The sequence below is a fragment of the Agarivorans sp. QJM3NY_29 genome, assembly GCF_050870835.2.
Lineage (GTDB): Bacteria > Pseudomonadota > Gammaproteobacteria > Enterobacterales > Celerinatantimonadaceae > Agarivorans.
Genome location: NZ_CP194036.2, coordinates 4,564,089 through 4,621,318 on the forward strand (window position 1 = coordinate 4,564,089; position 57,230 = coordinate 4,621,318).

Annotated in this window: 57 protein-coding genes; 14 read left to right on the forward strand and 43 right to left on the reverse strand. The window is 45.3% G+C overall.

Annotated elements, in window-relative coordinates:
* Nucleotides 1-666 precede the first annotated feature (666 nt).
* Together ACRRS0_RS20780 and ACRRS0_RS20785 are read right to left on the reverse strand one after the other, a co-directional pair.
* Nucleotides 667-1,803, reverse strand: coding sequence for a M14 family metallopeptidase (locus ACRRS0_RS20780; RefSeq protein WP_432455700.1), 1,137 nt, complete (start codon nucleotides 1,801-1,803; stop codon nucleotides 667-669).
* A gap of 280 nt (nucleotides 1,804-2,083) precedes the next feature.
* Nucleotides 2,084-2,809 (reverse strand): hypothetical protein, encoded by a 726-nt coding sequence (locus ACRRS0_RS20785; protein WP_432455699.1) that lies wholly within the window; start codon nucleotides 2,807-2,809, stop codon nucleotides 2,084-2,086.
* A 385-nt stretch (nucleotides 2,810-3,194) separates the two neighbouring features.
* Between ACRRS0_RS20785 and ylqF the strand changes: the two genes are divergently transcribed.
* Entirely contained in the window at nucleotides 3,195-4,127 is a 933-nt protein-coding gene (ylqF, locus tag ACRRS0_RS20790) for a ribosome biogenesis GTPase YlqF (protein ID WP_432455698.1), read from the forward strand.
* A gap of 64 nt (nucleotides 4,128-4,191) precedes the next feature.
* Here the strand turns inward: ylqF and ACRRS0_RS20795 are convergent, their stop codons facing one another.
* From ACRRS0_RS20795 to nudE, 3 genes are all read right to left on the reverse strand, one after another.
* Nucleotides 4,192-4,602 carry a c-type cytochrome gene (locus ACRRS0_RS20795; RefSeq protein WP_432455697.1) on the reverse strand — a complete coding sequence of 137 codons (411 nt, stop codon included), beginning with the start codon at nucleotides 4,600-4,602 and terminating at the stop codon, nucleotides 4,192-4,194.
* 136 nt (nucleotides 4,603-4,738) lie between these two features.
* On the reverse strand, nucleotides 4,739-5,554 hold the full coding sequence (cysQ, locus tag ACRRS0_RS20800) for a 3'(2'),5'-bisphosphate nucleotidase CysQ (RefSeq protein WP_432455696.1): 816 nt from the start codon (nucleotides 5,552-5,554) through the stop codon (nucleotides 4,739-4,741).
* Nucleotides 5,555-5,557: 3 nt separating this feature from the next.
* Nucleotides 5,558-6,121, reverse strand: a complete 564-nt coding sequence (gene nudE, locus ACRRS0_RS20805) for an ADP compounds hydrolase NudE (RefSeq protein WP_432455695.1) — start codon at nucleotides 6,119-6,121, stop codon at nucleotides 5,558-5,560.
* Nucleotides 6,122-6,196: 75 nt separating this feature from the next.
* On the opposite strand from nudE, the gene yrfG reads away from it, so the two are divergent.
* The gene (gene yrfG / locus ACRRS0_RS20810; RefSeq protein ID WP_432455694.1) at nucleotides 6,197-6,880 is read left to right on the forward strand and encodes a GMP/IMP nucleotidase; all 684 of its coding nucleotides are present in this window, start codon (nucleotides 6,197-6,199) and stop codon (nucleotides 6,878-6,880) included.
* Here yrfG and ACRRS0_RS20815 read toward each other — a convergent pair.
* The 12 genes from ACRRS0_RS20815 to gspC are packed head-to-tail and all read right to left on the reverse strand — an operon-like array spanning nucleotide 6,869 to nucleotide 18,164.
* Nucleotides 6,869-7,624 (reverse strand): type II secretion system protein N, encoded by a 756-nt coding sequence (locus ACRRS0_RS20815; protein WP_432455693.1) that lies wholly within the window; start codon nucleotides 7,622-7,624, stop codon nucleotides 6,869-6,871. The genes yrfG and ACRRS0_RS20815 overlap by 12 nt on opposite strands.
* The gene (gspM, locus tag ACRRS0_RS20820) at nucleotides 7,621-8,094 is read right to left on the reverse strand and encodes a type II secretion system protein GspM (RefSeq protein WP_432455692.1); all 474 of its coding nucleotides are present in this window, start codon (nucleotides 8,092-8,094) and stop codon (nucleotides 7,621-7,623) included. Before gspM ends, ACRRS0_RS20815 begins: the two co-directional genes overlap by 4 nt.
* A complete protein-coding gene (gspL, locus tag ACRRS0_RS20825; RefSeq protein WP_432455691.1) occupies nucleotides 8,091-9,293 on the reverse strand; it encodes a type II secretion system protein GspL in 1,203 nt (400 codons plus the stop codon). The genes gspM and gspL overlap by 4 nt, the downstream gene beginning before the upstream one ends.
* Nucleotides 9,290-10,273 (reverse strand): type II secretion system minor pseudopilin GspK, encoded by a 984-nt coding sequence (gene gspK / locus ACRRS0_RS20830; RefSeq protein WP_432455690.1) that lies wholly within the window; start codon nucleotides 10,271-10,273, stop codon nucleotides 9,290-9,292. Before gspK ends, gspL begins: the two co-directional genes overlap by 4 nt.
* Nucleotides 10,273-10,971, reverse strand: coding sequence for a type II secretion system minor pseudopilin GspJ (gene gspJ, locus ACRRS0_RS20835; RefSeq protein WP_432455689.1), 699 nt, complete (start codon nucleotides 10,969-10,971; stop codon nucleotides 10,273-10,275). The genes gspK and gspJ overlap by 1 nt, the downstream gene beginning before the upstream one ends.
* The gene (gspI, locus tag ACRRS0_RS20840; protein WP_432455688.1) at nucleotides 10,971-11,333 is read right to left on the reverse strand and encodes a type II secretion system minor pseudopilin GspI; all 363 of its coding nucleotides are present in this window, start codon (nucleotides 11,331-11,333) and stop codon (nucleotides 10,971-10,973) included. The genes gspJ and gspI overlap by 1 nt, the downstream gene beginning before the upstream one ends.
* Nucleotides 11,330-11,920: a type II secretion system minor pseudopilin GspH gene (gspH, locus tag ACRRS0_RS20845; protein ID WP_432455687.1), complete on the reverse strand. Its 591-nt coding sequence runs from the start codon at nucleotides 11,918-11,920 to the stop codon at nucleotides 11,330-11,332. The genes gspI and gspH overlap by 4 nt, the downstream gene beginning before the upstream one ends.
* 2 nt (nucleotides 11,921-11,922) lie before the next feature.
* Nucleotides 11,923-12,363 (reverse strand): type II secretion system major pseudopilin GspG, encoded by a 441-nt coding sequence (gene gspG, locus ACRRS0_RS20850; RefSeq protein ID WP_432455686.1) that lies wholly within the window; start codon nucleotides 12,361-12,363, stop codon nucleotides 11,923-11,925.
* Between the two features lie 28 nt (nucleotides 12,364-12,391).
* Nucleotides 12,392-13,609 carry a type II secretion system inner membrane protein GspF gene (gene gspF, locus ACRRS0_RS20855; RefSeq protein WP_432455685.1) on the reverse strand — a complete coding sequence of 406 codons (1,218 nt, stop codon included), beginning with the start codon at nucleotides 13,607-13,609 and terminating at the stop codon, nucleotides 12,392-12,394.
* Nucleotides 13,610-13,617: 8 nt separating this feature from the next.
* Nucleotides 13,618-15,156 carry a type II secretion system ATPase GspE gene (gene gspE, locus ACRRS0_RS20860; RefSeq protein WP_432455684.1) on the reverse strand — a complete coding sequence of 513 codons (1,539 nt, stop codon included), beginning with the start codon at nucleotides 15,154-15,156 and terminating at the stop codon, nucleotides 13,618-13,620.
* On the reverse strand, nucleotides 15,156-17,261 hold the full coding sequence (gspD, locus tag ACRRS0_RS20865) for a type II secretion system secretin GspD (protein WP_432455683.1): 2,106 nt from the start codon (nucleotides 17,259-17,261) through the stop codon (nucleotides 15,156-15,158). The genes gspE and gspD overlap by 1 nt, the downstream gene beginning before the upstream one ends.
* Before the next feature lie 18 nt (nucleotides 17,262-17,279).
* On the reverse strand, nucleotides 17,280-18,164 hold the full coding sequence (gene gspC / locus ACRRS0_RS20870; RefSeq protein ID WP_432455682.1) for a type II secretion system protein GspC: 885 nt from the start codon (nucleotides 18,162-18,164) through the stop codon (nucleotides 17,280-17,282).
* Between the two features lie 255 nt (nucleotides 18,165-18,419).
* On the opposite strand from gspC, the gene hslR reads away from it, so the two are divergent.
* The 3 genes from hslR (at nucleotide 18,420) to pckA (ending at nucleotide 21,514) form a co-directional block, all read left to right on the forward strand.
* Nucleotides 18,420-18,815, forward strand: a complete 396-nt coding sequence (gene hslR, locus ACRRS0_RS20875) for a ribosome-associated heat shock protein Hsp15 (RefSeq protein WP_432455681.1) — start codon at nucleotides 18,420-18,422, stop codon at nucleotides 18,813-18,815.
* Between the two features lie 12 nt (nucleotides 18,816-18,827).
* On the forward strand, nucleotides 18,828-19,709 hold the full coding sequence (gene hslO / locus ACRRS0_RS20880; protein WP_432455680.1) for an Hsp33 family molecular chaperone HslO: 882 nt from the start codon (nucleotides 18,828-18,830) through the stop codon (nucleotides 19,707-19,709).
* 179 nt (nucleotides 19,710-19,888) lie between these two features.
* On the forward strand, nucleotides 19,889-21,514 hold the full coding sequence (gene pckA, locus ACRRS0_RS20885; RefSeq protein ID WP_432455679.1) for a phosphoenolpyruvate carboxykinase (ATP): 1,626 nt from the start codon (nucleotides 19,889-19,891) through the stop codon (nucleotides 21,512-21,514).
* 157 nt (nucleotides 21,515-21,671) lie between these two features.
* On the opposite strand, the gene ACRRS0_RS20890 is transcribed toward pckA, so the two are convergent.
* From ACRRS0_RS20890 to ACRRS0_RS20960, 15 genes are all read right to left on the reverse strand, one after another.
* Complete coding sequence (locus tag ACRRS0_RS20890) at nucleotides 21,672-21,923, reverse strand: hypothetical protein (RefSeq protein ID WP_432455678.1); 252 nt, start codon at nucleotides 21,921-21,923, stop codon at nucleotides 21,672-21,674.
* A gap of 393 nt (nucleotides 21,924-22,316) precedes the next feature.
* A complete protein-coding gene (locus tag ACRRS0_RS20895; RefSeq protein ID WP_432455677.1) occupies nucleotides 22,317-23,726 on the reverse strand; it encodes an O-antigen ligase family protein in 1,410 nt (469 codons plus the stop codon).
* Nucleotides 23,727-23,734: 8 nt separating this feature from the next.
* On the reverse strand, nucleotides 23,735-24,523 hold the full coding sequence (locus tag ACRRS0_RS20900) for a tyrosine-protein phosphatase (protein WP_432455676.1): 789 nt from the start codon (nucleotides 24,521-24,523) through the stop codon (nucleotides 23,735-23,737).
* Nucleotides 24,510-24,926 carry a VanZ family protein gene (locus ACRRS0_RS20905; RefSeq protein WP_432455675.1) on the reverse strand — a complete coding sequence of 139 codons (417 nt, stop codon included), beginning with the start codon at nucleotides 24,924-24,926 and terminating at the stop codon, nucleotides 24,510-24,512. The genes ACRRS0_RS20900 and ACRRS0_RS20905 overlap by 14 nt, the downstream gene beginning before the upstream one ends.
* On the reverse strand, nucleotides 24,917-25,684 hold the full coding sequence (locus ACRRS0_RS20910; protein WP_432455674.1) for a hypothetical protein: 768 nt from the start codon (nucleotides 25,682-25,684) through the stop codon (nucleotides 24,917-24,919). The genes ACRRS0_RS20905 and ACRRS0_RS20910 overlap by 10 nt, the downstream gene beginning before the upstream one ends.
* Before the next feature lie 59 nt (nucleotides 25,685-25,743).
* Entirely contained in the window at nucleotides 25,744-26,817 is a 1,074-nt protein-coding gene (locus ACRRS0_RS20915) for a glycosyltransferase (RefSeq protein ID WP_432455673.1), read from the reverse strand.
* A complete protein-coding gene (locus ACRRS0_RS20920) occupies nucleotides 26,814-27,890 on the reverse strand; it encodes a hypothetical protein (protein ID WP_432455672.1) in 1,077 nt (358 codons plus the stop codon). Before ACRRS0_RS20920 ends, ACRRS0_RS20915 begins: the two co-directional genes overlap by 4 nt.
* A complete protein-coding gene (locus ACRRS0_RS20925) occupies nucleotides 27,874-28,884 on the reverse strand; it encodes a hypothetical protein (RefSeq protein WP_432455671.1) in 1,011 nt (336 codons plus the stop codon). The genes ACRRS0_RS20920 and ACRRS0_RS20925 overlap by 17 nt, the downstream gene beginning before the upstream one ends.
* Complete coding sequence (locus ACRRS0_RS20930) at nucleotides 28,885-29,949, reverse strand: polysaccharide pyruvyl transferase family protein (RefSeq protein ID WP_432455670.1); 1,065 nt, start codon at nucleotides 29,947-29,949, stop codon at nucleotides 28,885-28,887.
* Between the two features lie 92 nt (nucleotides 29,950-30,041).
* A complete protein-coding gene (locus tag ACRRS0_RS20935; RefSeq protein ID WP_432455669.1) occupies nucleotides 30,042-32,339 on the reverse strand; it encodes a GumC family protein in 2,298 nt (765 codons plus the stop codon).
* Between the two features lie 31 nt (nucleotides 32,340-32,370).
* The gene (locus ACRRS0_RS20940) at nucleotides 32,371-32,904 is read right to left on the reverse strand and encodes a polysaccharide biosynthesis/export family protein (RefSeq protein WP_432455668.1); all 534 of its coding nucleotides are present in this window, start codon (nucleotides 32,902-32,904) and stop codon (nucleotides 32,371-32,373) included.
* The gene (locus ACRRS0_RS20945) at nucleotides 32,905-34,101 is read right to left on the reverse strand and encodes an outer membrane beta-barrel protein (RefSeq protein ID WP_432455667.1); all 1,197 of its coding nucleotides are present in this window, start codon (nucleotides 34,099-34,101) and stop codon (nucleotides 32,905-32,907) included.
* A 41-nt stretch (nucleotides 34,102-34,142) separates the two neighbouring features.
* Nucleotides 34,143-35,555: an undecaprenyl-phosphate glucose phosphotransferase gene (locus ACRRS0_RS20950; RefSeq protein ID WP_432455666.1), complete on the reverse strand. Its 1,413-nt coding sequence runs from the start codon at nucleotides 35,553-35,555 to the stop codon at nucleotides 34,143-34,145.
* Nucleotides 35,556-35,645: 90 nt separating this feature from the next.
* Nucleotides 35,646-36,233: a PEP-CTERM sorting domain-containing protein gene (locus ACRRS0_RS20955; RefSeq protein ID WP_432455665.1), complete on the reverse strand. Its 588-nt coding sequence runs from the start codon at nucleotides 36,231-36,233 to the stop codon at nucleotides 35,646-35,648.
* 730 nt (nucleotides 36,234-36,963) lie between these two features.
* Nucleotides 36,964-38,061: an extracellular solute-binding protein gene (locus tag ACRRS0_RS20960; protein WP_432455664.1), complete on the reverse strand. Its 1,098-nt coding sequence runs from the start codon at nucleotides 38,059-38,061 to the stop codon at nucleotides 36,964-36,966.
* Between the two features lie 308 nt (nucleotides 38,062-38,369).
* Here ACRRS0_RS20960 and ACRRS0_RS20965 point away from each other — a divergent pair, with 308 nt between their 5' ends.
* The 4 genes from ACRRS0_RS20965 (at nucleotide 38,370) to ACRRS0_RS20980 (ending at nucleotide 41,474) form a co-directional block, all read left to right on the forward strand.
* Nucleotides 38,370-38,729 carry a TraR/DksA family transcriptional regulator gene (locus ACRRS0_RS20965; protein WP_432455663.1) on the forward strand — a complete coding sequence of 120 codons (360 nt, stop codon included), beginning with the start codon at nucleotides 38,370-38,372 and terminating at the stop codon, nucleotides 38,727-38,729.
* A 105-nt stretch (nucleotides 38,730-38,834) separates the two neighbouring features.
* Complete coding sequence (gene pyrB / locus ACRRS0_RS20970) at nucleotides 38,835-39,767, forward strand: aspartate carbamoyltransferase (RefSeq protein WP_432455662.1); 933 nt, start codon at nucleotides 38,835-38,837, stop codon at nucleotides 39,765-39,767.
* Nucleotides 39,767-40,225 (forward strand): aspartate carbamoyltransferase regulatory subunit, encoded by a 459-nt coding sequence (pyrI, locus tag ACRRS0_RS20975; protein ID WP_432455661.1) that lies wholly within the window; start codon nucleotides 39,767-39,769, stop codon nucleotides 40,223-40,225. Before pyrB ends, pyrI begins: the two co-directional genes overlap by 1 nt.
* 247 nt (nucleotides 40,226-40,472) lie before the next feature.
* The gene (locus ACRRS0_RS20980) at nucleotides 40,473-41,474 is read left to right on the forward strand and encodes a DUF2860 family protein (protein WP_432455660.1); all 1,002 of its coding nucleotides are present in this window, start codon (nucleotides 40,473-40,475) and stop codon (nucleotides 41,472-41,474) included.
* A gap of 169 nt (nucleotides 41,475-41,643) precedes the next feature.
* Here ACRRS0_RS20980 and ACRRS0_RS20985 read toward each other — a convergent pair whose 3' ends face one another.
* Nucleotides 41,644-42,570: an exo-alpha-sialidase gene (locus tag ACRRS0_RS20985; RefSeq protein ID WP_432455659.1), complete on the reverse strand. Its 927-nt coding sequence runs from the start codon at nucleotides 42,568-42,570 to the stop codon at nucleotides 41,644-41,646.
* A 179-nt stretch (nucleotides 42,571-42,749) separates the two neighbouring features.
* Here ACRRS0_RS20985 and ACRRS0_RS20990 point away from each other — a divergent pair, with 179 nt between their 5' ends.
* Entirely contained in the window at nucleotides 42,750-43,136 is a 387-nt protein-coding gene (locus ACRRS0_RS20990; protein ID WP_432455658.1) for a DUF3302 domain-containing protein, read from the forward strand.
* A complete protein-coding gene (locus ACRRS0_RS20995) occupies nucleotides 43,136-44,278 on the forward strand; it encodes an HlyD family secretion protein (protein ID WP_432455657.1) in 1,143 nt (380 codons plus the stop codon). Before ACRRS0_RS20990 ends, ACRRS0_RS20995 begins: the two co-directional genes overlap by 1 nt.
* A gap of 346 nt (nucleotides 44,279-44,624) precedes the next feature.
* Here ACRRS0_RS20995 and ACRRS0_RS21000 read toward each other — a convergent pair whose 3' ends face one another.
* Nucleotides 44,625-45,257, reverse strand: coding sequence for a YceH family protein (locus ACRRS0_RS21000; RefSeq protein ID WP_432455656.1), 633 nt, complete (start codon nucleotides 45,255-45,257; stop codon nucleotides 44,625-44,627).
* Between the two features lie 297 nt (nucleotides 45,258-45,554).
* Here ACRRS0_RS21000 and ACRRS0_RS21005 point away from each other — a divergent pair, with 297 nt between their 5' ends.
* Both ACRRS0_RS21005 and ACRRS0_RS21010 read left to right on the forward strand, forming a co-directional pair.
* A complete protein-coding gene (locus tag ACRRS0_RS21005) occupies nucleotides 45,555-46,700 on the forward strand; it encodes a GGDEF domain-containing protein (protein ID WP_432455655.1) in 1,146 nt (381 codons plus the stop codon).
* Nucleotides 46,701-46,830: 130 nt separating this feature from the next.
* Nucleotides 46,831-47,616, forward strand: coding sequence for an ABC transporter permease (locus tag ACRRS0_RS21010; RefSeq protein WP_432455654.1), 786 nt, complete (start codon nucleotides 46,831-46,833; stop codon nucleotides 47,614-47,616).
* A gap of 15 nt (nucleotides 47,617-47,631) precedes the next feature.
* Here ACRRS0_RS21010 and ACRRS0_RS21015 read toward each other — a convergent pair whose 3' ends face one another.
* The 7 genes from ACRRS0_RS21015 to ACRRS0_RS21045 form a co-directional block, all read right to left on the reverse strand.
* Nucleotides 47,632-48,066: a GNAT family N-acetyltransferase gene (locus ACRRS0_RS21015; protein WP_432455653.1), complete on the reverse strand. Its 435-nt coding sequence runs from the start codon at nucleotides 48,064-48,066 to the stop codon at nucleotides 47,632-47,634.
* An 85-nt stretch (nucleotides 48,067-48,151) separates the two neighbouring features.
* The gene (locus tag ACRRS0_RS21020; protein WP_432455652.1) at nucleotides 48,152-48,358 is read right to left on the reverse strand and encodes a hypothetical protein; all 207 of its coding nucleotides are present in this window, start codon (nucleotides 48,356-48,358) and stop codon (nucleotides 48,152-48,154) included.
* A gap of 210 nt (nucleotides 48,359-48,568) precedes the next feature.
* A complete protein-coding gene (locus ACRRS0_RS21025; RefSeq protein ID WP_432455651.1) occupies nucleotides 48,569-49,768 on the reverse strand; it encodes an ABC transporter permease in 1,200 nt (399 codons plus the stop codon).
* Nucleotides 49,765-50,976, reverse strand: a complete 1,212-nt coding sequence (locus tag ACRRS0_RS21030) for an ABC transporter permease (RefSeq protein WP_432455650.1) — start codon at nucleotides 50,974-50,976, stop codon at nucleotides 49,765-49,767. The genes ACRRS0_RS21025 and ACRRS0_RS21030 overlap by 4 nt, the downstream gene beginning before the upstream one ends.
* Nucleotides 50,963-51,658 (reverse strand): ABC transporter ATP-binding protein, encoded by a 696-nt coding sequence (locus ACRRS0_RS21035; protein WP_432455649.1) that lies wholly within the window; start codon nucleotides 51,656-51,658, stop codon nucleotides 50,963-50,965. The genes ACRRS0_RS21030 and ACRRS0_RS21035 overlap by 14 nt, the downstream gene beginning before the upstream one ends.
* Nucleotides 51,651-52,775, reverse strand: coding sequence for an efflux RND transporter periplasmic adaptor subunit (locus ACRRS0_RS21040; protein WP_432455648.1), 1,125 nt, complete (start codon nucleotides 52,773-52,775; stop codon nucleotides 51,651-51,653). The genes ACRRS0_RS21035 and ACRRS0_RS21040 overlap by 8 nt, the downstream gene beginning before the upstream one ends.
* 398 nt (nucleotides 52,776-53,173) lie before the next feature.
* Nucleotides 53,174-54,127 (reverse strand): hypothetical protein, encoded by a 954-nt coding sequence (locus ACRRS0_RS21045; protein WP_432455647.1) that lies wholly within the window; start codon nucleotides 54,125-54,127, stop codon nucleotides 53,174-53,176.
* Between the two features lie 573 nt (nucleotides 54,128-54,700).
* Between ACRRS0_RS21045 and ACRRS0_RS21050 the strand changes: the two genes are divergently transcribed.
* Nucleotides 54,701-55,126, forward strand: coding sequence for a DoxX family protein (locus tag ACRRS0_RS21050; RefSeq protein WP_432455646.1), 426 nt, complete (start codon nucleotides 54,701-54,703; stop codon nucleotides 55,124-55,126).
* Between the two features lie 401 nt (nucleotides 55,127-55,527).
* On the opposite strand, the gene ACRRS0_RS21055 is transcribed toward ACRRS0_RS21050, so the two are convergent.
* Nucleotides 55,528-56,319, reverse strand: coding sequence for a helix-turn-helix transcriptional regulator (locus tag ACRRS0_RS21055; RefSeq protein ID WP_432455645.1), 792 nt, complete (start codon nucleotides 56,317-56,319; stop codon nucleotides 55,528-55,530).
* A gap of 3 nt (nucleotides 56,320-56,322) precedes the next feature.
* A complete protein-coding gene (locus ACRRS0_RS21060; RefSeq protein ID WP_432455644.1) occupies nucleotides 56,323-56,859 on the reverse strand; it encodes a YbhB/YbcL family Raf kinase inhibitor-like protein in 537 nt (178 codons plus the stop codon).
* Nucleotides 56,860-57,230 lie beyond the last annotated feature (371 nt).

Genomic DNA, 57,230 nt, shown 5'->3' on the forward strand with positions numbered 1-57,230 from the left:
TTGTCCTCTGGAAAATTCTTTCCTGAATCTTGCATCTCAACAAAATTTTTGTGATTTTTGCTATATTTCTGGAAAAGCCTTAGAAGCCTCGTCTACTCTAGCTTTACAGAACTTTTCCAGAATTTAAACTACAGAGTAAACATGTACTATGTAAATTCAAGGGACTAAAACACCGATTAGCCTTTGATTCGAAGACCCTTCAACGAATCAAGGCTAATCTGGCTTGTATCGTCAAGTCGCGCACCTTTATAGAACCTTAGTGAGTGACTCTGATATCTTAGCTCAAAGATAAAACATCAAGTTTCGCTAAATCACTGAGACAGCTCCTCTGCACGACTTCCATGTCGTCGGCTCTTGATTGATTCATGATTGCGCTCACTTTACCGACGAGACTTCGCTCGGAAGCGGATGAAAAGCGGCCAACGGCTACCTGTAACGTGTGAATCACAACATACTAAAAGTGGCGAAATGCCCCCTTAAACAATGGCGATCATCGACTAGGAGGATGATTCCAATAACCGAACACATCAAATAAAAAAATCTAACCGATAGACTAAAAAAGAAAAAGCAAGTCTAGCGACTTCTCTTGTAGCTACAACGAATCAGGAGGAGGAGGTCATCCATCATAACCTCCTTTTTGTATGCTCAAAATTAAGCGCTAAATAGCTAAATAAGACACGACAAACGCGCTAAGCTCTGCTTAATTGGAAACAACACATCTGCGCCCAATTGCATTGCCCGCTCCGGTGACCAGCCGTAATCCTCATCAGGCAAATCAGCGTTATCTTTAAATGGCATTTCGATGGTATAAGACAATGTCTTAAACTGTTCGCCCAACCATGCGGCGCCAATCTTTAAGTTAGCCTCTCCCGGCTTGTTCTTGGCATAACCATGTTGATCTTGGAAGTCTGGTGAAATCGCCATATACGCTTGCTTAAAGGTTTCTTCTAGCAACTGATGCCGCGCATCATATGAAGGGACCCCTTCACACCCTGCCACAAAATTGTAAGGCACAGATTCATCTCCATGAATATCAAGAAACAGATCGCCCCCCAATTCCAACATCTTTTGTCTTGCTAAAAACACCTCTGGGCTATGTTCCATGCTTGGATTTTGCCATTCACGGTTCAAATTTATACCAGCGGCATTAGTACGCAAATGACCTCGCACTGAACCATCTGGATTCATATTCGGCAAGACATAGAATACGGTTTCTTCCAATAGCTTTTTAGCCAAGGGATTATCTTCGTCCAATAACGTGGCGAGCATCCCCTCAACAAACCATTCTGCCATGGTCTCACCTGGGTGCTGCCTCGCCATCACCCAAACTTTGTGCTTGGCCTGCTCGGCATCACCAATTTGCAATAAACTCATATCCCGACCATCCAAGGTTTGCCCTAGGGTACTAAGTCTCACCCGAGGATCTTGTTGTATGGTTTGCAATAGATCCAGATGGCGCTCGTAGCTATAAGGTGCAAAATAAGCGAAATAGACACTCGATTGCTCAAGCGCCAAAGAAAATTTTAATTGCTCACCATCATAATCGGTATCGATGCGAAACCATTGTTGGCGATCATAAGATGCGACGACCTGATAACCTTGCCAACCCTGTGGATAAGCCGACTGACTGGCGTTGATAATATGGAATTGATAAGACTGCGCTTGCTCAGCTTCAAAACGAAAATGAAACCACTGAAAAAACTCAGATTGGTTGTCATGTTTGATTTCAAGTTGGATATCTTGCGGATCTTGTAAAGCGATAACTCGAATGTTACCACTATCAAAATTATCAGTAATGTACATCTCTACACCTTCATGCTGAATAGGGTCCTAGGAGTTGCCCAGTATAACTGGCAATGCCTAGAGGCTGTTTATCTTTTGAGATTATTTTTACAAGGAACCGTCATTTTTTATATCAGGAACAGCACTATGGCATCACCTGACGAGAATAACTAAAAGGCTCGTCTAGGGTCTTTTGATTTTCATCACCAAGAATAGATCAGCAATGATGCCAAATATATTTAATACCAGTCCTTTTGACGAAACCATATGAGTTAGTAGCCTTCTGAACAAAGGCCACAGATTAGCGGCTGAGGTCTTTATTTTTGGTAGCGTCCATCTCCTGAACTTCGATCCTAAAGTAGCGAATATCCAATTGTTTCGCATAAGACATGCTGCCATCAAGCGTGACCAACTGTCCCTGAGATACCACTCGCTGATTAAAGTCGATCCCCTGTCGAAACACTTCTTCACCGCCTTGGTCAATAAATATCATCACCAAGGCTTGCTCAATCGGCCCTTCAACCAACAACTGGTAACTCACGCCAATCTGTTTCCCTTGGTTTTCCGACTCAACAAAAAAAGCCGAACGAACATGTTGTTGATCGATGGCGATCAAACTATCAAAGGCAAATACACGTAATTCGGGGTGATTCTCTTTATTTAGTTCGAAGTTATACTTTCGTTCTAATTGTAAAGCTTGGTTCAATTTCAAGTTTTTCTGTTCAACCACATTAAAATCACTTAACAAGCCTTCATAATCGTGTCTCAAATCATGGTAAGTCGGTAATAGAGCGACTAAATAAAATACCGACGCAAAACTAATGACCACCAGCGCGGCACTAATCCAACGATACTTTCTAACATGTCGATAGGCTTTCTTATAATGTTGATGGCGCGCCTTATGGTGCTCATATCGAACTTGCAGACTCACCTCTGAACGGTGACTGTGTTGCTTTGGAGAATGAAAATCGACACTATCAGCAGCGTGAATAATCTCAGCCTGCTGTTTTAGCTCATTGGTAGACATGATCTCTTCCCTAAGATTGCCTAAAAGTGGCTTATGAATACTAACAAATATTGTTAGCCTTAATTTATATCTCAAAAATAACGGCGAGATACGGATCCTGATTAATTTTAACACTTAAAATTAACAAGCTAAACACTCCCGCTAGGGCAACCACCAGAGCATTCAGCCTCAAAGTAATTGATACCAGAAAGCGCCCCTTTAACATAGCAGTTAAAATAAGAATTATCAGTAATAAACCTACATCCGTGACAACTGCTTACATTTGCTCTTGATTTTCTTTTATCCTTTCGCCACATGTTGGTACAGCTATCGGCACAAAGCACTACACTTTATAGCTTGAGTGAGTACAATGAGCGCCAAATTGATGAAATGGTAAGGGGATAGGATGGCAATTCAATGGTATCCAGGGCATATGCACAAAGCCCAGAAACAAATCAAAGAAGTGATGCCAAATATCGATTTGATCATCGAAGTATTGGATGCTCGGATCCCCTATAGCAGTGAGAACCCGTTGGTTGCCACCCTACGTGGTGATAAACCCTGTATCAAAGTGTTAAACAAGAGTGATTTAGCCGATCCCGAGATCACCCGCCAATGGCAGCAATACTTTGAACAAGAGCAAGGGGTGAAAGCGATTCCCTTGTGTACTATTCAGGGGAATCAGACGCAAGAATTACTAAGCTTATGTCGTAGTATGTTACCCAATAAAGGGGGCGTTGATAAGCCAATCCATACTATGATTTGTGGGATCCCTAATGTCGGTAAATCGACTTTAATTAACGCCTTAGCGGGACGAACCATCGCTAAAACCGGCAACGAACCTGCGGTAACCAAGGCTCAACAAAGGATCCGTCTAGAGGGCAACATCATCCTCTCAGATACGCCAGGGATCCTTTGGCCAAAGTTCGACAATGTCGCCAGCGGCTACCGCTTGGCAACAACCGGAGCGGTCAAAGATACAGCCATGGATTATGATGATGTCGCAGCCTTTGCTTGCGAATATCTATTAGAAGCCTATCCCGAACAGTTAAAAGCCCGTTATAAACTTGAAGATTTACCTGAGTCAGAAATTGTCTTGATGGAAGAGATTGGTCGCCGCCGAGGCTGTTTGGTTCGTGGTGGTCAGGTCGACTACGTGAAGGTTGCCACCATCATTCTTAACGAACTACGCGATGCAACTATCGGTCGAATTAGCTTGGAAACGCCAGCGATGGTGGCAGTTGAAAAAGTTGAAACGGCCAAGCTAGTCGCCGAAAAAGAAGAAAAAAAGAAAATGATTGCCGAACTACAAAAGAAAAAACGCCGTAAACGACGCTAATTATTCTGGCAATAAAAAACCACCCACCGTTCACGGTGGTTTTTTATTGCTTAACAGGCTGGCCTTATTGGGTTAAATAGGCAATCGCGTCTTTAATTTCATCTTCACTACAATCACCACAAGTGCCCTTGGCTGGCATCACACCATTAAACCCGTTCCAAGCGTGGTTAAATAAGGTCTCGTTACCTTGAGCAATACGAGGCTCCCAAGCGGCTGCATCACCTTTTTTAGGTGCTCCGGCAACACCAGTGCTATGACAAGCCGTACAATAAGTATTAAAAACAGTTGCCCCATCTCGAGGACCGCTTGCGGCAGCAGGGGCTTTAGTCACGGCAAGTTCGCCATCTAAATAAACGGAGCCGACAGGTTTAATCCGCTCGATTATCGCTTCATCAGACATATCAGCCGCAAACGCACTGGGTAATATGCTTAAGCACAGTGATACCAGCAATGTTTTCCAATTCAAAAGCTTCACCTTTATCTCTCCTCATTGTGCCTACTGTCTGCAGTATTAGGCATCCTTGTCATTATTGGCAAAATTATACCCGCTATTCCCCTGAGGTTAAACCATTGTAAAAACGAATATAAGAACTATGTATCTTAGATGTTACTTAGCTGGGGTTTTTCAGAATATCTCGCCACGGCAGTTGTCGGTCACCCAAAGAAATAAAATTAGGATTCTCTAAGGATTCGCGCTGGTTATAGCTTAGGTCGCGTAAATGTAAATCCAACAATCCGCCACCCGCTTCTTCTAAGATGATCTGCGGCGCGCCAGTATCCCATTCGCCAGTTGGGCCGACTCGAATATAACAATCAGCAACGCCCTCGGCGACCAAGCAACTTTTTAAGCTAGCGCTACCTAAAGGATAAAGTTTGTAATGATAGTTACAATTTAAAATCGCTTGCAATAAAGCAGGGCGCTGCACTCGACTGGTGGCAACCCGGATTTGCTCGGGCGGACTATCGTAATGACGACTACGAATTTTGGTTCGTTTACCCGCCTGCTCTTTAAACGCACCATGCCCCTTGACTGCTGCATACAATATTTGCACGATAGGTCCATAAACCACCCCCAATACCGGTTGGTTATCGTGGATCAAGGCAATTTCGGTAGCAAAGTCACCACTCCCAGAAACAAACTCCTGAGTACCATCTAAAGGGTCGACTAGCCAATAAGTTTGCCAAGTTTGACGCTCTTCTAGAGGAATATTCGCCTGTTCTTCAGACAAAATGGGGATTTCTGGAGTTAAGCTGGAAAGCTTATTCATAATAAAATGATGGGCTGCGTAATCAGCTGAGGTCACGGGTGTTTTATCTTGTTTCACCTCGCTGACATAATCACCTTTCTCATAAATGCTACGGATTAACTCACCAGCACCACGTGCAATTTCAATCACTTCTGATAACACACTGACAGGCTCAAACATCCTCTAGCAATCCACCTTATTTTTCTTCAACCATTTTTCTAATAACAACAATGATGCAACACTACGCGCTTCAGAAAAGTCTTCACGGCTATATACACTGTCTAAGTCTTGCAAAGAAACTTTAATCATGTGCAACGGTTCTGGTTCATCGCCAGGTAAAATACTCGGACGAAGCCCCTGTGCCACATAAACCGACATATGACTGGAGAAATAACTCGGCGCCACCGAGAGTTCGGTAAGCAGCTGAAATTCACTCGCTATCAGGCCAATTTCTTCTTGTAACTCTCGATTGGCGGCAACCAGTGCGGTCTCTCCTGGATCGATCAAGCCTTTTACAAAGCCTAGCTCATAACGCTCTGTTCCGGCGGCGTATTCACTCACCAATAACAGCTCACCTTGCTCAGTGATAGGCAGTACCATGACCGCGCCGCGCCCCGAGCCAACCAAGCGCTCATAGGTCCGGTGTTCGCCATTACTAAACTCAAGGTGTAATTCTTCAATTTTGAAATAACGACTTTCAGCAGTGATGGCACTGTCTACTAATCGGGGCGGATGATGCTTACTCATCGCGGTTCCTGCTATCATTGACGTAGTATCATTGTTACATTGCTGTTAGAAGCACTCAAGGATTTGCGAACAAGAATGTTTAACTGGAGCCAAATAGATACCGTTTTGCTGGATATGGACGGCACTTTGCTAGACCTCCATTACGATAATTATTTTTGGATGCATTATCTACCGAACGCAATTGCTCAGCAAAATAAGCTCAGTACAGAACAGGCCCGTGAACAACTAATGGCTGATTACGAAACCGTTGCAGGCACCTTAGATTGGTATTGTTTCGATTACTGGAGCAACAAAACCAACATCGATATACGCCAGCTTAAAACCGAAGTAGAGCATAAAATAGCATGGCGCAATAACGTAAAACCCTTTTTAAACGCTTTAGCACAAGCAGGCAAACAACGTATTTTACTCACCAATTGCCATCCCGATGGTCTCGCCACCAAGGTTAGGGTGACCGGTTTAGATCAATACTTGGACCAACAGTTTAGCGTGCATCAATTTGGTTATCCCAAAGAAAAACCTGAACTATGGCAAGCACTGCTTGAGCATCACCCCTTCGAGCCGGAACGCACCCTGTTTATTGATGATAATGAGAAACTGCTTGAGCAAGCCAGCCGCTTTGGCATTAAATTTCTATTAGGGATCCGCAACCCCGATTCACAGCAAGCGAGCAAGTCTTTTAAACACTTCCCATCCGTTGACGATTACCAGCCGCTCACCCAACAATTGGTAAACTCAGGCCCGATGTTAACGAGGTAAACGCCCCTGCTCTTTGAACCGATAATATCCCTGTGGATCGACTCTTCCAATATATTTAAGATTGTTACTTAAACCACTGGGCATTTCCGCTCCGGCTTTAATTTTGCCTTCGGCAGCCCAACTCGAGGAAGTCAGTGAAGCGAACCACTCAAGTTCGACTTGCGAGTCACGATGATTCAACTGAATTGTCGGCTGTCCTTGCTTACAAGCAAGCTCAGCCTTCGCATTTGCTAGCTGTAATTCACCTAAGGGCGAATTGATCAATGGTGCCAACCAACGCAGCTGTCCCTGTAATTGTTCACACCATGGACTACCTTGGCTTGCTTCTGTCAATTGCAGTTGAAGTTCGCCGTCAACCGAAACTGGAAGCCCCAACGGTAACTGTTGCATCAGCCAGCTTGCTGGCGCGTTAAGCTGCCAATCTTTGACAAACCATCCCGACAGACCAAGCCCAACTAAACCCTGTCCTGCGAGCTCATGATCGTTCCCCAAACTCAACTCAGCCATGAGTCGGCCGCTCAATAAGGCACTCGGTTTCACCTGCCAATGCACTTGTTTTAAACTCAGCTGAGGTAAGTTAATACTCGCCAACTGACCATCCCACACCGAACCGCGAGGCTGATTCAAGATCACTTGTTTGGGAATTGGAAGGTAATTGAGGACCACCGACAAGGGCATGGTGACCACCAAACTAACCAAATAAACAGAAATCAATAACAGCGCTAATCCAAGATACTTCTTCATTCTGCCTTACCTAAGCGTAAGCGGCGCACACCAACCGTACCGGCTTGCTTCCCTTCATCTAAATCGATACTTTCAACAACGACACCGTAACGTTGACTAAGCATATTCAACCACCCCAACAATTGATTAAAAGGGACATTTTCAATCCATACTTCAACTTCACTATCGCCCTTAGGTTGAATTCGACTAATGCTAATACGCTGTTGACGGGCGCTACTACTGACCGCTTGATTCACTTTAATTGTGCCAGCATTGGCTTGCGTATGGCCATTCGCTAAAATCACCGCACCTTGCTGTTGCGCCCACAATAGGGTTTGCTGTTGTGTCGCTAAACGCTGTTTCGCAGCTTGGTTTGCTTGCGCCACCGGCGACCAAACACCCCAATATAAAACGGCGACAAAACACAAGATGCTAGCCAGCATCACTAAGTTTTGCTCACGCTTATTTAAACTTTGCCACCATTGTTTCATAAAGCCTTCCTTATGATCAGCGTTCCAACAACCCCACCCGCCTTGTTACTTAACGTACCTTGCTCGCTCGCATAGGGCTTTAAAGCTTGGCGAAACTGTTCAAAACTTTGGAACGATGGTGCCTGGGCTTGTAAACGGATTTCGCCCTTCTTTTGCTCATAACGCAAACTCAATGGCTTAAAATTATCAGTATTACCGAAGGCTGATGACAGCTGAGTCATCATCATTAAAAAGTCTTGCTGAGGCGCTTGATCAAGTGCAGCTATAGCTTTGCGAAAGTCACTGCGGATCCGACTATCTCGGATCCGTGAGACCTGAGGAAATACCTTCTTATAAACCTGACGAAGATTGGCATCGACAGTGGTTAATTGTTGTTCGGTATTGTAGGTATCAAGCAGCTGATAAGTGAGCGCTAGCGCAAAACAAAGCCCAGCGGCTATCGCAGCTTTCTTCCACTGTGCCCATAACTTAGTCACTGGATTTTCGGTAGCGTAGCGGCCTTGTAATAAATTGAAACTTGCCTTTTTTGCACCGTCGGCCAACAACTTCATCGGTAATTCTGGTGAAGCGGCCTGCCACTCAATGCCCGCAACTTCGATATCGGGTGCCGGACTATAGTGCTTAATCAGCAATTGCTGGTCATCTTTGACTAACAATGGTAAAGCAACACTTAACCAGGCTTGGTCAATACACATGCCACGCCCATCGGTAAAGCGAAATAACCACTGCTGATTGATCTGCAACGCACTGGCTTGCTCCGTCTCTGGCTGAGGTAAACAAAAGCTATCCACATGCCACGCCTGACTAGAGATATTCGCATCTTCCAGCATCTCCAGCCAATCCGACATTTGCTGCTGACTCACACAAGCAACGTCAACCCCATCTTTAGCTTTAGCCAAAATACAAATATGTAAATCGTCGGGATCTTGAGCGAGTTGCTCTTCCAACATAAATGGGACAACTTGTTGCCAAGAACGCTGCGCCGACTTCGGCAAAATCAAATGATGTTGTGTCACATCACAGGCTGGCACCAACACCGTGACTCGCCGATGTTCGGCTTTTTCTTGTAATGAACTCAACGCCGCACTTCCGCTAAGCTCTCCAGCGGCAATCACTTCTTGTTCGTTATCAGACCAAACCATCCAGTTGATGACATCTTGGTCGCTACTGGGTAAGCGGATTAACAGTTGCTCGTTCACTGTGCGCCTCCGTAAGTTCTGCGGATCGACTTAAGATCGGCCTTGCCACTGCGCTGAATAACGCTGGTCATCTGTGCTTGTCCTTGTTCATTTTCTATTTGCAGTTGTGCCATAAAATAATTTGAATTTAATGTTAGCGACGACTTAACCCCTGACGCACTCAGAGAAATGCCTGATAAAGCATTATGTGCCATCATTTCATCTAAACTACGATAGCCTTCATCTGGTCGGTCATTCAAGACCTGTTGCGCGCTACTGTTATCTAAATCCGGGTAAAACAGCGCTTCGAGCAATTGCGGTTGATCGAGTGCAATTGTGTTCACATTAATCGCCAAAGTCGACTGCGGCAAAGCGCAAATATAAGGTGAGACTTTGCGATAAATCGCAGCATTTACGCCATATACCGCTCGAAATTCGCTGCGCTCAACCATCGGCATATTCGCCGGTAAATAAGGCGGAATTAAACCTTCATATACACCGTCTTCGGCGCCCTGCGCCAAAGGAATTGTATCCGCATCAATCCAATCCCGAGTGGCATCCGTGATCTGCTCAGCGAGATAAGCGTCCACGCCCAAGGCCACTAATAAACCGGTAAATTGCGCAGCCACCTTGGGCGGCTGTCCATCCGTTTTATTCGGTTGCCCTAGAGCATTTAAATTAAAGCAGGCCTGTAAATCATGAATACTGCCCTTAATCACCGAATCTTCGACAGGGAACACCATTCCCTCAGTGGCCCAGTATTGCCCCAGATGCACCCTATCATCATCTTTTAGATCTTGTTTTAAGACTTTAATGGCAAACGCTTCCGCCCCCGATAATAGCCAATGAGCACGTATAGATTGTTGTAAGTTGCTGGCTCGCGCTAGGTCGAGCTGCAAGCGCTGACTAAACTGTGCAGCCACCACCACCATAACCGCCAAAATAAGCATGACGGTTAATAATGCGACCCCGCGCTGGCGCTGAGCAGAGAACCCTTGCATTATTCGGCACCCTTACTGGATTGATCGTTAGATGAACCGTTATCGCCAGTCTTGCCATCGTTGGTATTGGTATTTTCTTGTGCTTTGCTCGCCATAGCGGCTCGACTACCTGCTGCGGTGATATAAACCCTGCGTAATTCACCATAGTCTTTCAATCGCAGTGTCACTTCCACACCACTGGGCAACTGACTCCCTTCTGGCGGCTGCTCGCTCCACCCCTTAGAACCATAGAAACGAAAACTCAAACCCTCGACATCGTCCAGCAATACCATTTCTCGCGGCTCGTAGCCCACAACAACATCGGGATATTGATAAAAACGCTTAATTAACTTTTGATCTTTTATCAAATATGCAACTCGCTGCAAATGAGAGCGATTGAGCACCGAAGAGGGGTTCCGCCAGCCTAAGCTGACCATTTCAATCCCCATATCATCGCTATCCAGCAGATACTTACCAACCACAAGCAGCGCTCGCTGTTCTTCCGTTTCATCCCGAACAGAGCGCGGCGCGATTTGGCTAAAATCACGCTGCATCAAGAACATAGCTCGCTGTAATAGCCTTAATCGTTCACCATGGCGTTGCGAAATCTGATCACTATGCAAAACCCCTTGCAAGACTTGATAGGCCGCTATCGATAACATGGCAAAAATAGCGATAGCCACCAACATCTCTAATAGCGTAAATCCGCGTTGCTTCATTAGCGGCTCAAATAACTAGTGACTTCAGCCAGCGCTGATTTTTCTTCGGCGCTGCGATAAACCGACAGAGTTACCGCGATAAAATCACTATCACTGGTTGCAACCCCTTGCGAGCGCCAATACCATTGCTGACCAGCAAACTCGGTGTTGCCCTTTCGGCTCGAGGTGCCCGGCCAAGTCCCGCTGAGTTTCAGTTCGGCCATTTGATTGTCGGCCACCCATAGGGCGAAGGTCTTATCTTGAATATAATTCAGACTAAGCAGATTCTCTGAAGCACTTTTCATGACCGCTGTGCCAGCGATGGCCAATACGGCCAACGCAACCATCACTTCGAGCAGCGTCATCCCTCGTTGCGCTTTCATTGGCTTGACTGCCGATCAATACTTAATTGGCCCAAATCATCACTCTTTACCTGCCAAGTAGATGGACTTTCGCCAAATATAAATTGCAAACTAAAAGGCGTGACTTCACCACTACTCAATAATAATATTTGTGGCACGATTTTTTGCTCAACGTCTTCGGTGATGAAGTTTTCTTCAAACAAAGGATTATCGGTAAAACCCAATTTTCCGCTACCATAACCCTGATTTAACTGCTGCTCGTCTTCTAAACTCAGTGCTAAGGCGTAGGGTTCTTCAAATTTCTCTTTTTTAAAGATCTTATCGTCCAGTGCCACCCAGCGTTGCTTTTCCATTCTCACGAACTGGTAATGCTCAACATCAGCGTAGATCCCATAATCGTAACCCGTTAACAGGGCCTGTTCTTGAGCATATTGCACTAAAGCAGCCAAATGCTTGGCTTTTTGTTCGAGTATTTTCTGCTCACTGGAACCCGACACCGACATCACCACCGTATAAATACCAATCGACATCAGCAGCAATACCAAGATCACTTCCAGCAAGGTAAAACCTTGCTGGCGGGTTTGAGGATTGCAAGCAGAAGCAGCCAAAATTACTTATCGAGATCCCAGTTACCGATATCGTCTTCGGTCCCTTCTTCACCATCTAAGCCAGCACTAAAGATATCAATACGACCATGCTCACCGGGACTCACAATAATGTATTCATTGCCCCAAGGGTCTTTCTGTAAACGGCGTAAGTAACCATCTTCTGGGTAATTACGAGGTTCCGGAGATGATGTCGGTTTGCTTACCAAAGCTTCTAAGCCCTGTTCCGTTGTCGGGTAGCGGGAGTTATCGAGACGATACATATCGAGAGCATTTTCCAGAGCCACGATATCCGTTTTCGCCTTTTGGATATCGGCCTTTTCTTTATTCCCTAATAAATTAGGGACAATCAAGCCGGCTAAGATCCCTAAAATAACAATCACTACCATGACTTCTAGCAAAGTAAAGCCTCGGCTAGTTCGCGGTAAGCACATCGATTTTTGCATTCTATTTACTCCGAAAAACGGGTAGGTTCTAAAGCCCTACCATATTATTAAGTTCCAAAATTGGCATTAAGATAGCCATCACAATAAATAGCACGATACCCGCCATGCTAACGATCAAGGCGGGCTCAAATATCCCTAAAGCTATGTTTACTTGAGTTTCAAACTGACGGTCTTGGTTGTCAGCGGCACGCTCCAGCATTCCTTCTAACTCACCGGAGCGTTCACCGCTGGCGATCATGTGTAACATCATCGGCGGGAACAGCTTCGTTGCCTCTAACGACTGATGTAGGCTCTCTCCTTCACGTACTTTGGCAGCAGCATCAAGTACCTGCGCACGCGCAAAATCGTTAGTCAATACTTCGCCTGCAATGCCCATCCCCTCAAGTAAGGGAACCGCGCTGGCGTTAAGAATACTCAGGGTTCGAGCAAAACGCGCCGTATTTAGACCTTTAGTGACTTTACCAAGCACTGGTATCGACAGTAAGCGATGGTGCCAGTTCATTCTAATTTTATCCTTCTGCAACATCCGCTGCCAAAGGACCATTGCCAAAACAATAACAATCACAAAAACTAAACCGTAATCTCTCACCAAGTCGCTGATATAAATTAAGAAACGGGTTGCCGCTGGCAGCGTTTGTCCCATATGCTCGAACTGCGCGACGACTTTAGGCACCACCGAAACCAGTAAGATGGCAATCACCGATATACACACCAGCGTTAATACCGCCGGGTAGATTAAAGCCTGCATGGTTTTCATGCGCATCGCTTGGCGTTGCTCGGTATAATCGGCCAACCTTTCTAGAACCTTATCCAGGTGACCCGACTTTTCTCCCGCCGCCACCATGGCGCAATACAGTTTTTCAAAGACCTCTGGGAAATCGCCCATACTGTCGGCGAGGCTGTAGCCCTCTACAACTTTAGAGCGAACCCCTAAAATAACACTCTTTAATTTGGGTTTGTCAGCCTGTTGCGCCACCGCTTTCAAGGATTCCTCAATCGGCATTGCCGCCGCAACTAAGGTGGCTAACTGTCTCGTCAACAAGGCCAAATCGCTGGTGCTAATTTTCCGTTTGAAGCGAAATCCAGCAGCTTTAGCCGTAGATTTTTCGGCGACTTGTTCGATCTTTAGGGGGGTAAGTCCTTGCTCACGCAAATAAGCGCGCACTTGACGCGCGGTATCGGCTTCATGTACTCCGTTAGCTTTTTTACCTTTCTGATTAAAGGCTTGATATTCAAATGCCGGCATAACCCTAACTATCCTTCGCGGGTGACCCGCAATACTTCTTCTAAGCTAGTAATCCCCTGCAGCACTTTGGCAACCCCATCTTGGCGAATACTTGGGCAACTCTCTCTAACCGCAGTTTCAATTTCCTGCTCACTGCTACCCGCATGGATCATATCGCGTACCTCGTCAGTGATCGGCAACAACTCATGGATCCCAGTTCGACCGCGGTAGCCAGTATGATTACAATGCTCACAACCCACTGGACGATATACGGTAGCATCTTTTGCTACGCCTAATAACTGGTGCTCTCGCTCACTCACCACATGCGCTTCACGGCATTCGACACAAAGCGTTCGAACCAAGCGCTGGGCTAACACGGCTAATAAACTAGAAGATAATAAGAAAGGCTCCACCCCCATGTCGCGTAAACGGGTTACCGAACCAATCGCGGTATTGGTGTGCAAAGTAGACAACACTAAGTGGCCGGTTAAGCTGGCCTGCACTGCTATTTGCGCGGTCTCTAAATCACGGATCTCACCAATCATCACCACATCGGGATCTTGGCGTAAAATCGCCCGCAGCCCCCGAGCAAAGGTCATATCTACCTTAGTATTCACCTGAGTTTGGCCAATGCCCTCAATATTATATTCAATGGGATCTTCTACGGTTAGGATATTACGGTCTTTACTGTTAATTTCACTTAAACCGGCATACAGCGTGGTACTTTTCCCCGAACCAGTTGGCCCCGTCACGAGAATGATCCCGTGAGGTTTTAACAATAATTCACTAATAATCTCTCGATGCGGTGCCATTAAGCCTAAATTGGCTAAATTCAGGCGTGCATTATTTTTATCCAGCAGTCGTAATACCACCCGTTCACCATGGCTTGATGGCATGGTTGAAACCCTAACATCCACTGCTCGGCCAGCAATTCTCAAGGAGATTCGACCATCTTGGGGCACCCGCTTTTCGGCAATGTCTAAACGCGCCATGACCTTGATCCGTGAAACCAATAAAGCGGCCAACTTACGATGTGGTCGCAAAATTTCACGCAACACGCCATCGATACGAAAGCGGATCACTAAGATGGTTTCGAAGGTTTCAATATGAATATCACTGGCCCCTTCCTTAATTGCCTCACCTAACATCGCGTTAATTAGTTTAATAATCGGCGCATCGTCTTCGGTTTCGAGTAAGTCTTCATTTTCGGGTAATTCTTCGGCCAAGGTGTAAAAGTCCATATCGTTGCCGATATCTTCCATTAACTGGCGAGCTTGTGAAGAATCACGCTGATAAGCTTCGGTCAGATGCTGCTCAAACTGCTCGTCCGATAGGACTTCACAGACAAATTCTTGCTTTAAGACCCGACGAATTTCCTGCAAAGCAGCTAACTCAATTTTAGAATGATGAAATACCCGCCAACCACTTACGGTTTTTTCTAACATCACGCCGAAGTTTTTGGCAAACATATAAGGTAACTGCCAACCCTCAATCCCCTGCAAGTGCGGAGTATCGGAGACCAAGGCTTTTTCATCTTCGACATAATTAAGTTCAGCTTTTACATCCATTACTCAGCACTCACCTTCGTAGACTCTTCGCTATCTGAAGTTGCTGCGCCGCTCGCTTCACCCGCTTTCTTTTGCTCGCGTAATTGTTTTTCTTTTAAATAATCAATATATTCTTGAACTTCTGGAGAAACGTCATCCACCGAATTAAATTCAGGTAAAACGGGTACTTTTGTTTCGGGCATTAAGGCTACACCCAACTCTTCACGTAGCAATTGTTGCGCTCGAATTTGGCTATATTTGCGAGAGCTAATATTTTGCATGGTTGCCGCATCACGAATGATGGTCGGACGAATAAAAATCATCAGATTACGTTTGGTCTTCTTGGAATTGGTAGAGCGGAATAAATGTCCCAATATTGGAATATCCCCCAGCAAAGGCACCTTCGACTCACTTTCTTCGATTTGGTCGTCTAATAGACCCCCTAAGATAATGGTATCGCCACTGTCTACCAATACCGTGGTCGAAAGTTGACGTTTGGCAAACACGATGTCCACCGAGGTTTGCCCTTGCACCTTAGAGACTTCTTGCTCAATGGTTAGCTGTACTGCATTGCCCTCATTGATTTGTGGCGTGACTTTCAATTTCACCCCGACCTCTTTACGATCCACCGTAGTGAAGGGATTATCATTTCCGCTACTTGAGGCAGAACCGGTAAGCACCGGAACTTCTTCACCCACGGTAAAGTAGGCTTCCTGATTATCAAGGGTGGTGATCGATGGTGTCGCGAGTAAATTAGAACGAGAATCGGTCGCAGCCGCTTGTAGTAATACTCCCCAATCGGTGCCATAGAAACCAAAGGCAGCCCCGGTGACCTTAGATAAGGCGCTAGCCAAAGTAGAAACATCACCATCGGTATCTGGGTTTACAGTACAAGTGCCATCATTACACACCGTACTCCCTTTGGTCGGTTGAGCATCGTAAATACCCGCGCCAAGCTCAGAGACAGACATACCTACATTATTAAACTGGGTCCCTCCGGCAGCAGTGGCCCATTGAACCCCAAGACTCACGCCATCTCCTTCCGCCACTTCTACAATGATCGCCTCTACATTGACTTGCGCGCGACGAATATCAAGCTGGTTAATCACCCCTTCTAGGGTGCGCATAGTATCGGGTTGGGCGGTGATCACTAAGGCATTGGTATCCTCGTGAGCTTCAATCGAAAAATTACCGCGAGCATTATTGGCAGAGGCCTTTTTACCGCCCCCCGCAGCTTCGGCGGCCACCGTCTCACTAACCCCTTTCAGCACATCCACTAAGTCGGTGGCTTTGGCATACTTCAAATAAAATACGCGAGTATTGCCATAGGTTTCGAGTTCACTATCTAACTTACTCACTAAGCTGACCACCCGCGCACGCGCGCCTGGCTCTCCAGATACAACAATGCTATTGGTTCGCTCATCGGCAACCACTTTGGGTATCAATAAACTAGCCGCTGCTCCCTTACCACTTTTATTGGTGGTTAAGGATTCAATAATGCGTACCAACTCACCGGCAGATGCAAATTTCAGGCGAATAATATCCACTTCCTGATCACCCGCTTTATCCACCCGACGAATAATTTCAACTAAACGATTCACCACCGCGGCGCGACCGGTTAGCATAATCACGTTGGAAGGGTCATAGTGCACAACGTTACCGCCACCAGCGTTATCATTCAGCTGGCGCAGCAAAGGGGCAAGTTCTCGAACCGAAACATTTTTAACAGCAACCACCCGAGTCACCATTTCATCACCCGTGGCTTGACCATCCCGGTCCACCACAGGGATCGCCCCTGCCTTAGCATCTTTAGAGCGAACAACCTTCACCACGCCATTAGGCATATCAATAGCGGCAAAGCCATAAACTTCTAAGACATTGAGGAAAAACTGATAATACTGCTTCTCATTCAGTAAATCGTAACTCCGAACATTCACCTTACCGCGCACAGCAGGATCGACAATGATGGTTTTATTGAGATTACGCCCCACCGTGGTAATTAACTCATTAATATCGGCGTCTTTAAAATTAGCCGAGAACTCGGTGGCACTCACCACTGTGCATAGCCCTAATCCAATCAGGCCAATCAATATGTGGTGAATATAGCGTAACGCTTGCAACTTCATCTAAAAATATCTCCGGTACTATTCATTCGGCAGGCTGAAGAAAATATCCTGTAGCTGGCCATCTCGTTCTACGGTTATCGTAATATCCGTGAGATCCGCCATCTCTTGCATCACTTGCATTGCTTGCGCGTTATCGCGCAGATCAAATCCATTTAGCGCAACCGCTAAATCCCCCGCTTTTAATCCAACTTGCTCAAACACTCCCTTATTTTTACCTGGATTCACTCGATAGCCAGTTAAAGCACCATCTCGTCGCACCGGGGAAATTCTGATGTAATCAGTTAACTTAGAAGGATCTTTCAAGACTTCTTTCACGTCCACTTTAAGCTGTTTTACTGTTGCGGTACTAGAGCCAGTTGCTTTAAAGCGAAGATTAGTGCGAGCAGATGCGACTTTATTGTCGGGATCTAATAACAAACTTTCGTAAACCCCACGGTGCAACAAAATAACCCGATCGACTTGGATTTCTTTAATCACCGCTTGCGTACCTTGGATCGACTCATCTAAACCATAGGTTTGTTGCTTACCTTTATTTTCAATAATCGCCAGCGATTTGGCAGGGTCACTACTCGCAACCAAACCGGAAAGTGTTAATTTTAAAGAGGTCTTCGGTGCTTCGGTCGAAGCTGGTCGAGCAATCACTTTAGAGGCTTTTTTAGCCCGATATTCACCAAACAAATTCAGTTTAAGCAAGCGAGTCAAATCGACTTGTTGATGGTTACCAAGGGTATCTACTGCTTGTGGAACCCAGCGAAAAGACGGCGTCTGTCGAGGGAATAACAACCAAGTAATCGTGGCTAACTGATAGGCCGCAATACATAACAAAAGCACAGTGACGACGACACTACTCTTTCGTGATGGAACATAGCGAACAAGCTGAGCTGAGAGAGATTTAATATCCATTTATTCTTATAATACATCTGACATCGCTATACGATTATCCAGGTTCCTTATGAAATATCCAAGGTAAGCCGCCAAGCACGGAAGTTATTCATTCTAAAGACACTTGGCAACAGAACAAGTGCTGTAAGAACAAAAGTTGCGTTGTTTTGCACTTTTATTACTTTTATGTTGTATAACGCACTAAACTGGGCGATAGCGAGCGTCCATAAAGCTGATATAATTTAACAACTAATAGACCAGCAAGCTAAACTTTTTATGAAACCTCAAACATCTAAAGACTCAGCAACGCGCATCGACAAATGGTTGTGGGCCGCTCGTTTTTATAAAACTCGTGGACTCGCTCGCGAAATGGTGATGGGCGGAAAAGTCCACTATAACCAACAACGCTGTAAACCAAGTCGCAACGTTGAAATTGGTGCCACCATGAGTCTATGGCAAGGCCAGCAATATATTGAACTGGTAATATTACAAGTCAGTGACAAACGCGGCCCAGCATCTCAGGCTCAACAACTCTATCAAGAAACCGAGGACAGCCTCAAGAAACGCGAACAACAAACATTACAACGTAAGCTGTTAGCTCAAAATACTAGTCCAGAACGACGCCCCGATAAAAAGCAGCGTCGTCAAATAATTCAGTTTAAACAAAAATAGTCAGGTCTAAACATGAAGCAAGACATTCTAAACCGTTATATATTCGAAGATTATAATCTGCGTGGTGAGTTAGTTCAGCTACAGCAAAGCTACCAAGAAATCGTCGGACAAAAAAACTACCCAAGCCCCATCCAAAACTTATTAGGTGAGTTGCTTGCCGCAACTTGCTTACTGACCGCGACGCTAAAATTTGAAGGTGACATCACCGTGCAAATTCAAGGCGATGGCCCGGTTAGCATGGTTGCCGTGAGTGGCACCGAACAACAACAAATGCGCGGCGTAGCGAATTGGAAAGGAGCCATCGACCCTCAAATCAGCTTTAGCGAACTGGTGGGTAAAGGGCACATTGTAATTACCATTACCCCAACCCAAGGCGAACGCTACCAAGGGATCGTGAATATTGATCCTGCAGGAGTGGCAGCCAGTATCGAAAGCTACTTTCAGCAGTCAGAACAACTCAATACCCGCATTTGGTTATTTACTGGGATCCATCAACAACAGCCTTACGCGAGTGGCTTATTCCTACAAGCTCTGCCAGCCAGCCAAGCAGAAGATAAGGAACACTTTCAACTGATCGCCACTTTAAGCGATACCACCACGGCGGCAGAGAGCTTTGAATTGGACGCGGAGCAATTACTCTACCGTCTATATCATGAGCATCAAGTTAGATTGTATGAGCCACAACAAGTCAGTTTCAAATGTAGTTGCTCAACACAGCGCTGTGAAACTGCATTAATGAACATAGACCATCAAGAATTGTTAGATATTTGTCATGAACGTGGACATATTTCCATGCATTGCGACTACTGCGGGCATGAGTATCAATTCAACGAAGCCGACATAGAAAACTTTTCTCAAGACAAACTATCGACAAACCCAAGCAACCTTCACTAAACTAGGCCAAGGGAATGCGTGTTTCATCGCATTTCCTGATCACAATAAATATAACCATAATAAAATGTGCTGGTAATTTGACGACCTTCTCTTTTTACACCCGTTAAAGAGCTAGAATCAAAACCATTACTAACAAAAATATAATATAAATCTTACCTCTCTACCTACAGGAGACTGCTATGCTAGACGTTGCAGAAAAGGATCAGGTGATCAACCTGACGCAATACGGCATCAAAGACGTGTCGGAAATTATTTACAACCCTTCTTATGAAACACTCTACCAAGAAGAAACCCGACCCGAATTAACTGGTTACGAAAAAGGAATTGTAACTCAGTCTGGAGCCGTTGCGGTTGACACCGGGATCTTTACCGGACGTTCCCCCAAAGATAAATACATCGTGTTAGATGATTCCACCCGAGACAGTATGTGGTGGACTTCTGAGCAAGCTAAAAATGATAACAAACCGATCGATCCGGCAGTCTGGACCGATCTCAAAAAAATAGTAGCCGACCAACTCTCTGGTAAACGCCTATTTGTGGTCGACACCTTTTGTGGTGCCAACCCCGATACGCGTTTAAAAGTGCGTTTCATTGTAGAAGTGGCTTGGCAAGCCCACTTTGTGACCAATATGTTTATTCGTCCAAGCGCAGAAGAGCTGGTCGATTATGAGCCAGACTTCGTAGTGATGAACGGCTCTAAAACCACCAATCCTAACTGGCAAAAACAAGGTCTTAACTCCGAGAACTTTACGGTTTTCAATATGACCGAGAAAATGCAAGTCATTGGTGGTACTTGGTACGGCGGCGAAATGAAGAAAGGCATGTTCGCCATGATGAACTACTATTTGCCACTCAATGGCGTCGCCTCGATGCATTGCTCTGCCAACGTGGGTGAAAAAGGTGATACAGCGATTTTCTTTGGTCTATCAGGAACTGGGAAAACCACTCTGTCAACCGATCCGAAACGCCAACTCATTGGGGATGACGAGCACGGCTGGGACGATGAAGGTGTATTTAACTTTGAAGGTGGCTGCTACGCAAAAACCATCAAATTGAGCAAAGAAGCTGAGCCTGATATTTATCATGCGATTAAACGGGATGCCTTGTTAGAAAACGTAACCGTGCGCAATGATGGCAGCGTAAACTATGACGATGGGTCGAAAACCGAAAATACTCGCGTTTCTTACCCGATTTACCACATTGAAAATATCGTGAAGCCAGTGTCTAAGGCCGGACCTGCGCAAAAAGTAATTTTCTTAACTGCCGATGCATTTGGCGTGCTACCACCAGTTGCCAAACTCACCGCAGAACAAACCAAGTATCATTTCCTATCTGGCTTTACCGCCAAATTAGCGGGTACAGAACGTGGGATTACTGAGCCAACACCAACCTTCTCTGCCTGTTTTGGAGCGGCGTTTCTAACTTTACATCCCACCCAATATGCTGAAGTACTGGTCAAACGGATGGAAGCGGCTGGCGCAGAAGCTTACTTGGTGAACACCGGTTGGAACGGTACTGGTAAACGGATCTCGATTAAAGATACACGAGCAATCATCGATGCAATTCTCGATGGTTCTATTGAACAGCAAGCCACTAAAATCTTGCCGATCTTCAATCTAGAAGTCCCCACAGCATTGCCGGGGGCAGATAGTGAGATCTTAGATCCACGAGATACCTATCAGGATCCATTGCAATGGCAAAGTAAAGCTGAAGATTTGGCCCAGCGTTTTATCAAAAATTTTGATAAATATACTGATAATGCCGAAGGAAAAGCTTTAGTCGCAGCGGGTCCACAACTCGACTAATCAATTCACATTGATTGAACGATAAAATGCCAGATGGTGATACCAGCTGGCATTTTTATTTCCGTCAGTTGGAACGGGTTTATCGCTCTGGCGGCAAGACGAAAAAAGGCTAGCGAAAGCTAGCCTTTGATTATTTTCATAGCGTACAACGACTCATTTAACTAGCAGACGCAAAACCACTCCCACCAGAACCTGCACCACCACTACCAACACCAGGCATACTCGGTGGCGGTGGTGGCGTCAATAAACCTACAGGATTCAGCGCAGCAGGAAAAAATGGGGCCGAAAGCCCAGCAGGCGGTGCGGGTAAAGGCTGAGGCGGATCGGCAGCAAGCGCTAGTCCTGCCGCCATCATTTGCCCTGCCGAGACTAAGATCAGTAGCCATTTTGTTAACCGTATTTGCCTCATAAGTCCTCCTTGAACTAGCGTGGCATAACTACAAATTTACTTACTGTTGAAATAGCATCAAGCTCAAAAAAGCTCTACGGTCACGATTTCAACACCAAATACACTTCTTTAACAAAATCCATGCAAATAACAATCCAAATAATTTACACAGAAAAATCAATACGTTATTAAAATAAAAATTTCGTTTTTGTGAGCCATGTAAAATAAATTGACAAACTTAGCTGCGGTTATTTCGACCGGCTAACCGCCTCACTCTGATCGACGTAATAAATGCAGCATAAATCGTTCATCCATTCTAAGAGGCTCGACTGATAACAGTCATTACCACCATTGATCCTCCATTTTCCAGTGACTCATAACATTTTCCTCGACTGTATAAACAGCGAACAGCGCTTATACATCCCTTAAATGCCCTTCTGTCGGCATCGTCGCAGCAACCATTCCCAGGCATAATACAATAATGAAACTAGCGGCATTGGCAGGGGCCTGAAGATTAAAATCGACACTAATGTGGATCAACATCGCCACAATCGCCATCATGCATCCCAACGCGGTGGCCCGCATGAGTGGGTCCATTCTTTTTCTGATTGCGATCAAACATCTAATTAGAGTCCAAAGCACCGCTGCGCCTAAAACCGCCGTAGCAAACACACCGTACTCAATACTAAACTGCAGATAGTCGTTGTGTGCATGATCGTAAAATTGAGCTAAAGGCTGAGGCGCGTAGTTTTGAAACAAGGCATAAAAACTACCGGCACCGCTGCCCGTGATAAAAAAGTCTTGAAGCATGTTCAAACTCCAATCAAACACCGCGACCCGCTCTTCTTCTGCCAATACTGTCGAACTTAGTCGCTCTCTTAGATTGTCTAAACCAAATAAGGAACTCACAATCAATACATCGATCAACAAGACACTCACAAAGAAGACGGTTAACGTACGTGGCCGCTTCCGAAACAAAACCAGAGCAAAACAAGCGCCAATAATAGTACTCACAAAAAAAGCACTATTGCCCATCCGCGAACGCGACATAACCAAACCAATCACCATAATCACCATGCAGAGCCTGATCAACATTTTACGACTCATGAATGCTTCAAGAATGCGTTTTAAGGACTGCTGCCAGCTGCTACTTTGTTGGGCATTCAGCTCCGACACGACGAGGCTTAAACTCATGCACAAACATAAAATAAGATAATTCGCAAAGTGGTTTTTATACACAAAGGAACCCGTCGCATGGCTTGCCGTAGGGATCTCAAATACTGGAGATGCCGCAACATCACTTAAAATGAGCATGGTGCCGTAAAAAGCTTGAAAGGTCCCACTCACGACAAAAGCTAGCATCAGCACTTGCATGCGTTCGCGACAATTCAATAACAAACAACAATTGACCGCGAGTAAGAGATAACTGCAGCCCATCACTAAATTAACCAAGGTCCGATTGGGATCCAGTGACAACGGTGCCTCGCTGAGCGGCTCAACGCTAACGCTTGCAAGTTCACGAAAGCTGGCGGCAGCACCGCTCCACAAGCTAAGCATATCAATAGACAAGGGAAGTAACTGAGCCAAAGCCACCAACTGCAAGATCCCTAAACCGAGTAACAAAAATCGGTTGGTTTTTAGCCACCCCCAAGGAAGGGCCTGGCGCCAACAGTAAACCAGTATCAAACTTTGCAGAGCAATCAATCCTTCCATAATCGACCAAGCCCAAGGTCGATTGCTGGCTAATGGAATTGGCAGCCACACCACTAACAACAGTAATAGGCCAAAAGCAAATCGCTCTGTTTTGGGAGAAAACATGTCCATCAAGGCTCCTAGGCTTTACGACTAAAAATATCAGGCTCAATCAGTGATGTGACGGTCGTTGCCAGTGTTCCTTGACAGCTAGCCGCAATCATTCCGGGGGTATCAATAAACAAACGTTGCGCTCGCGGCTGCCCACAAAGCAAACTCACCTTATCGTAAGCTTGACTCAAATTTGGCTGACGCTTCTCCAATCCATGGCAATCACTCGCGACCACGTCAACCAAATCATCCTCTAGCATTTGAAATGCTGTTTGTTGAGCCGTCTGGCGAAATTCTCCCAACAATGCACCGGCTGTCACTTGAAATAAACAGCCTAAACGACGCCATTGGCTGACCAGATTAATTTCATTCCATACCCCACGATTTCGCTCGGGATGAGCGATTAAGGGAGTGATATTTCTCGCCGTTAACCACTTAATAAAATTATTAAACCCTTGTGGAACATGTCCATGGGGAAGCTCCAGTAGCAATACATCTTTATCTTTAAAGCGTCCCAATAAAGGCAACTTTCCCTGTTTATGCCAAAGCATAATTTCTGGGCACAGGTGCACTTCGGCAGCGTAATATAGTTGCAAAGGAAGTTGCTGAGCATGAAGCTCTCGATTTAATAGCTTGTAGCTATGGCGGATCGATTGTGGGGTATTATCAAAAACTCCCGGTAAAATATGTGGGGTAGCCAGCATCACTTCTATGCCATCATCTACTGCAGCACAGAGCATTTTTATACTTTGTCTTAAGTCTTTTGCCCCATCATCAATTCCGGGTAGAATGTGACAGTGAATATCAACGAAGCCCATGTTGCTGCTCCTTTTTTTGCTTAAGAAGAAAAAGGTAATGAAGCAATAACCAGCTGGTCAGCGCGCATAAAATACCAAACAAGTTACTGATTAAATCGGTCCACGAAAACTCTCGCGTAGGGATAAAACGCTGTAAATTTTCATCCACTGCAAAAACCAATATGAGCAGTAAAATAAAACGACGAACGCGCTCTCGGTGCGCTTTTCCAAAACGACAAAAACCAAATAACAAAGCAATGGTACACAGGTAGGAAAAAATAAGATGAGTCATCTTGTCGCCACCTAAAGCTATTTCCAGTCGCCAAAGGGACAAAGAAAACCAGCCAAGAGATTTAAGCACACTGCCTAAAACCACCAGCGAAACAACCGTTACTGCTACCACTTTTAAATTAATTACTGCCATGACGATTGCGCCTTACAAAATTCGGCTTGAGCAATCGAACCTTGATAAGTCAGTAGGTAACAAATCCGATCTCTCACCAGTGCCGAAGGTATCTCTCGCTTTAGTTTGCGATTGATCGCTGGATTCTCGAGTAAACTCACTAGCGAGCTTTCTACCACTTGCTGCTGAAGCGGATCCAATCGCTCCCAATTAGCAATCCCTAAATTAACCATACCGAGCAAACTTGCCTTGGTTTTTGGCGCCACCGCGACACCTTGCGCCAAGTAAGCAAACCAAACCGTTGCTGGCTCTCCCATAGCTTGGCGGTTACTCGCAAGCGCAACATAAGTATCTGGCCACGTCGGCCTTAGATTCGCCGCTTGCTGATAAAAAGAGTAAGCCTTAGCCAAATTTTGAACTCGCTGTTGCGCTTTATTATCTTCACTTGAGATCACTAATTGATAAAAATTGCGCCACTCGACCTGCTTGGCAGCAAGGGTTAAATAAAGTGGATCATCATGACGCCACGCCAACATTTGTTGAGACACGAGCTCCGCAATCAGAACGTTTTGTTCGCTAAGTGAATGGCTATAGTCTTGCAGCCATCGCTCATGCCAGTTACGTAACGCATAGGAATAAACGTTGGCCAAACCTAACTGAAACGCCAATACCAACACCGTTAGCGAAATCGCGACCATTGTCGCCAAACCGAAATAACGCCATAACATTCGCCCAAAATAAACTGCGCTTCTTGCTTGCATTTCAATAGATGCTTCCATTGCATCTCCTTAAATTATTAACTCCCGCGTACATCGTTCGCTCACCTGAAACCATACAATTAACTGAGAGTTTGCTCTGATAGCGCTAAGGTGTCAGCCGCAATTTGCCGATATAGACTTAATAATCCGGCATAATTTGCTAAAGAAAAATGTTTGCGGATATGCGCTTTGGCATTGTGAGACAGCCGTTGGTATTCACTCGCGTCGGAGAGTAACTGCTGACAACGTTGATACAGTTCTTCTATGCTGTCACATAGATAACCCGTTTCGCCATCTACGACGCAGTCCACCACGCCATGAGTTCTGATTGCGACCACTGGTAATCCAAAATACTGGGCCTCAATGGGAGCCACCGGCATTCCTTCCCAATGCGCAGTTGAAACATACAATCGAGCCGAGCTGTAATATTGAAACAAAGCCTCACGCGATAACCAGCCAGAGACATAATCAATCCCATCGGGTTTCGGTCCACCAAGCCAAACGAGACTATATTGATGACTGGCTAAAGCATACAGCGCCTTAAAGTCGTCAAAGCCCTTTTGTTTACAGATCCGGCCCACCGAGATAATGTCAGCCTGCGAGCTGGTCACCGAGGAAGTTAGATCCGAGAAATTCACCCCATTAGAGATAGTATGCACCCGCACCTTAGTGCTGAATCCCTTGGCCAGTTTTGCTTCAGATCCGCCACAAGCAACGATACAGCCAATCAAACTGAGTCGTTTTTCTATCCAATAGAATACTTTTTGTTTTAAGGGAGAAAACTCCTCCGATAAAAAGGCAAAACAATGGGGGGTGTAACAGAGCTTGTGCGCGCTCAACCCAAATGCGATCCGTCCCAAGAAACCAGAGAACGAAGAATGCAGGTGGATCACCGAATAATTCTTGGTCTTTACACGAAATAGCAGATAGCAAAAGACTTTCACTAAAAAGAAACGCTCTCCCCGCTCGTAAGGTATCTCAATTAAACCCACATCAGGGAAACGCTGTGCAAGATCCTTCGGAGTTTCATCCTTTTTGCTATACAACAAATCAAACTGGAGTTGCTTATCCTCAGCGGATAAATATTGAATTTGGTCAGAAATAACAGAGCATACCCCGCCGGCAAGGCATTCAGTAAAAATAAGCACTTTCATGATATTAAGGTCCTTTTACTCATCCAATAAAAAATCCCGCAACGCAGTATGTAACTCAAACAAACCACTACCAAAGGAGCATAACTCTGAGAAAGATGAACCGACAAACCAGTCACCATCACTAACATGCAAAGCACCACAAGATTGGGCAAATAGAATTTAATTTTGTTCTCTTTTAAGCCACCAATGTAAAAAGACAGCTCAATAAATACGCAGGCAAAAATAACCAGTAGCAACAGGAAGTCGCTGCCACTAGGGGGCAAAATTAAATAGATATATTGAAACACTAAATAAATAGAAGGGATCGCTAGCAGAGCGGCCAGCACAAAAAATATCTTAAATACCGTAGCACTGAAAATTTTGGTATTAAATTGGGCAAACGCTGCCTGTATGAAAATCGACCAAAACACAACAAACTGTAATAGAAGACTATAAAAACCAAGCGCTTCCATTGAAGAAACTGCAGCAATAAAATAACGTTGAAAGAACATCAAAAAAGTCGATGAGAACTGATAGCTTACCGAGTTAAGCGCCGATTTAATCACTGGCAAAGAAACATATGCTGCGGGCCGATGGTTCAAATAAAACATCAATAGGAACAAAAACATAAAAATACCAACAAAATAATCAAAGGCGACAAGCGGATGATTAATTGATAAGCAGACCATAAGAACGGCAATAATAAGAGCAAAAAGCTGGTACTTTTGGTAACGCTCTTGTTTCGAAAACGACACCATTGAATCTAAGTAGACATCAACAAACTTCACAAAAAATATAATTTTAAAAATATCCCAAGCGAATAACAAACAAAGTAAATAAGCGAATAACAAAACGACTAATAGACTAAATCGAATACTCTTATGCACCTGATAGGCACTCTGATTTTCGCGACTCGAAAAATATCCCGCTAAAGAGAAATTCTTACTTGATAACATCAATACAATCACAATTGATGAAGCAAAGCTTAAAAATAAAGAGTACTGTCCAACATAACTTAAGTCGTAATGCCGAATCAGCATCAGCGGGATCAGCCACTGAATAATTGGATTCATAAGACTAATTAGCGCGTTCATATTTCATCCAAGAAAAATACATCATGATATAAATTGAAACAGAAGATAAATGACGCATGTAACTGCCGAGATCGGGTTCAAATAAGAGTAGAACCAGTAAGTGACTTATAAATAACAAGCCAAATAGACGCAACTCTATGCTCTCGATTTGAGAGAACTTAAAAAAAGACACGAGTAAAATAAGGATATAAATCTGAAGGTAGAGCGAGTTTCCGGTGAAAACAAAAAAAATCGGGAAATTAAAATAAACCAAGCTAGAAAAATAATTCCCCATAAAAGCCTGCGCTGAATCGGGAGTCAAAGGGTTAAAATAGATCGTTTCGTGTCCCGCTCCTCCCATCGGTCTTAAGGAATTAAAAATATCTCGGGTACCTTGCACCTTAAAAAAGAAATCCTCTGGAAGCAAAAATAAAGAGAATAAGACAAGCAATACCACCAGCGCTTTATATTCAAAATTCAAGCGTTCCATTAATAACAATAAAGCAAATACGGCGATGATCAGTAAGTAATAATTACGAACCAAGCCATAGCTAAGGTACAAAGCAAAGATCAGTAATAAGGTATAAGAGAGATTCTTAGATTTGCGATACACAAAGAAACAAGCAATAACTAAAATAGAAACCAAGGTTTCTTTTTGGGGCCGAGATAAGCCAAGAACCAAATGAGGCATCAATAGCACAGAGCCATAGGCTAATTCGTCCCAGCGCCGAACAAAAAATGACATGGTGGCAATATAGGCAATGCCTGTAACAAACACTAATAGGCTAGATAAATGCTCACCAAGGAACTCAAACACCAAAGTCGTATAATAATAGGAACCATCTTGTGAAGACGGAGACGCGCTACCACTCGCCATCTCCATAATCAATTCAGAATCGCGAAAATATTTTTCGGGCAAAATAGCCTCTCCCCAGAGGAAGACCACTAAAAAAGCCACCAACCATAGTGAGAAGAATAGATACTTGTAGTATTTACTCTCTTTACGAATATACATTTATAAACTGGCTCGAATCTGATTAAAAAAATCCATTTCATTCATTGCTCTCAGCTTAGCGACTCGCTCTTCTACCTCTACACTATTAAAATTGTATGCGTTATCAACGTACTCTGAGATATTCAAATCTTGATATGCACCAAACCCCTTCCTCTCATAACTGAGATGAAAGGTTTTAAAGCCTGCTAATAGCGATTCAATGGCACCATGCAAACGAACTGAAATCACTAGCGCTTGCGGGTATTTTGTTAAGGCCTCCTTTACCGAAATAAAATCACTAATCCCGTATTGTTGGTAAAAATCACCATCGTTATTAGAATTGACCTCACTTTGCACCGCATAAACAACGCTCTCGAATTGCGCCAATACTGGCTCTAACTCTTTCAAAAACTTATGGTTAACCGCTTTGCCACGGCGTAAATCCCTTAAGATCAAGATACAAGTGGAAGAGTGAGGCAATGTTGAAACTTCTAGCGAGTCAAATTTACGGATCAACTCCGAAACGGCCATATCTTTCACACGCGTGCTTTGGAGATTAATATTTTTAAGCTCTGCGACGGTTTTATCATCGCGAACAAACACTTGCTCAGTATTGGCCAGTAAGCGACTCAACCACGCAGAATAGACATAGCGCAGCGGACCAATACTCTGCGAGAGTAGAATATGCGGCTGATTAATGTTGCTTTTAACCCAAGCAATTTGTGAGCAGTGCACAATCAGCGTTTTTAGGGCTTCGCTGAGGGAACCAAACCTTAAATATCCGCCACCAACGGAGTAGAAACGATCACAATTTTGTAAGGACTGGTATTGTTTTGCTGAATAGCGCCCAAACAGCAGAAAGCCAATCACTTTCAATAATACCGCGACGTGCCCCAGTATGCCGCTACGGGAAAATTCATTACCAAGCACCTGGTAATCGCCGTTAAAACTATCGGGATCACTACAAACAATAATGATCTCGGTATCTTGGCCATGTTGCTTCTTTATATATTGGCAAGCTAGCTCAACCAGCAAACCATCACCCGAGTTTTTAGACGAATAGCAATTCATCAAAGCGACTTTCATTCGGCTTTCCTTCCCTTTAAAGCTAAGGATGCGCTAAACCAGCGAACCTCAATTGTTGTTTACATCCATAGCACGAGGCTAAAACTAAGTTCTTATGACTGTGTGGCCTTACCGCTCTGATTTTGATATCCGTAGTATTGGTAATCCCCATATTCATTTTTCTGTTTAGGACTGGCTTTATTAATCACCACACCATCGATGGCAATATCATGTTTTATAAGACTTTCTAAACTACTATTCAGTTGCTTTATATTGGTGCTTCCGGCTTGAACCACCAACAATGCGGCTCCTGCTAAGCGGCTGAGTAATAAACCATCGCTCACCGCCAATAGCGGGGGCGAATCAATAACAATCTTGTCATAGCGCTGCTCTAACTGTTCAATCAACATCGCAAACTTATTTGAGGCTAATAGCTCCTGAGGATTCGGGATCAACATGCCACCAAATAAGGTATCAAGACCCGATTTTTTATGATGATAAATACAATCACTCAGCTCTGCGCCCATCACCAGATGATTGGTGAGGCCCAACGGATTTTGATTAAAACCAAAACGCTCAGACAAGCTAGGTTTGCGTAAATCAGCTTCAATCAGCAATACTTTTTCCATGCCCGCCATTGCCATCGCTAGGTTCATGGCCGTAGTGCTCTTACCTTCGCCAGGTACCGAAGAAGTAATGCACACCCGTTTACGCTGGTTGTTGACCAAATTAAATAACAGGGAAGTTCGAATAGTGCGGATCGATTCACTAAAATATCGCTGCTTTTCATCAAAAAACACCTGACTATCCATCAGTTTATTCTTATATTTTTTAGCGTTGATTTTTGGGATTGCACCGAGCGGATGTAAGCCCAGCTTTTCTTGGATGTCGGATGACTTCTCGATAGTGTTATGAAAAGCATCCGTAATTAACACTAAGACCATGGAAAACAGCAAACTGGCCAAAGCAACTAAGGCAATGATGAGACCTTTATTGGGCTTCGCTGGGTCTAAAGGGATGACCGCGCGATCGCTAAACCGCGCCACTGCCGACTGAAAATCATTGGTCGCTGCAGTCTCTTTCTGTCGATTCAAGAACAGATCATAGAGCTTACGATTACTATCAACCTCACGCTTAAGCGCGTCATAGGTCGCGCGCTTCACCGCAATCGCTTGGAACTGAGTTTTCTTACTGGCTAATTCTGCTTGAATTGAATTTTCTTGCTTAACAGCCCCTCTTAACTCTTTTTCTATCCCCGTGGCCAAATCGTTAAGCACCCGACCAGCTCTCTCTCGCACTGCCGCTAACTGTGCTTGGGCTTGGATCATTTTGTCATGTTTCGGACCATAACGCTTACTCAATTCAGAAACCAAACGTTCCGCTTCAATCTCAGCGACACGAACATCACGCAACTGCGGGTGATTGGAAATCACAGAAATCGAAGACAGTTCAGCTAAACCGGCGTTCCGGTTATCTTGTAGTACATAGTAGAGTGACTCTGCGGCCACTCGGCGATCTCTGGCATCGCTGAGCCGGCGACTTAAATCATTTAACTCATTCGAAGCCAAACTATCGACGCCGCTCACATCAACCAGTCCTTCCGACGTTAAAAAAGCGGCTTGGCGACTCTCTGATTGCTCGACCAATGCTCTCAGTTTATCTAAACGAGTCTCTAACCAAGTGCTCGCCTCTTGATTGGCATACAATCGAGATTCTCGGTTATTTTCGATATAGGCTTCCCCAACAGCATTTGCAACTTGCGCAGCCAATTGAGGATCCTCGGATTCAAAGATGATTTTTACCAACTGAGTTTTTCGTAGTGGGCTAATACTTAAACGCTTACGAAAATTCTCCATCACCGTTTGCTGCCTTTTTTGGAGCAGCATCTGTTCACTGAGCGGCTCTCGTAATGGCAATAAACTCAGCAACAAAGGCGAATGAACGCCAAGATTATACAGCGTCTCGAGAGGATTCTTCAGTTGCATCCAGCCACTGTCGGCTTGCTCTCCATTTAATTCAGGGTACTGCTCTAGCTGTAACCCTTGGATCACTTTTTGCGCAATGGTACGGGATTTTAATAGTTCAAACTGGGTGAGATAGTATTCTTGTTTAGAGGTATCAACCCCAATCACGTCTTCAATCGAGACCGCTTTTCTTTGCTCCGCTTCGATCAATAGCACCGCCGAAGCTCGATAAACCGGGGTAATCGAAAATGTAATCAAGGCGGCAAGTAAGGCAGCCAAAAAAGTAAAACCAATAATCATCCAAGCCCGTCGACGTATTACCGAAAAGTACTGGCTCAAATCAATAAACTCATCTTTATTCACTGGTCGCTGCAAAGAATTAAGTCCGAGCCTGGCAGCTGGGTTGTCTATATGCAGGACGTTGCGTTGGGCTGTGTGATTCACCATTAGACTTCCTTGTTAATCCAGTATCTTGTCGTTAAAAAAAGCTAGCCTTGACGACGATAATATCTCCGGGCTCAACCTTGGTATTGAGACTGACCTTATTTTGAGGGCTGCCACCATTTCCAGTCGTCACATTAATATTTGATTTAGACGCTCGCTGGGTAAATCCACCCGCTAAAGCCACCGCTTTTTCTATGGTTAAACCTGGCTGATAGGCGTAACCACCGGGTTTCTCGACTTCTCCATTAATAAAAACTTGTCGGTACTGGACAATATTCACCGAAACTTTAGGTTGAATTAAATAGTCACCTTTTAAGCCCGACTCAATGGTTTGTTTCAAGGTTTGAGTGGTTGCATCACTCACCGTCAAACGACCTAGGTAGGGATAATCAATTTTGCCACTATTGTTAATCAGCACTTGCATACTGAGATCGTCTTCGCCATAAACATGAATATTAATTACATCACCTGGCCCAAGTCTGTAGGAATCATCGCTGGCCGCCTGACTCACTAGGCTAGGTAGCAGCAACATTAAAAACAATAGGTAAGCAGCGAACCGATTCATCATCTAAAGAGTCCCCGAGAAGTGAATAAACATGACATTTTGCTGGTAACTTAAGCCTGCAACCGAGGAAGACTTGTCTTCTCTTTGGTAACTAACATTCAGCTTCAACCAGCGGCGTAACTCATATTCGATAGCCACTTTCGCCAGCGTAATCTGCTCATCACGATCGACACCTGTATAAGCGAGGTCGGTATCGCGATAACTTAGCTCCGTGGAGAGCCGATCCAGCCAGTAATGCTGCCAACTCGTCTGATAAATAGTTTCATCAATATAGTTGCCTAATTGATCGGGATCTTTCGCAATTTTGCTAGTAAAAACATTGAACTGTGAGTATTCCACTGGCAAATAATTAAATGACAATAACCAACTCAAACCCGAAAAGTGCTCGCGCTGGGCTGACTGGTAGCCTTTATCCTCATAACCGATCCGAGCAGAACCGCTAGACTTACCGCTAATGTCCCACTCGGCCCCTGCATAAATAAAACTATCATCGTTATTTCGACTGGCCTGATCGCTTGCGTTCAGCCGATAACGTCTTGCGAGTTGCTTAGCCTCCAACAACAATTCGGTGGCATTGGAGACTCGGTAGAAAAAGGTGGCACCATAACTGAGCTGTCGCCAGTTCCGATATTGAGTTAGCGACTCCAGATTTTGATACTGCTTGGTTTCCCAGGCCAATTGCAGGTCGACACGCCCGTAGGCCTGCGGCGCACCATAGGAATAAACACTCTGCAATTTATTACTTTGAAAATAAATCAGCTCTTGGATATCACTCCCCAAGCCTTGCGATAATCCTCGCCCTCTTTGCTCATGCTGATGAGCGAACCGATAAGCCAACTTGAGCCGATGCCTAAGCGCTAACTCAAGCTCAGCTTTAGCGGCAAGCTGGTGATCGAGATAGTCATCCACATGACTCTCGAAATACTCAGCCGCAGAAATTTTGTAGCCCAGCTCATAAGAAGCAAGATCACGTTCTGCGAGGACCTTGAGCGCTGCATCCAAGACCAAAATATTAGATGAGGATGAGTCTTTTTCCGCGAGTGTAATATTGTCATCATATTTATAGCCGAGCCCTAACATTGGAACCAGTGCCAAGCCAGACTCGGTCATATAGGGCTGCGGGGCCAACTTTGCATTCACAACATGACTCAGCATAAATAAAGTCCCCATTAAAACCATAAAGGCTCGAAAAATTACCATGAACTTCCTTGTAAAATCATTGCTGGCGAGGCTTGAATTCCCTAGTACGCCTGCTCACTACGAAAACCTTTAAAAATAGTGAGGTAAACAATTTTTATGTCCATCCACAAACTCCATAATTGGATGTACTCCAAGTCGTAAGCGATACGGCGCTCCATTTTGTCGAGGGTATCCGTTTCACCTCTGCAGCCATTAATTTGCGCCCAACCAGTGATCCCAGGTTTTACCTTATGGCGCAGCATGTAACGGTCAACCACTTGGCGATATTCCTCATTATGAGCAACCGCATGGGGACGCGGGCCAACGATCGACATAGAACCCATCAGTACGTTAAAGAACTGGGGCAATTCATCTAAAGAAGTTCGACGAATAAACGAACCAAAACGAGTCACTCGTGGATCATTCTGAGTGGCCTGAGTCACCTTACCGCCATTTTCCATTACCTTCATCGACCGAAACTTCCATACCCGAATTCTCCGACCATCTAAGCCGTAACGATCTTGCTTGAACAGGATTGGACCAGGCGAGCTGAGCTTGACGCCAATCGCCAACGCGATTAACACAGGACTAATCAGCAACAGAATGATGCTGGCTAAGATAATGTCTTGCACTCGTTTAGTGAATACACTGGCCAGCCCACGAAAAGGGCTGTCAAATACACTCACCGTTTGAATGTTTCCCAAACTACTCCAGCGGGAATGAATGAGATTATAAGTAAAGAAATCAGGCACAATGAAAGTGGTACAGGTGGTATCGGACAGCTGCTTCAAATAGCCGCTAATCCGACCCTTAGCATGCATTGGTAGTGCCACGTAGACATGATCTACTTGACCACTTTTTGCCAAATCGAGGGCTTGGGAAACCCGCCCAACCGGACCAAAATATTTGGAATCATCTGCCAAGCGAGCGCAATCTCGGTCATCAAAGAATCCCATGAAAACCAAACCTAAATCCGGGTTAGCAATTAACTCTTGCTGAAGCCTGAGACCCGTTTCCGAGACGCCAATAATCAACGCCTTACGCGTGTTATAGCCAGTTTGGCGTAACAGCGCCAAAATTTCCCGAAACACGATACGCCAAACGATCAATGCGATAGGCGTGACTAATAGCCAGCCCCCGAGAACCAAACGTGAATAGTTATCGGAAACCTTCAAGAAATAGTTACTTGCGAGGATCACTGCAACCGTCACCAACCAGACACTCAGAGTCACCTTCGCTTGTTCTTTTACCGAGGCTATTCGCCACGAACGATACAGCGTGAATGACTCTGCAACAATTAAGAAGACGATGCCTAAACCAATAGCCAACATCTGGAAGTCATCATCAACCTGACCCGTTCTCCACCACGCTAATCCAGCCAGAGTGGCAAAGATGATCGCAAGATCTGTAATACGATAGACCAACGCCAGTTCGAATTCATGGCTGCGAACCAATCCATTTCTCTCGTTTCCCATAACACATCCTTGTGCCAATCAATTGACCGAAAAGAATTTTATATCAAGAGATTCATGCTGCAGATGACTCTGCAGCGCTCGGTAAACCACTTAATTTTGAAAAGGAAGTCCCCGACGTGTAAATAGCCCAACCATCACCAGCGCAAACAACACTAACGAACCAGGTTCAGGAACGGAAGTCACGCTAAAGGTCGTTCCGCCAACATAGGTCTGTTCTGCATAGGCATAAACCGTCCATTCGCCGACTTCTAAAATATCGTTGCTAGCAATATAGTCATCACTCCAGTAACTCAATAAACCAGAACCCGAAGCCTGCCAAGTTTCAATATCATCCCAAGCGCTATACATGTAACTGAAAGCTTGCTCAAACCCGCCAAAATACCAATAGAAGGTAATATCGAATAAACCATTAGCAAAACCGCCAGTTCCCTCATCGCTTAAGCGATTTAAGGATTGGAGATCGAAACTCACGGCAGCGCGAATATCATCATCAATGTCGATAACACTTGCCGGACTAGGAACAGCGCCACTACTCGGATCTTGCTGAGGAGTGGGATATCCTCCCAAATACACCACCGGTCCTGCCGGTACACTGGGGTTTTCTGAGGCCGTTATAATCGTGGCCGAAGTATTAAATGTAGTTAAACTGATAAGTAAAAATAAGATGGAAGCCTTCATCGCGGTTTTCCTTTACCAAATAGTGAAAAGCAACAACTCTCATTTGTAATTAGGCAAACATTAAGCCATAAATGATAAGCTCGTCACACTTTTTGTTAACATGCTGTTTTTTAAAACTTTTACTTCCACACTATTATTAATTTGATTACTTATATAAAATTAAGTTTGTAAATTAATTCGACACTATGTTACTAAAACAATATTCCTGTATTTTTTATGACCTATCGCTGTATGTAATTTGCCCTCATCAATGAACTAAAAAAGACCAAACTTTGTCGCAAATTCCTCAGTTTTATCTAGTTAGAATTAAATATTCAGGATATCAATAAAATATCGATACACTGTAAAGTTGGCTGACATCGACACAGTGAACCCCCAACAACACTCGAGTAAATACCAAGTTGTTGTTATATAAGAGCATTCATAACTAATACCCTGATTTATTTCCACCAACTACTTGCCGTATTCTGCTCAGCAAAAAATATATTGTTCGAGCGACGAGTAACGGTTTAGCTGGCGAGGTCAATTTAGCGTTGAAAAAATAATATAAATTGCGATGAAAGAGGAGCGTCAGAGCAACCAAGCGAATAACGGCAACCACGCGCTCAGAGAGGATAAGCATATTGCAATATGCTCGAGTCAACCTTCTGGCTGTAACCCTTCGCAGGATAAACCACAAAAAATGCCAGCATTTCGCTGGCATAATTTCAATACGGAGTGTTCTGTTTAGTTAACGTCCCGACTTAAACTTGGTCCATAAGCGAGTACGAACCCGTTCAACCTTCGGTGGAACATTGGTAAATCCATAGAGATTTTTAGCCGCGGCTTCGCTTGGGTAAATTCCCTGATGCTGAGCAATTTCAGGATTGATTAAAGCGGTCGCCTTAGTATTTGGATTGGCAAACCACACAAAATCGGTCACCTTGGCGATCACTTCGGGACGTAATATATAGTTGATAAAAGTATGAGCGTTATTCGGGTGACTCGCATCTTTGGGAATAGCAAACATATCAAACCACACACCAGCCCCTTCTTTAGGGATGATATATTCAAGTTCAACGCCATTTTTGGCTTCTTCGGCACGCTCATCCGCCATTAACACATCGCCCGACCAGCCGATCGCGACACAAATATCGCCACTGGCTAAGTCATTAATATACTGAGAGCTATGAAAATAACGAATACTTGGCCGCAGTTGCGCCATTAGTGTTTCAATCTCCCCTTTATAGTCTGCCATATTGCTGCTACCGGGATCCTTCCCCATATAATTCAGCATCGCCGCAACCACTTCACTGGGCGCATCCAAAAAGGCTATGCCGCACTCGCTCAATTTCGCTGCGATCTGTGGATCAAACACCAGCGACCAACTATTTAAATCAGCATCATCACCTAAAATTTGTTTTACTTTATTCACGTTATAACCAATACCCGTGGTGCCCCACATATAAGGGATGCCATACAGGTTACCCGGATCATAATGTTGTAGCGTGGCTAGAAGTGTCGGATCCAGATTGCCCCAGTTACTCAGTTTGCTGCGGTCCAGCTTTTGATAAACACCCGCTGTAATTTGCCGACCATAGAAGTCATGAGAGGGGGCGACAATATCAAAGCCGGTGCTTCCCGACAGCAATTTAGCCTCCAACATTTCATTAGAATCAAATACGTCATAAATCACTTTAATACCCGTTTCTTTTTCAAACTCGGAAATTGTGTCCTCGGCAATGTATTCGGTCCAATTGTAAACATTCAGTACTTTCTCTTCTTGAGCCATTACTACATTGGTCACTACAGCAAGTAGTCCAACCAACAGCATGTTTATTTTATTCACTCATGCAATCCTCAATATACGGTGATGCTGACATCACTCGTTTGTTTATTCTATAAATGTAGTCTATAAACTGCTTTGATAACTGGCAGAGCCATTTAATCACAGCCTGCCAGATTAAAGCCGCGAGATAGTACTCGTTAATTAATCGAAACCCAAGTGCTAGCTGGCTAACAATTATCCAAAAAAGCGCTTTGAAAAGCCTTTACTAGTCGTTAAAATCGACGATTAACTAAATTTTTGGGTTATATACGTACTAAGTTCGCTTACGTACTCGCGTTTAACACACTAGGAAGAAGACATTCAAAACAATGATTAACGACCAACAAATTGAGACGATTCGTCAACAACTCAGCCAGAAACTAGAGGAAATTCAACTTCGTCTTGAACAAGATAACGAGTTGATTAAAGACAAAAGTGATCTAGGGGATGACGTTGATCGAGCCAATCAAGAAGAGTCTCAACAAATGCAGCTTAATCGTCGCCAACACGACCTTGCTCAAGTAAAAAGCATTAAGGATGCATTACGTCGTATTGAGGAACAAGACTATGGTTTTTGTGAAAGCTGCGGTGAAGACATCAATGCCGCACGACTCAACGCTCGCCCAGAGTCACGCTACTGCATCGACTGCCAAGATTACCGCGAACGTAAAAGTAGCCAATATGCTTAAACAACTACAAATTAATCTTAGAATTAGTCACTAAGATCATATTCACTTGCTCTGCTCGCTGTTATAATTCCGTTCCGATTTCACATCGGATTAGGATCTGCGAGCATGAACAACCCGCTTTATCAAAAGCACATTATCTCCATCCCTGATTTATCCCGTCAGGAACTCGAGTTAATTGTCGACACCGCACAAAACATAAAACAACAACCCCGTCCTGAGTTACTCAAAAATAAAGTTGTTGCTAGCTGTTTTTTTGAAGCCTCAACCCGTACTCGTTTGTCTTTTGAAACCGCAGTGCAACGTTTAGGCGGGAGTGTGATTGGCTTTGCCGATGGTGGTAATACTTCGCTGGGCAAAAAAGGCGAAACCTTAGCGGATTCGGTGAAAGTGATCTCTTCTTATAGCGATGCGTTTTTTATGCGCCACCCCCAAGAGGGAGCCGCTCGCTTAGCCAGTGAATTCTCCAGTGTGCCAGTGGTGAATGGCGGCGATGGTTCTAACCAACACCCCACCCAGACCTTACTCGACTTATTTACCATTTATGAAACGCAAGGGAGTTTAGAAGGCCTTAAAATTGCGTTTGTTGGTGACCTTAAATACGGACGCACGGTACATTCGCTTACCCAAGCCCTGTCCTTATTTGGTTGCGAATTTTACTTTATCGCACCGAAAGCATTGGCCATGCCTGATTACATTACCGAAGAGCTAAATGAGCGCAAAATAAAATATCATTTATATGACAGCATCGAAGAGGTCGTTGGAGAACTGGATATTTTGTATATGACTCGCGTGCAAAAAGAGCGCTTCGATGAGACAGAATACCAGCATATCAAATCCAGCTTTATTCTTCGGGCCAACATGCTTGAACAAGTGCAAGACAACCTCAAGATCTTACACCCGCTGCCCCGAGTCGACGAAATCACCACCGATGTAGATAGTACGCCCTACGCCTACTACTTCCAGCAGGCTGAAAATGGTGTTTATGCTCGCCAAGCTTTACTCGCGCTAATCATGACCAATGAATTTGGAGTTCAATAATGAAGAAAAAACTGCAAGTTGAAGCGATTGCTCACGGCACAGTGATTGACCATGTACCTGCGGGGCAAGGAATTAAAATCCTTAAATTTTTTCAGTTATCGGCGGCCCAAGAACGGATCACGGTGGGCTTAAACTTACCCAGCGGAGAACAACAAAAGAAAGACCTAATTAAAGTTGAAAACACCGTTTTTGATGAAAACCAAGCCAATCAACTAGCCTTATTTGCCCCTCATGCCACCATCAACTTGATTGAAGACTTTGAAGTCGTGCGTAAGTTCCATGTCTCCACTCCGGAACAAATCAAAGCTGTATTTGCCTGCCCGAACAGCAATTGTATCAGCCACAACGAGCCTATCGATAGTCACTTTTATGTTCGTCATAAACAAACAGACATCAAGCTAAAATGTCATTACTGCGAAAAATCCTTCGATCTAAGCCTATTCCCTGAACTCGACTAGATTCAAACCAACCCAGCCACAACATGCGCTAAACTCGGTGTTGTGGCTCGGAATCAGAACACTTTACAAACAACAGCTTATTCGACTAAATATTAAGAAATCCTCAACATACTGCTGTTAATTTACCCAATACCTAAGTTATGCTGTGCTTTGTTTAATCACTGTCAATCGCTCACTTATCAAAAGTTGGCGTCATGAACATAACAAAATGAATTTCTTAAAATTATTTAGCACAAGGACGTAAGCGATGTTGAATCGAGTTAGCAGTATTTTATGCTGTAGTCTGTTACTGAGTTTCGCCGCTGGCGCTCGTCCACTCGCAGAACAAGCTGGATGGTCGGCCACCCTTAATCTCAACTTGGGTTATGTTGGCGGGCAAAGTCAATTTTCCACTGATGATGACAACCAAGTCACTCATGATCTAAATAATAGTGGCCAGAGCACCAATACGCTGATTGCCTATCCTTTGTTACGAGCCTCTTACACCACTACCGACCTAAAAAATCAGTTTTTTGTGGGTAACAGTAAAGAGAACTTAGGCCGAGCCCAGTTTCAATACGAGTTGGGTTATCGCCGCGCGATCAGCAATAAAAGTCAGTTAACCGTTGCTTACTTCCCAGAGTTGCCATTGATGAATGATACCTGGAGTGATCCTTATATCACTAATGTGGCTCGACAAGAAACTGATGAAAATGTCCAAGGGGGACGACTGCGTTATCAATCCATTGCCGATAGTCCATTTACCCTTGAATATGTTTATGCCAAACGTAGCATTGACAACGAACAAAGTGGGGTCGCCATATTTGGCCAAGGTTCCAGCCAAGCCCAAGCGCTAAATCGCAATGCCAATTTACACCGAGTCATTGGCGAAATGTTTGTGCCACTTTCCAAACAATGGTTTCTGTCTCCAGCCCTGGTCTACACGACGAGCAAAGCGGATGGTAGCGCCAACGATTTTAATAGCTATACCCTGCGTCTAAACAGTGTTTATAAAATTGAGCGTCATTTATTAACGGTCAACCTAGAGTTAGGTCAAACTAAGTATTCTGATGGCAACCCGGTATTTAATATGCAAACTCAAGAGGATGACCGACTCTCCTTATTTGCAATTTACCTCTACCAACGTCCATTTGCTTGGAAGAATGCAATGTTTAATGTCACCGCTGGCTATCAAAATAGCGACTCAAACATTAACTTCTACGACAGTAAAGGCTTCATCACCACCTTTGGTTTTGGTTATACTTTTTAGTGGTACAGCATTGAATCAAGGGCAGCGTTAGCTGCCCTTTGCGATAAGGTTTGCTCATTACTTAGATTCGCAATAAGAACTTTTTATCATGCCGATTGGTACGCCGCCTGGCGTACCAGCAAATACAGCTCAAGTCACTGCTGCAAACATTTACCAAGGGTCTTGGATGTTAGTCTTCGCTTAAATCCAGTTCCGCTAAGTAAATTGCGGTCTTATCCTCATGACTGGAGTAATAACTGCAATACAAGGTATTACCTCGCTGTACTAAACCTGGATAACTGGTATCGCCACCGGAAGGTAAAACTTGCACTTCTTTTAAGCGCCCCTGATCTGCATCAAGCCAACACAAACTGGTACGCACCGGTTGGTATAAACGTAGTGCACAGAGCAACCGCCCATCGTCCAGCTTAAGCATTACCGGACCACCAATTTGTAATGCTAAGTCCTGCCATGTCCATTCCAAATAAGGCGGCTTCGCATAACCCAGTTGAGCGCTTGCGCTATCTTTATCGCGCCTTAATAAACATAGCGCCGAGCCATCATCAAGCAAACTCAAGTCATGCTCATTGGGGTAAGCGAGGCCATTTTGTTTAAGGCTAAACAAGGGATCTAAATGAAGCTGATAGTTCCCTTTCGCGTCCATCCGATATAGATCTACCTTATCCAAGCGATAACTATAAGCCACTGCATAGGCGCTATCGGCTAAATAACGGCTACGCCACAACCACATCCCGGCTTCCCCTTGTGGGCTCAACTCCGACCAAATTAACCCGTCATCAGACCAAGCAATATAGCTTTGTAACTGCGATGATAGCTCGTGACGCGTTACACCTGCGCAAGTCAATAACATACGTCCATCCGGGCTCACAACCAATTTAGGGTCTCGTAAATCCAAACCATCCACATGCAGGAAAGCCGCCGGTTCAAAATCGGTTTGCTCAAAACCACGACGTAAGATCCGAATGTCTCCTTGTTCACTCACATGTGCACTGGCTTCGCGAAAACACAGCCACAGCGAAGCGGCAAATTCACACATATCAGTAAACGCATTATGCTCAGCCTTATCCCAGACTTGTTCCACCGAAGATAATCTCATGTTGACCTCACCGCGATTAATTCAATATTGAGTAAAAATGAGCCTATGATTTTTAGTGTGAATGCAGCTTTTACTTGCAAATTAACCATAGTCTACACAGTTAGTTCAGTTATCGGCTATGATCGTTTAAGCTAAATCAATAGTTTAAGTTGCTCGCAAAAATATCCCGAGGGGGGACTATGTTTTTGGATTTTTTCGCTTTAGGTTTACTGCTTTTTGTCGCGCTTACCCTGTTTTACGGAATTATAGCCATTCATGATATTCCCTATGAAATATCAAAACATCGCAATCACCCCCACCAAGATGCGATCCATGTTGCCGGTTGGGTGAGCCTATTCACGTTGCATGTATTGTGGCCATTTTTATGGATTTGGGCCACGCTGTATCGCGAAGACCGAGGTTGGGGCTTTCAACAAATCGAGCAACGCCAACAAGACTTAGAAAATCAAGAACAGCAACTCGCCTCACGAGAACAGGTGATGGAAGCCGAAATCAGTAAACTCAAACGCCAAGTCGCCATCATCAGTAAGCATGTGCAACAACTAGAACAAGGAGAGAGTCAATAATGGATTTATTGCTTATTCTCACCTATGCGGGCCTGTGTATCGCTATTTTTAAGATCTTTCGTATTCCGCTCACCAAGTGGACGGTGCCAACCGCAGTATTAGGTGGCATCTTCATCGTTGGGGTATTGATAGTATTGATGAACTATAACCATCCCTACACTGCCAACGCCCGACAAATATATACCTCGGTCCCTATCATGCCTCTAGTTCGCGGTAAGGTGATTGAGGTTCCAGTGGAAGTTAATCAGCCGATACAAGCCGGTGAAATCTTATTTAAACTGGACCCAACACCATTTCAAGCCATCGTTGAACAACGTCAGGCCGAATTGGCCAGTGCCCAACAATTAGTGCCCCAACTCATGGCACAATGGGCCAGCGCCAAAGCAAATACCACCGCGGCTATCGCCGAGCGAGATCGCAACTTAAAGTCTTATCAACGTTATGCCGAAGGACGAAAGAAAGGCGGAGCAAATAGCCCCTTCACCGAATTAGAAGTCGAAAACCGCCAACAAGCCTACCTTGCTGCTGAAGCTAAACTACAAGCGGCACAAGCCAACGAAACCATTGCAAAACTCGCCTATGATTCGCAAATCAACGGCGTGAATACTAACGTGGCACGCATTCAGGGGCAGCTCGATAGTGCTTTGTTCGATCTAGAGCAGACCGTGGTCCACGCACCGAGTGATGGCTTTGTTACCCAGGTCGCATTGCGCAAAGGCATGGTGGCCGTACCAATGCCGCTGCGCCCTGTCATGACTTTTATACCCAAGGAACAATCAATGTTTGTCGGCGCCTTTTGGGAAAACTCTATCAAGCGCCTGAAAGCGGGTGATCAAGCTGAATTTATTGTTACCGCGCTGCCTGGCGTAGTATTTAAAGGCACCGTAAGACAAGTGATGCCAAGCATTGCCGAAGGTGAATTTCAAGCCAACGGAAACTTAAGTGGTGCAGCGGTATTTTTTAAACATAGTCGCAGTTTGGTGATCATCGATCCCGAACCTCGATTCGATGAATATCAACTGCCAATGGGCATTAGCGGCCAAGTCGCCATCTATACCGAGCATTTCCATCATCTCTCAGTGATGCGCAAAGTGCTACTCAGAATGCAAGGTTGGATTAACTACATTTTCCCCTTTCATTAATCGCCAAGGCGTCGCGAACCAAAAGGCCAGCAATATGCTTGGCCTTTCTTATGTCGACGCAGGTAAAGTTCTAGTTTATCGCCCTTTACCAATCTAACTCATTACCGGTTCACTCTTGCTGGCCTTAATCACCACTAACGGCGTTATATATCTTGTTATTAGAGCCACGAGTTACTGCACTTCATGCCTGGTTATCGGCAGATTTATGCTGCGCAATACGTTGATCGTATAATGAATCAGATTGGTATTACATGCCGTCGCCGTTGAGCATTCAATCCTTCCGTTGTTTTCCAAACTAAAGCTGTTTGAATTTCCAAAAACGAGCCAATGGCAATATAAAGAAGCATTACTCTAAGTCTTCAACTCTTCGCTTTAGGGCTGCTAACTCTTGTTTAAGCGCATTTATTTGTTGTTGTAGCTCGCCCTCTGATGAAGTTTCTCGCGTAGAGTCTGGGCTCACCGCCAAGCTAGATTCTCCAGAAAACAAATGCATATAACGCGATTCACGTTTCCCTGGCTCGCGCTCTAATTTAGAGATAAATTTGCCACTCTCATGTTCACTCAACGCCTGTAAATTTTGCTCCACTTCTTGAACACTACTAAAGTTTGCTAAACGCTGGCTGCGAGTACGTAATTCTCCAGGGGTTTGCGGCCCGCGCAAAAACAATAAACAAATAATCGCTCGTTGTTGCTCGCTGAGTTGTAAACCACCAAACTGAGAATTGCAAAAGCGATGTTGGTAACGAACCACCCGTCCAGCCATCGGAGCCTCGGTCACTAAACGCAATTGTTGTAATTGAACCACTGCATCTTGCACCTCAGCTTCAGACAAACTCATCACTGGCTCTCGATTACTCTTTTGATTACAAGCTAAGGTTAAAGCATTTAGCGACAGCGGATATTGGTCTGGCGTCGTTGTTTCTTTTTCTAGTAAAGCGCCAATCACACGAGTTTGTTCTAAAGATAAATTTTGTTCCACAGCTCACCTCAATAACATGTTACAGCAGTAGCTTAATGCACTACCGACCCCAGAATACGCCAAACTGAATTGCCAAGCAGCTTAACATGATGCGTTTCGTGGATAACTTCAACTAAACTGAAAAAACTGAAATAGAAAAAGTGCTTTAAAAGTGCTCATTTTTCACGTTTTATTGATGTAGATTAGCGTTATCGCCTAGATTCATCGGTATGGTAGCTCTCCGCTTCATATCGAATAATCATGGCTACACTGCTATATCATCGAGCAGTCAATTACAGATAGGCTGGAAAGCAACAAATGGAACCGTTTCGTTGGACCTCTGATTTTGAAACTGGCTTGGAGGAAATAGACAAGCAACATCACCAATTAATCGATCTGATTAATAAAATTGGCAATTTTCTCACTCAAAAACAGATATCAACCGAAGAACTAAGACCATTTACCGTAGAGCTGAATCACTATGTGGTAGAGCACTTCCAAGAAGAAGAACAATTAATGACATTATGCCGAGTCGACCCTCGACATAAAAAAATCCACATTACAGCTCACCGCGAATTTCTTGACGAAATAAATAAATTTGAACATCTAGACAACAGCAACCAGCATGCCCAAGTTAAGCAGCTATTAGACTACCTGATTCAATGGCTGGCTTATCATATTCTCGGCATTGACCAAGAGCTCGCGAAACAAGTGCAATATATCGAAAGCGGTGAACCGCCTGCAACCGCCTACAGCAAAGCCGCGCAGCCTAAAGATTTGGCAACCGAACCCTTAATTACCGCATTACGTGGTTTATTTCATCAAGTTAGCGTACGCAATCATGAGTTACTCGAACTCAATCAAAACTTAGAAAAAAAAGTACAAGAACGCACCCTCGCCTTGCAAAAAACCAATCAACATTTGCAATCTTTGGCCCATACCGATGTTCTCACGGGTCTGCCCAATCGACGCCATGCAATGATTCAACTCAAAGAATTATGGCAACAATCCTTAACACAACAAAGTCCCTTAGTCTGCATGATGATAGACGCCGACCATTTCAAACAGATTAATGACCAAAAAGGCCATGATGCTGGCGATACAGTATTGATGTTACTCGCGCGCAATTTACGCGAATCGGTCAGAAGTGATGATGTGGTGGCTCGCCTAGGGGGCGATGAGTTCTTACTCATTTGTCCAGACACCGATCAAGACGGCGCCTTAAGGCTCGGGTCTGCGATTCGTCAGCGAGTCGCCAATTTGTCCATCAACCAACAATATAAAATAAGTGTGAGTGTAGGCATCGCCAGTCGCAGCTCAGAAATGACCCATCACGAAGCGATGATCAAGGCTGCCGACAAAGCAGTTTATCAAGCCAAAGCAGACGGTAAAAATTGTGTGCGCATGTTCCAACCCAAGCAAGATGAACCTGCAAACAAGGCGCTAAAACAGCAAGCCCAGTAAACCATTCAGCAACCTGAGCCGTCACTATTTCGAGGTAACTCGGCAACGCTACAATATGGATTAAAGGTTGCAGCGAACACCAAGCCGTGTTGAACTTCAATTTTCTCTTGAAGTCTATTTGGGAGCACCCATGACCATTGATATAAGCTGGCCTGCACTCGCTTTTTTTTCACTGATATTGCTGGTCCCATTGCTCATTAACTGGCATTTTCACTTAGCTTTGGGCAAAGATATGCTCTTGAGCATCTTCAGAATGGTGGCACAGCTCGCTTTACTCGGCGTTTATCTGCAGTTTCTATTTGATTTAGATAAACTTTGGATCAACCTACTCTGGTTAGCGCTGATGCTCATGGTTGGAGCCAGCGCCATCATTGATAAAGCCAAGCTGCCTAAACGAGGTTTATTTTTAGCGGTCACTTGCGGCCTGCTACTCGGTTTAAGCCCAGTGTTATTCATTTTGCTGTTTGGCCTGCTCAAGCCGGATCCCAGCTACAGCGCCCAATACCTGATCCCCCTCGCCGGTATGTTATTAGGCAATAGCCTCAGCGGTAATATTATCGCTCTACAGCGCCTATTTAACCGCCTCAGCGAAGCCAAACAAGAATATTATGGCTACCTTGCGCTAGGAGCCAATCGCAGCCAAGCCACTCAAAGCTTTGTGCAATCGGCAATGCAGCAATCCTTCGCCCCCTTGCTAGCCTCCATGAGCACAGTTGGTATCGTGACCCTACCAGGTATGATGACTGGACAAATTTTGGCTGGCAGTGACCCATTGGTCGCGGTGAAATATCAGCTGGTGATTTTAATTGCGATCTTAGTCATGCTCAGTATTTCCGTCTCGACCACCTTAAGTCTGAGCATTCGAACCACCATCAGCCCCTGTGGCCGAGTCAACATCCCCAGTCCCCACGCTTAATCAGCGAGCCAGACTTCACACCTCTGGATTGCTCGAGGCATTAAAGGAAAACATCCGCACCTCGTCACGGGGGAACCAATTCAGGCTTTGATAAAACTGCTGAGCATGTAAGTTATCCAGATGCACAAACAGGTGGGTTTTCGCAATGCCCTGGCACTTGAAGGCCGCAACCACTTGCGCCACTAACTGACGCCCCAAGCCCTGCGAGCGATACGCTTTCGCCACGACTAAGTGTTGTAAATAACCTCTTCTGCCGTCGGTGCCTGCCAATACCGCCCCAACCAACTGCTGCTGCGCCACAGCCACAAAACTTAACCCCGGATTCCGCTGTAAATAAGCCGCAATACTTGGCTCCGAATCAGCATCACGCAAGGTCATCCCTTCGGCCTGCCTCCAAAGCGCCATCACTGCTTGATAATCCGCGGCTCGCATTTCTCGTAATACTGCCATTCAAGCCTCCGTCAACTAAATGAGCATCAATTTAAGCCAAAGTCGCCACTGCAGCCAAAGTGATAAGATAAAAAAGCGGCCAACACTACCAGCGGATAAAATAAGGGAGCACTGCCAGTAATAAGCCAACCAGCAATAACATACTCAGGCTGGACACAAAATAAGGCACAATACACAAGGCAATACCAACACATAGCGGCACGATTGCCTGCTGCTTTCTGCCATAACTAAAATAGCCGATACCGATAGCGCCAAACAGCACCCCCCATATCATCATCGCGCTACTATCCATCAAATCTCCTAATGGCTAATCATAAAGCGAGCAACCAAAACGAATAGCTGAAAGCTAAAATACTGCTTTTAGCAATGCACAGCAATCACGAATGCCATACAAATCAACTGAACGGGTGACCGATTAATCAATCATATGCAAAGCACAAACTCACCAGCGCTAGCGGTGCGTCCAATTTTTTATTGAATGCGCCAAAGCAGCAACCAATACTTATTCGTTACGCAGCGCTTCCACCGGATCTTGCTGCATGGCCCGCCAAGCGGGCAGTACTCCAGCTATCAGACCAACCCATACACATAGCAACAATGCGAGCAGCAAATAAAGAGGATGAACCACCAAAGGAAGCTCTGGAGCCAAGGCATGAACACTTAGTTGCACGGTAAGCAACAGCGCCAGGCCAACCAGCCCTCCGCTTAATGCCAAAGCGATCGCCTCGGCCAAGAACAACAGTAAGATCGTAGCACGCCGAGCCCCAAGCGCACGCAGTAAACCCACCTCTGGGATCCGTTCTTGTTGAGCAATACTCATGATGGTGAAGATCCCCACTGCACCAATGAATAAAGAAATTGCCCCCAGACCTCCGATGGCAGCCTTAATGATGCTGAGGATCTTATCCAGGCTCGCCAGCATGTCTTGCTGAGTATACAGAGTAAAATCTTCGCGACCATGGCGCCGAAACAACCGCTCAAAAATCCGCTGTTGCATGACTGTGGCAGGGATATCGGGGCGGTAAACCACATCCACCTCCATTAAGCTCTCGCGATTGAAGATAGCCAGCGCATGCGCGGCCGGAATATACACCACATCATCCAAATCAAAGCCAAGAAATTGCCCCTTTGGCTGCATCACACCAACAATGCGAAAACGGCGCTCACCCACCCGCAGAAACTGCCCCAACGGCGCAGCGTTAGGAAACAACTCCACAGCTAGCTTACTGCCCAATACGGCCAAGTTTCGCGGGCGCTGACTCTCATCCGGCGGCAAGAAACGCCCCTGTTCGATACTAAAATGCCAAGCTTCGGCGGCTTGATAACCCACCCCCAGGATGTCGCTGTTACGGCTCAGCTTGCCCGCTTTTAGCTCCCCAGTACCCGAGGTGACAGGCACCACGGCTACCACGCCTGCCAGCCGTCGCAAACTTTGCGCATCGGCCAAGGTTAAGGGACGCACGGTACTGATCACCCCACCAGACAGCCCCTGAGTGGTCACTTTTCCGGGCGTAACGGCGATCAGGTGCGAACCAAACTGAGAGAAGCTGTCTAAAAGGTAGAGACGCAAGCCTTCGCCAATCCCGGTTAAAGTGGTAACGGCAGCTATCCCAATAGCAATACCAAGCGCACTAAGCAGATTACGTAGACGCCCTGACAAGAGGCTGCGCAATAACCAAAAAAACCAATCCCCCACTCTCATTGATGACTCCCCTTCAAACTTTCCACTGGCTTCTGGCGGGCGGCTTGATTTGCCGGCAACAACGCAAACAGTAGGCCGATCACCACGGCGCTGAGCAAGGCGCTGGCGGAAGCCCACAGCGGAACCTGTACCGGAAAGTCCGGGTAATACCAAGACAACAAGACCACCGCCGAATATCCCACTAGCAGACCGACGATGCCCCCACCCAATGAGAGAAGCATTGCTTCGCAGAGGAACAGGCTACGCACCGTGCCATTACTGGCTCCTAAAGCTTTTAGCAGACCAATTTCGGCACAACGCTGATGGGTACTAATCAGCATAATATTCATCATCATGATACCGGCAACAATTAAGCTAATAGCGCCAATCCCAGTCACGGCTAGCGTGAGCGTAAACAAAATTTCGTTGAAAGTGGCGAGTAACGAATCGGGACGCAGCAGAGTCACATCGGCCACCCCTTGATGCCGTTCGGCGATCACTTGCAGTAGTAAAGATCCCTGCGCGGCTAAGTCCTGCGGTGTGAGCGTTTGAACAAACAGACGATACAGACCGGGAGCATTAAATAAGGATTGAGCAGAAGCCACTGGGATCAGTACCGTCTCGTCAAATTTAAGCCCCATATTGCTACTCTCGCTAGTAAAGGTGCCAATGACTCGAAAGCGGCGATTATCCAAGCGGATCCATTGTCCCAAAGGATTCGCTTGAGCAAACAATTCTTGCGCCAGAGTCGCGCCGAGTACACACACCGGACGAGCACTTTCAAGCGGAATATCGGGCAGCGTTTTACCACGCAACAAGCGCAAACGGTGAGTGGCGAAGATCTCGGCAGTGCTCCCCAGAATCATCGATTGACGATTGCGACTAGCAAATTTTACTTCACTAGCGCCCAGCACCAGAGGCGCAACTCGCAGATGAGGGATGCGACGCTGGATATGCGCCATATCAGCCAGCGTCAGATCTCGCAGACTAGTGCCCGTCACAGGCGGCATACCACCCGTTGTCTCCTTACGCCCAGGTAAGATGATCAGCACATCTTTGCCTAAAAATGAGAATTCCTGCTCTACGAAATTACGCGCCCCTTGCCCCAGGGCGGTCATCATCACCACAGAGCCAACACTGATGGCTATCGCTGCCAATAACATTACCGCCCGTAGCCGCTGCCGCAACAAAGCAGCGAGCGCATAGCCGATGGCGTCAAGCAAGCGCATGCGGAGTCACACCCGAGTCTTGAATAATCGCACCATCGGCCATTTGCAGCATTCGCCTCGCTCGCTCACCAAGGCTAAGATCGTGAGTCACAACGACCAAGGTGATCCCGGTCTCTCGATTTAAGCGTTCCAGCAGCTCAATCACCTCACCACCGGCGTGACTGTCGAGGTTACCAGTCGGTTCGTCAGCCAATAATAGGGCCGGGTTCATCACCATGGCGCGCGCAATTGCCACGCGTTGCCGCTGACCACCAGAGAGTTGCTCGGGTCGATGCTCAGCACGGGCAGTTAAATCTAACTGACTGAGCAGCTGGCTCACCTTTTGTTGGCGAATATGGGGAGTAATCCCCGCCAATATCAAGGGTAGTTCGATGTTTTCCATCGCCGTGAGACGAGGAACTAAATGAAAGGATTGGAAAATGAACCCGATCGCGGTACTTCTAAGATAAGCCAGTTGACGCTCGTTCATCGCGGCGGTGTCTTGCCCTTGCAGTTGATATTGCCCACTATCAGGACGATCCAATAAACCAAGCACATTCAGCAAAGTGGATTTTCCGGAACCCGATGGTCCCATCACTGCCACATACTCCTGCGCTTGAATGGTCAAGTTGATTTGCTTAAGACCATTGATCAACTGCTCTCCCAATTTGAATCTGCGATCTACCTGAGTCAATTTAATCATCGCCGCTGACCTGCATTCCCGGCTGATATTCAACCCGAGCCGCTTGACGAACAATCTGCTGACCCTCGTGCAACCCCGAAAAGATCTCCTGCCAACTCCAGTTGCTCAGTCCAAGCTCAGGTTTAAGCGGCTTCAGGCTATTATTTTCAAACAGATAGACCACGCCTTCAGCAGTGATGGCTTCCGTCGGAATGCGCAGTACCTGTTCGCGGCGCTGGATCTCGATCTCCAAGTCAGCGCTATAACCAATCAGTAACTGAATATCGCTCGGCAATGCCCCTAGCTCCACTTCCACCTCCACGGTGCGAGCCTGTTTCTCCAAATCGAGAACATAGGGAGCAATACGACTTAGGCGAGCAGGAAAAACTTGCTTTGGTAAGGCATCGAGCAGCACATTCACCGCTTGTCCGACCCGTAATTTGGCTGCGTCGACCTCGTCAATGGGAGCTGAGACATACAGGCAACTAACATCAATCAGATCGATAGCAGGCAAGGTCGCGACCCCCGGCGGAGAAGGCGTAAGATACTCGCCTAGCTCGCCATTCACTTCCGCCACAATGCCACTGAAGGGTGCAAATAAATGGGTTTGTTGCAACTGAGCCTCGGCCAGCTTAAGCTGAGCGCGCGCTATCAGCAGCTCCGTTTCACTCGCCTCACAGTTTAAGGCACTGGTAGCAGCCAAGGTATCGGCCCGATCAATACTCGTTTCCGAGGTCAGCGCATGCTTTTGTAGCGGTTGTAAACGCCGTGATTCTCGTTGCTCGAAGCGAGCCTGCAAGCAAGCTAACTGGGCGTGTTGCTGGGCCAAGGTAACACGAGCCTGAGCTTGCTCTTGCTGCGCCTGCAGATCTTGATCCCAGAGTGCCAGCAAAGGCTCGCCTCGCTTGACCCGATCCCCCTCTCGAACATGCAACTCAGCGATCACGCCACCCACCGACAAAGCTAAACGCGCTCGCTGGCAAGAGTTAATGGTACCGGCGCGCGTATTAACCACCGTTTCGATCACATCGCCAACTTCCACCCGAACCAAAACCACTGACAGTGGTTTACTGCGCAACCACCAAGCAGTGAAGATGAGCAGTGCGACAATCAGCAAGAGCGTGATAATTTTCTTCATCAGCGGTGCGAAACCCTCTGCATAAAACCATGTAATAAGTGTGGTCAATAAACGCCAGAAGTTCGAGTGTCCTGTGAACATAAGTGACACGAGAGGGTGTGATATTTGGTAAATAAAGACAGGCAACAATAGAGAAACCCAAAAGGCCTCAAAACTTATCGGTTTGCACAGCACTGGCATGTGCTATCACCAAATTAGATAAATTCAAAACGACCCGGCTGCAACCAGCATGATCAAATACGGATTTAAAGTTCCAAATTCTATTTTCGCTTGGATATGGATGATTCGACTTCACGATTATAAGTAAAACGCTCTGCGAGGAATCGCGTGCCAGATATTGTGGTACCGGAAGCCAGAGAAGAGCCGGCTAGCCGACGATACGTGCCACCTTTATATAACTACTTTCTTTCTCTTCTTGGCCGCTTAGATCGCCTATCCACTATCGATTCAGCAGCCACTGTCGGCCGATTTGGGCTGGGTTGGTTTAATCTGGCAACGACCCCCACAGTGGAAAAAAGGCCATACTTTTTCTCAAAGTGATTTAAGCTTGAGACCTGTCCCGAAGTATTACTAAACTGATCAGACATATTCTGTGGGTTAAACACGACGCTGCCGAGTGAGCTCGGCAGTATTCCCTTAAATAGATGCTGCTTGCCTTTGCCTGAAACCCCAACCTGATTAGCGGCTTTATTTTGGTCGACATTAATCACTTCGGAACGTGTCGCTTTTTTATCTTCCTCCACCACCGATGACATTAAAATTTCACGAGTAGTTTTATTCTCTACGTCAAAACCACGAATGACCGGGCCAGCATCCCCCCATGCATTCATTCTTTGACTAGCGATTTTTTCCCGTGTAGCAGTTTGGCTGTTGATAAATAACGAAGGGGCCTGTAATTGAAATTGATTACGATTTTTACGTGCTTTATGAGCTTCCAGTGCTGTTTTCATCGAACTAAAGCCGGAACTTTTACCTTTTGCTTTTTTTCGTTCTTGCATAATTCTACCAACATCAGCCGCCTGCTGTGCAATATTGAATGATTGCTTAAGATCCGATTTAATGTGCTGTTCAGAGTAGCTGGCTACATAGTATTGCGCTCTTTGAGCATCCCCAAAATTGATCCAGGTTTGCTTCGTGCTCCCTTCAACAGGAGTAATTTTCCCCCCTAGACCTTCATGAATATCTTTATAGGCTGAACCCGGTTTTGCTGGTGCAAATACCGTGGTAAAGGCGCGTTGCGAGCCTTCCTTATTCCCAGGAGTTAAATGACGGTCATCAACATTAACAAGCTTTTTATTGGCGACAATCCTGCCATCAATTGCGTGGGCAAAAGGTCTAATCGGCTTATCCATTTATATCTATTCCTCGCTATATTCATGCTTTATATAGACATCATTCCCCTAGGTAAAAGCGTCGACCGACTGCATATCTTAAGGGTTGGTAAAACCAGAACCACCCTGTTGGTTCTATAGCCATAACAGAACCGACGATCACATATTTAAAGCTAGCACACTTTTTATAGGACTCAGGTTCACAAACAACCACCGAGGCCGTTTATTGCGCTGACGACGCTAAAGAGCAGCCGACTTCCCATGACAGCATTTCTGCGATAAACAAAACATACAAGCTCCCAAAGAACAGCTAGCCACATGTGGGATGATCAGACCTTCGCAATCACCAAGGCGTGATATGCGGTACTGTTGCTCCCTCCCCAAACAGTCGCCAGCTCCATTTTAAATCAGACCATAGCCCTTCAGCAGTGCGAAACTAACGCTCACGGCCCCTTGATCGCTATCTAATTTGAGAAAGATCTAGATCAAGATTCAAACAAATATCATTGGCATTAGTATTTTTATATTAAATAAACATAAAAAACCGTGGTATAACAATACGATATGTTTTTGTTAGAGACACATTAGGAGTAAATGATGTACCTTTTAGATAAACTTGAGTCTTGGTTCGATTTTCCAAACTTAGGAAAATTGGTGTTGCGTGTCAGTTTCAGTGGCATGCTTTTGCTTCACGGCATCCATAAAATAATTGCAGGCACCGGATTTATTCAAGGACTGTTCGTTAACTTAGGCTTACCAGGCTATTTTGCTTACGCCGTATTTTTAGGTGAAGTTGTCGCGCCAATCCTTATTATTTTAGGGATTTATACACGCGTCTGCGCAGGCATAACGATAGGAACCTGTCTAGTGATCATCGGCCTGATGCATATAGATGACTTTTTCACTCTCACTCGTACAGGCGCTTGGTCAGTCGAAAGTATTGCCACATATTTATTTGCTGCAATAACCCTACTGCTAATCGGCCCCGGCAAATATGCGCTGCGTCCTGACGCTAGATAATATGCTCTGTCAATTCGCTCGTCTTAGGCGAGCGAATCAAAACCCCCGCTTATCGCATGAGTAAACTAAACATTTCGACAATGCTGCATACTCAACAACTAAATTTAAGAAAAAAGCGAACCACGTTGTAGTTTCCAAACCAAATGCGTGGCCTCGCTAGGTAAGTCTCTGGTGGTATGACTTGCGGCTCACGATATTGCATTTTGCTTTGTCCACGATGCGAGCTATCGGTTTCGCGGTAAGCATCCAATAACTGAAAGCGCAAAAGATTGATTCTGATTTAGGCAACGATACCAACCACATATAGTCATCAAGAGTCGCAGCAAATAAGATTCTTTTGAAGCCAATGTTCCCTAAACGTTGACACACTCCCACCATCATCTAAAGCGCGCAGTGCCAGGTTATTCAATAAGCGCTAAGGTGTCTCGATATTGCTTTGGGCTTAAACCAAAATGTTCGGTAAAGCGCTGGCTAAAACGACTCTGCGAGAGATAACCACAAGCAATAGCTAGCTCTAATTGATTGGCAAGACCAGCTTGCATTAAGCCAAGCGCATGATTCATTCGTAGCTCGCGCAATAATACTCCAAACTGAGTATTTTCCGCTTTTAAGCGGCGGATTAAAGTCGCCCGACTGATCGCAAAATGCAGACAAGCATCGTCGATCAGGCTTGGCGCTGCCAGATTTGGTTGCAAGAACCGACATAGCTGCTGGCTAAAACTGAGCACAGCAGTGGGAAATAGCAAATGCAGCGCCCCCTCCTCGGCTAACTGCTGGTATACGCCAGCAACCCAATGACTCTGCACCGCATCACTGATTAAACTGAGATCGATCGCACTCAGTGACAATAATGTTTGCTGCATCGCAGGACTAAGGGTGACCACAGGGATGAAACGCTTGGATACCGCCAAGCTACGCTTTAACATCGACGCTTCGGGGGCAATATGAAAACAAAACTGCGTCGAGTGAAAGCACTGCTCAAGGGGCAGATTGACAAAGGTAAAGCGCTCATGGGCCGCCACAATGAACAGATGACTAGCATCCAAATCCAACGCGCCTTGGCGATAACTCAGCTGCTTAGTGCCCTTACGTACCCAGATAATACTGGGTACTAATAAGGAGACATTACGTAAACGCTGCTGATAAACGCCCTGATAATACACCACCTCCAAGGCCTTACTCGCTTTCACCATCTGTTATTCACGCACATAAGTCGCAGTTAACTTGGCCTTTGCTAAGGCCGAAGCATTAAGATTGTAGCCAGCAACAGCCTGACTAGCATTCACATCAAGTTTAAGCGATTCGGTCGGCAAGGCCCATAGGGTAAACACATAGCGGTGCATACCGTGCCCCTTGGGCGGACAGGCACCTCCAAAACTGGCACTGCCATAGTCATTGTTCAATTCAAGACCACCCAATTTTTTAATATCAACCCCCGCAGCGAGTTGTCGAGTGCTAGCTGGAATATCGATAGCGATCCAATGCCACCAACCACTGCCCGTTGGCGCGTCAGGATCATAAACGGTCAGAGCAAAACTTTTGGTGCCTTCGGGAACGTCTCGCCAATTCAGCTGAGGCGACTGATTTCCCCCATTACAACCAAAACCCTGATACTCAAATTTGGCATCCATTTTTTGCCCTTCCGCAATATCTGGGCTACTCAGCTGTAAGGCTTGACTACTCATCGAAAGCAAACTCGCCCATCCCAATAAAGCTAAACTGATATATTTCATCGCTTACTCCTGTATGAATGATTAACAACCTGAATAAGCATAGCCCAGCCGAAGGGATATTAATGGCCAATAAGTTTCAAATTTAACCAAAAATCAGACGAAGTTGATACTTTTAGTTAATAGGACTATTTCGCTTGATAGCGTGCTAGAAATACCAAGCTTTTAAAGCTTTAGAAACCATTTCACACCGCTTTTAGTTCAATAAAAACACCTTTATCTTGCGCCAATATCAAATAGCTTTCGCCTTAATTGTAAAAATTAGTCTTTTTTGACAAAAATAATTGTAAAAAATAATCCTATGTTTTTTATTGTGCGGCAAGCACTTGATTTTCATTAACATGATCAACAATCTACGACATCAGTATCTAAAT

What these genes read in the sequence shown, in the direction of transcription:
- ACRRS0_RS20780 (WP_432455700.1), bottom strand. Translation starts at nt 1,803, where the DNA reads ATGTACATTACTGATAATTTTGATAGTGGTAACATTCGAGTTATCGCT.
- ACRRS0_RS20785 (WP_432455699.1), bottom strand. Translation starts at nt 2,809, where the DNA reads ATGTCTACCAATGAGCTAAAACAGCAGGCTGAGATTATTCACGCTGCT.
- ylqF (WP_432455698.1), top strand. Translation starts at nt 3,195, where the DNA reads ATGGCAATTCAATGGTATCCAGGGCATATGCACAAAGCCCAGAAACAA.
- cysQ (WP_432455696.1), bottom strand. Translation starts at nt 5,554, where the DNA reads ATGTTTGAGCCTGTCAGTGTGTTATCAGAAGTGATTGAAATTGCACGT.
- nudE (WP_432455695.1), bottom strand. Translation starts at nt 6,121, where the DNA reads ATGAGTAAGCATCATCCGCCCCGATTAGTAGACAGTGCCATCACTGCT.
- yrfG (WP_432455694.1), top strand. Translation starts at nt 6,197, where the DNA reads ATGTTTAACTGGAGCCAAATAGATACCGTTTTGCTGGATATGGACGGC.
- ACRRS0_RS20815 (WP_432455693.1), bottom strand. Translation starts at nt 7,624, where the DNA reads ATGAAGAAGTATCTTGGATTAGCGCTGTTATTGATTTCTGTTTATTTG.
- gspM (WP_432455692.1), bottom strand. Translation starts at nt 8,094, where the DNA reads ATGAAACAATGGTGGCAAAGTTTAAATAAGCGTGAGCAAAACTTAGTG.
- gspK (WP_432455690.1), bottom strand. Translation starts at nt 10,273, where the DNA reads ATGCAAGGGTTCTCTGCTCAGCGCCAGCGCGGGGTCGCATTATTAACC.
- gspJ (WP_432455689.1), bottom strand. Translation starts at nt 10,971, where the DNA reads ATGAAGCAACGCGGATTTACGCTATTAGAGATGTTGGTGGCTATCGCT.
- gspI (WP_432455688.1), bottom strand. Translation starts at nt 11,333, where the DNA reads ATGAAAGCGCAACGAGGGATGACGCTGCTCGAAGTGATGGTTGCGTTG.
- gspG (WP_432455686.1), bottom strand. Translation starts at nt 12,363, where the DNA reads ATGCAAAAATCGATGTGCTTACCGCGAACTAGCCGAGGCTTTACTTTG.
- gspF (WP_432455685.1), bottom strand. Translation starts at nt 13,609, where the DNA reads ATGCCGGCATTTGAATATCAAGCCTTTAATCAGAAAGGTAAAAAAGCT.
- gspE (WP_432455684.1), bottom strand. Translation starts at nt 15,156, where the DNA reads ATGGATGTAAAAGCTGAACTTAATTATGTCGAAGATGAAAAAGCCTTG.
- gspD (WP_432455683.1), bottom strand. Translation starts at nt 17,261, where the DNA reads ATGAAGTTGCAAGCGTTACGCTATATTCACCACATATTGATTGGCCTG.
- gspC (WP_432455682.1), bottom strand. Translation starts at nt 18,164, where the DNA reads ATGGATATTAAATCTCTCTCAGCTCAGCTTGTTCGCTATGTTCCATCA.
- hslR (WP_432455681.1), top strand. Translation starts at nt 18,420, where the DNA reads ATGAAACCTCAAACATCTAAAGACTCAGCAACGCGCATCGACAAATGG.
- hslO (WP_432455680.1), top strand. Translation starts at nt 18,828, where the DNA reads ATGAAGCAAGACATTCTAAACCGTTATATATTCGAAGATTATAATCTG.
- pckA (WP_432455679.1), top strand. Translation starts at nt 19,889, where the DNA reads ATGCTAGACGTTGCAGAAAAGGATCAGGTGATCAACCTGACGCAATAC.
- ACRRS0_RS20890 (WP_432455678.1), bottom strand. Translation starts at nt 21,923, where the DNA reads ATGAGGCAAATACGGTTAACAAAATGGCTACTGATCTTAGTCTCGGCA.
- ACRRS0_RS20895 (WP_432455677.1), bottom strand. Translation starts at nt 23,726, where the DNA reads ATGGACATGTTTTCTCCCAAAACAGAGCGATTTGCTTTTGGCCTATTA.
- ACRRS0_RS20900 (WP_432455676.1), bottom strand. Translation starts at nt 24,523, where the DNA reads ATGGGCTTCGTTGATATTCACTGTCACATTCTACCCGGAATTGATGAT.
- ACRRS0_RS20905 (WP_432455675.1), bottom strand. Translation starts at nt 24,926, where the DNA reads ATGGCAGTAATTAATTTAAAAGTGGTAGCAGTAACGGTTGTTTCGCTG.
- ACRRS0_RS20910 (WP_432455674.1), bottom strand. Translation starts at nt 25,684, where the DNA reads ATGGAAGCATCTATTGAAATGCAAGCAAGAAGCGCAGTTTATTTTGGG.
- ACRRS0_RS20915 (WP_432455673.1), bottom strand. Translation starts at nt 26,817, where the DNA reads ATGAAAGTGCTTATTTTTACTGAATGCCTTGCCGGCGGGGTATGCTCT.
- ACRRS0_RS20920 (WP_432455672.1), bottom strand. Translation starts at nt 27,890, where the DNA reads ATGAACGCGCTAATTAGTCTTATGAATCCAATTATTCAGTGGCTGATC.
- ACRRS0_RS20925 (WP_432455671.1), bottom strand. Translation starts at nt 28,884, where the DNA reads ATGTATATTCGTAAAGAGAGTAAATACTACAAGTATCTATTCTTCTCA.
- ACRRS0_RS20930 (WP_432455670.1), bottom strand. Translation starts at nt 29,949, where the DNA reads ATGAAAGTCGCTTTGATGAATTGCTATTCGTCTAAAAACTCGGGTGAT.
- ACRRS0_RS20935 (WP_432455669.1), bottom strand. Translation starts at nt 32,339, where the DNA reads ATGGTGAATCACACAGCCCAACGCAACGTCCTGCATATAGACAACCCA.
- ACRRS0_RS20940 (WP_432455668.1), bottom strand. Translation starts at nt 32,904, where the DNA reads ATGATGAATCGGTTCGCTGCTTACCTATTGTTTTTAATGTTGCTGCTA.
- ACRRS0_RS20945 (WP_432455667.1), bottom strand. Translation starts at nt 34,101, where the DNA reads ATGGTAATTTTTCGAGCCTTTATGGTTTTAATGGGGACTTTATTTATG.
- ACRRS0_RS20950 (WP_432455666.1), bottom strand. Translation starts at nt 35,555, where the DNA reads ATGGGAAACGAGAGAAATGGATTGGTTCGCAGCCATGAATTCGAACTG.
- ACRRS0_RS20955 (WP_432455665.1), bottom strand. Translation starts at nt 36,233, where the DNA reads ATGAAGGCTTCCATCTTATTTTTACTTATCAGTTTAACTACATTTAAT.
- ACRRS0_RS20965 (WP_432455663.1), top strand. Translation starts at nt 38,370, where the DNA reads ATGATTAACGACCAACAAATTGAGACGATTCGTCAACAACTCAGCCAG.
- pyrB (WP_432455662.1), top strand. Translation starts at nt 38,835, where the DNA reads ATGAACAACCCGCTTTATCAAAAGCACATTATCTCCATCCCTGATTTA.
- pyrI (WP_432455661.1), top strand. Translation starts at nt 39,767, where the DNA reads ATGAAGAAAAAACTGCAAGTTGAAGCGATTGCTCACGGCACAGTGATT.
- ACRRS0_RS20980 (WP_432455660.1), top strand. Translation starts at nt 40,473, where the DNA reads ATGTTGAATCGAGTTAGCAGTATTTTATGCTGTAGTCTGTTACTGAGT.
- ACRRS0_RS20985 (WP_432455659.1), bottom strand. Translation starts at nt 42,570, where the DNA reads ATGAGATTATCTTCGGTGGAACAAGTCTGGGATAAGGCTGAGCATAAT.
- ACRRS0_RS20990 (WP_432455658.1), top strand. Translation starts at nt 42,750, where the DNA reads ATGTTTTTGGATTTTTTCGCTTTAGGTTTACTGCTTTTTGTCGCGCTT.
- ACRRS0_RS20995 (WP_432455657.1), top strand. Translation starts at nt 43,136, where the DNA reads ATGGATTTATTGCTTATTCTCACCTATGCGGGCCTGTGTATCGCTATT.
- ACRRS0_RS21005 (WP_432455655.1), top strand. Translation starts at nt 45,555, where the DNA reads ATGGAACCGTTTCGTTGGACCTCTGATTTTGAAACTGGCTTGGAGGAA.
- ACRRS0_RS21010 (WP_432455654.1), top strand. Translation starts at nt 46,831, where the DNA reads ATGACCATTGATATAAGCTGGCCTGCACTCGCTTTTTTTTCACTGATA.
- ACRRS0_RS21015 (WP_432455653.1), bottom strand. Translation starts at nt 48,066, where the DNA reads ATGGCAGTATTACGAGAAATGCGAGCCGCGGATTATCAAGCAGTGATG.
- ACRRS0_RS21020 (WP_432455652.1), bottom strand. Translation starts at nt 48,358, where the DNA reads ATGGATAGTAGCGCGATGATGATATGGGGGGTGCTGTTTGGCGCTATC.
- ACRRS0_RS21025 (WP_432455651.1), bottom strand. Translation starts at nt 49,768, where the DNA reads ATGAGAGTGGGGGATTGGTTTTTTTGGTTATTGCGCAGCCTCTTGTCA.
- ACRRS0_RS21030 (WP_432455650.1), bottom strand. Translation starts at nt 50,976, where the DNA reads ATGCGCTTGCTTGACGCCATCGGCTATGCGCTCGCTGCTTTGTTGCGG.
- ACRRS0_RS21035 (WP_432455649.1), bottom strand. Translation starts at nt 51,658, where the DNA reads ATGATTAAATTGACTCAGGTAGATCGCAGATTCAAATTGGGAGAGCAG.
- ACRRS0_RS21040 (WP_432455648.1), bottom strand. Translation starts at nt 52,775, where the DNA reads ATGAAGAAAATTATCACGCTCTTGCTGATTGTCGCACTGCTCATCTTC.
- ACRRS0_RS21045 (WP_432455647.1), bottom strand. Translation starts at nt 54,127, where the DNA reads ATGGATAAGCCGATTAGACCTTTTGCCCACGCAATTGATGGCAGGATT.
- ACRRS0_RS21050 (WP_432455646.1), top strand. Translation starts at nt 54,701, where the DNA reads ATGATGTACCTTTTAGATAAACTTGAGTCTTGGTTCGATTTTCCAAAC.
- ACRRS0_RS21055 (WP_432455645.1), bottom strand. Translation starts at nt 56,319, where the DNA reads ATGGTGAAAGCGAGTAAGGCCTTGGAGGTGGTGTATTATCAGGGCGTT.
- ACRRS0_RS21060 (WP_432455644.1), bottom strand. Translation starts at nt 56,859, where the DNA reads ATGAAATATATCAGTTTAGCTTTATTGGGATGGGCGAGTTTGCTTTCG.